The organism is Lentibacillus daqui (assembly GCF_027186265.1).
In the GTDB taxonomy this organism is placed as follows: Bacteria; Bacillota; Bacilli; order Bacillales; family Amphibacillaceae; genus Lentibacillus_C; species Lentibacillus_C daqui.
On record NZ_CP114176.1, the window covers coordinates 403,700 to 460,582 of the forward strand.

Annotated in this window: 65 protein-coding genes and 2 other annotated features (2 of these 67 only partly in view); of the genes, 33 read left to right on the plus strand and 32 right to left on the minus strand. The window is 40.3% G+C overall.

Annotated features, from left to right (window positions below; translation table 11 throughout):
• Both O2S85_RS02150 and O2S85_RS02155 read left to right on the plus strand, forming a co-directional pair.
• On the plus strand, positions 1–119 hold the 3' end of the coding sequence (locus O2S85_RS02150; protein WP_269411124.1) for an MFS transporter. 1,066 nt of this gene lie to the left of the window's left edge; only the last 119 of its 1,185 coding nucleotides appear in the window; its start codon lies beyond the left edge, outside the window; it ends in the stop codon at positions 117–119.
• A 60-nt stretch (positions 120–179) separates the two neighbouring features.
• A complete protein-coding gene (locus O2S85_RS02155) occupies positions 180–359 on the plus strand; it encodes a hypothetical protein (RefSeq protein ID WP_269411125.1) in 180 nt (59 codons plus the stop codon).
• Between the two features lie 506 nt (positions 360–865).
• On the opposite strand, the gene O2S85_RS02160 is transcribed toward O2S85_RS02155, so the two are convergent.
• From O2S85_RS02160 to O2S85_RS02175, 4 genes are all read right to left on the minus strand, one after another.
• Entirely contained in the window at positions 866–1,900 is a 1,035-nt protein-coding gene (locus tag O2S85_RS02160; RefSeq protein ID WP_269411126.1) for a YdcF family protein, read from the minus strand.
• Positions 1,901–1,967: 67 nt separating this feature from the next.
• The gene (locus O2S85_RS02165) at positions 1,968–2,552 is read right to left on the minus strand and encodes a TetR/AcrR family transcriptional regulator (RefSeq protein WP_269411127.1); all 585 of its coding nucleotides are present in this window, start codon (positions 2,550–2,552) and stop codon (positions 1,968–1,970) included.
• Between the two features lie 31 nt (positions 2,553–2,583).
• A complete protein-coding gene (locus tag O2S85_RS02170; RefSeq protein ID WP_269411128.1) occupies positions 2,584–2,898 on the minus strand; it encodes a DMT family transporter in 315 nt (104 codons plus the stop codon).
• Position 2,899: 1 nt separating this feature from the next.
• Positions 2,900–3,253 (minus strand): DMT family transporter, encoded by a 354-nt coding sequence (locus O2S85_RS02175; RefSeq protein WP_269411129.1) that lies wholly within the window; start codon positions 3,251–3,253, stop codon positions 2,900–2,902.
• Positions 3,254–3,552: 299 nt separating this feature from the next.
• Here O2S85_RS02175 and O2S85_RS02180 point away from each other — a divergent pair, with 299 nt between their 5' ends.
• Positions 3,553–4,329, plus strand: coding sequence for an ABC transporter ATP-binding protein (locus O2S85_RS02180; RefSeq protein ID WP_269411130.1), 777 nt, complete (start codon positions 3,553–3,555; stop codon positions 4,327–4,329).
• 109 nt (positions 4,330–4,438) lie between these two features.
• Here the strand turns inward: O2S85_RS02180 and O2S85_RS02185 are convergent, their stop codons facing one another.
• Positions 4,439–5,002: a YusW family protein gene (locus O2S85_RS02185; RefSeq protein WP_269411131.1), complete on the minus strand. Its 564-nt coding sequence runs from the start codon at positions 5,000–5,002 to the stop codon at positions 4,439–4,441.
• Between the two features lie 145 nt (positions 5,003–5,147).
• On the opposite strand from O2S85_RS02185, the gene O2S85_RS02190 reads away from it, so the two are divergent.
• From O2S85_RS02190 to O2S85_RS02200, 3 genes are all read left to right on the plus strand, one after another.
• The gene (locus tag O2S85_RS02190) at positions 5,148–6,287 is read left to right on the plus strand and encodes a YibE/F family protein (protein WP_269411132.1); all 1,140 of its coding nucleotides are present in this window, start codon (positions 5,148–5,150) and stop codon (positions 6,285–6,287) included.
• Positions 6,284–7,048, plus strand: a complete 765-nt coding sequence (locus O2S85_RS02195) for a YibE/F family protein (protein ID WP_269411133.1) — start codon at positions 6,284–6,286, stop codon at positions 7,046–7,048. The genes O2S85_RS02190 and O2S85_RS02195 overlap by 4 nt, the downstream gene beginning before the upstream one ends.
• Before the next feature lie 80 nt (positions 7,049–7,128).
• Entirely contained in the window at positions 7,129–7,329 is a 201-nt protein-coding gene (locus O2S85_RS02200) for an SHOCT domain-containing protein (protein WP_269411134.1), read from the plus strand.
• A 67-nt stretch (positions 7,330–7,396) separates the two neighbouring features.
• Here the strand turns inward: O2S85_RS02200 and O2S85_RS02205 are convergent, their stop codons facing one another.
• Complete coding sequence (locus O2S85_RS02205) at positions 7,397–8,530, minus strand: hypothetical protein (protein WP_269411135.1); 1,134 nt, start codon at positions 8,528–8,530, stop codon at positions 7,397–7,399.
• An 86-nt stretch (positions 8,531–8,616) separates the two neighbouring features.
• Here O2S85_RS02205 and O2S85_RS02210 point away from each other — a divergent pair, with 86 nt between their 5' ends.
• Entirely contained in the window at positions 8,617–9,168 is a 552-nt protein-coding gene (locus O2S85_RS02210; protein WP_269411136.1) for a hypothetical protein, read from the plus strand.
• A gap of 104 nt (positions 9,169–9,272) precedes the next feature.
• On the opposite strand, the gene trpA is transcribed toward O2S85_RS02210, so the two are convergent.
• From trpA to trpE, 7 genes are read right to left on the minus strand one after another with little or no spacing between them, the layout of a single operon-like run.
• Positions 9,273–10,073 carry a tryptophan synthase subunit alpha gene (gene trpA / locus O2S85_RS02215; protein WP_269411137.1) on the minus strand — a complete coding sequence of 267 codons (801 nt, stop codon included), beginning with the start codon at positions 10,071–10,073 and terminating at the stop codon, positions 9,273–9,275.
• Positions 10,073–11,272 carry a tryptophan synthase subunit beta gene (gene trpB / locus O2S85_RS02220; protein WP_269411138.1) on the minus strand — a complete coding sequence of 400 codons (1,200 nt, stop codon included), beginning with the start codon at positions 11,270–11,272 and terminating at the stop codon, positions 10,073–10,075. The genes trpA and trpB overlap by 1 nt, the downstream gene beginning before the upstream one ends.
• Positions 11,247–11,882 (minus strand): phosphoribosylanthranilate isomerase, encoded by a 636-nt coding sequence (locus tag O2S85_RS02225; RefSeq protein ID WP_269411139.1) that lies wholly within the window; start codon positions 11,880–11,882, stop codon positions 11,247–11,249. The genes trpB and O2S85_RS02225 overlap by 26 nt, the downstream gene beginning before the upstream one ends.
• Complete coding sequence (trpC, locus tag O2S85_RS02230; RefSeq protein WP_269411140.1) at positions 11,872–12,669, minus strand: indole-3-glycerol phosphate synthase TrpC; 798 nt, start codon at positions 12,667–12,669, stop codon at positions 11,872–11,874. The genes O2S85_RS02225 and trpC overlap by 11 nt, the downstream gene beginning before the upstream one ends.
• 1 nt (position 12,670) lies before the next feature.
• Positions 12,671–13,696, minus strand: a complete 1,026-nt coding sequence (gene trpD / locus O2S85_RS02235) for an anthranilate phosphoribosyltransferase (RefSeq protein WP_269411141.1) — start codon at positions 13,694–13,696, stop codon at positions 12,671–12,673.
• On the minus strand, positions 13,680–14,276 hold the full coding sequence (locus O2S85_RS02240; protein WP_269411142.1) for an anthranilate synthase component II: 597 nt from the start codon (positions 14,274–14,276) through the stop codon (positions 13,680–13,682). The genes trpD and O2S85_RS02240 overlap by 17 nt, the downstream gene beginning before the upstream one ends.
• A complete protein-coding gene (gene trpE, locus O2S85_RS02245) occupies positions 14,260–15,657 on the minus strand; it encodes an anthranilate synthase component I (protein ID WP_269412437.1) in 1,398 nt (465 codons plus the stop codon). The genes O2S85_RS02240 and trpE overlap by 17 nt, the downstream gene beginning before the upstream one ends.
• A gap of 72 nt (positions 15,658–15,729) precedes the next feature.
• Positions 15,730–16,064 (minus strand) — a binding site (T-box leader).
• 50 nt (positions 16,065–16,114) lie between these two features.
• Positions 16,115–16,404, minus strand: a binding site (T-box leader).
• Between the two features lie 404 nt (positions 16,405–16,808).
• Here trpE and ddlA point away from each other — a divergent pair.
• Complete coding sequence (ddlA, locus tag O2S85_RS02250; protein ID WP_269411143.1) at positions 16,809–17,915, plus strand: D-alanine--D-alanine ligase; 1,107 nt, start codon at positions 16,809–16,811, stop codon at positions 17,913–17,915.
• A gap of 223 nt (positions 17,916–18,138) precedes the next feature.
• Here ddlA and O2S85_RS02255 read toward each other — a convergent pair whose 3' ends face one another.
• Both O2S85_RS02255 and O2S85_RS02260 read right to left on the minus strand, forming a co-directional pair.
• Entirely contained in the window at positions 18,139–19,206 is a 1,068-nt protein-coding gene (locus O2S85_RS02255; RefSeq protein WP_269411144.1) for a serine hydrolase, read from the minus strand.
• Between the two features lie 369 nt (positions 19,207–19,575).
• Positions 19,576–20,136, minus strand: coding sequence for a nitroreductase family protein (locus O2S85_RS02260; protein WP_269411145.1), 561 nt, complete (start codon positions 20,134–20,136; stop codon positions 19,576–19,578).
• A 46-nt stretch (positions 20,137–20,182) separates the two neighbouring features.
• Here O2S85_RS02260 and O2S85_RS02265 point away from each other — a divergent pair, with 46 nt between their 5' ends.
• Together O2S85_RS02265 and O2S85_RS02270 are read left to right on the plus strand one after the other, a co-directional pair.
• A complete protein-coding gene (locus O2S85_RS02265; protein ID WP_269411146.1) occupies positions 20,183–20,641 on the plus strand; it encodes a hypothetical protein in 459 nt (152 codons plus the stop codon).
• Positions 20,642–20,763: 122 nt separating this feature from the next.
• The gene (locus O2S85_RS02270) at positions 20,764–21,294 is read left to right on the plus strand and encodes an HD domain-containing protein (RefSeq protein ID WP_269411147.1); all 531 of its coding nucleotides are present in this window, start codon (positions 20,764–20,766) and stop codon (positions 21,292–21,294) included.
• 126 nt (positions 21,295–21,420) lie between these two features.
• On the opposite strand, the gene O2S85_RS02275 is transcribed toward O2S85_RS02270, so the two are convergent.
• Entirely contained in the window at positions 21,421–22,407 is a 987-nt protein-coding gene (locus O2S85_RS02275; RefSeq protein WP_269411148.1) for a M15 family metallopeptidase, read from the minus strand.
• Between the two features lie 284 nt (positions 22,408–22,691).
• On the opposite strand from O2S85_RS02275, the gene O2S85_RS02280 reads away from it, so the two are divergent.
• Both O2S85_RS02280 and O2S85_RS02285 read left to right on the plus strand, forming a co-directional pair.
• Positions 22,692–23,192, plus strand: a complete 501-nt coding sequence (locus O2S85_RS02280) for a transposase zinc-binding domain-containing protein (RefSeq protein WP_269411149.1) — start codon at positions 22,692–22,694, stop codon at positions 23,190–23,192.
• 36 nt (positions 23,193–23,228) lie between these two features.
• The gene (locus O2S85_RS02285; RefSeq protein WP_269411150.1) at positions 23,229–24,776 is read left to right on the plus strand and encodes a mechanosensitive ion channel; all 1,548 of its coding nucleotides are present in this window, start codon (positions 23,229–23,231) and stop codon (positions 24,774–24,776) included.
• A 225-nt stretch (positions 24,777–25,001) separates the two neighbouring features.
• On the opposite strand, the gene pepT is transcribed toward O2S85_RS02285, so the two are convergent.
• Entirely contained in the window at positions 25,002–26,228 is a 1,227-nt protein-coding gene (gene pepT / locus O2S85_RS02290; RefSeq protein WP_269411151.1) for a peptidase T, read from the minus strand.
• A 232-nt stretch (positions 26,229–26,460) separates the two neighbouring features.
• Here pepT and O2S85_RS02295 point away from each other — a divergent pair, with 232 nt between their 5' ends.
• The 3 genes from O2S85_RS02295 to O2S85_RS02305 all read left to right on the plus strand — a co-directional run bounded on the left by O2S85_RS02295 (position 26,461) and on the right by O2S85_RS02305 (position 28,716).
• Positions 26,461–27,303, plus strand: a complete 843-nt coding sequence (locus O2S85_RS02295) for a sulfurtransferase (RefSeq protein ID WP_269411152.1) — start codon at positions 26,461–26,463, stop codon at positions 27,301–27,303.
• 2 nt (positions 27,304–27,305) lie between these two features.
• A complete protein-coding gene (locus tag O2S85_RS02300; protein WP_269411153.1) occupies positions 27,306–27,878 on the plus strand; it encodes a DNA-3-methyladenine glycosylase I in 573 nt (190 codons plus the stop codon).
• A 325-nt stretch (positions 27,879–28,203) separates the two neighbouring features.
• Positions 28,204–28,716 carry a GNAT family N-acetyltransferase gene (locus tag O2S85_RS02305; protein ID WP_269411154.1) on the plus strand — a complete coding sequence of 171 codons (513 nt, stop codon included), beginning with the start codon at positions 28,204–28,206 and terminating at the stop codon, positions 28,714–28,716.
• 127 nt (positions 28,717–28,843) lie between these two features.
• Here the strand turns inward: O2S85_RS02305 and O2S85_RS02310 are convergent, their stop codons facing one another.
• Both O2S85_RS02310 and O2S85_RS02315 read right to left on the minus strand, forming a co-directional pair.
• Positions 28,844–29,428 carry a GNAT family N-acetyltransferase gene (locus O2S85_RS02310; protein WP_269412438.1) on the minus strand — a complete coding sequence of 195 codons (585 nt, stop codon included), beginning with the start codon at positions 29,426–29,428 and terminating at the stop codon, positions 28,844–28,846.
• A 74-nt stretch (positions 29,429–29,502) separates the two neighbouring features.
• Positions 29,503–30,375 (minus strand): putative RNA methyltransferase, encoded by an 873-nt coding sequence (locus tag O2S85_RS02315; protein WP_269411155.1) that lies wholly within the window; start codon positions 30,373–30,375, stop codon positions 29,503–29,505.
• Between the two features lie 198 nt (positions 30,376–30,573).
• Here O2S85_RS02315 and O2S85_RS18700 point away from each other — a divergent pair, with 198 nt between their 5' ends.
• The 7 genes from O2S85_RS18700 (at position 30,574) to rsgA (ending at position 36,643) form a co-directional block, all read left to right on the plus strand.
• Positions 30,574–30,708: an RAxF-45 family protein gene (locus tag O2S85_RS18700; RefSeq protein ID WP_369420057.1), complete on the plus strand. Its 135-nt coding sequence runs from the start codon at positions 30,574–30,576 to the stop codon at positions 30,706–30,708.
• Between the two features lie 106 nt (positions 30,709–30,814).
• Positions 30,815–32,440: a ribosomal protection-like ABC-F family protein gene (gene abc-f / locus O2S85_RS02320; RefSeq protein ID WP_269411156.1), complete on the plus strand. Its 1,626-nt coding sequence runs from the start codon at positions 30,815–30,817 to the stop codon at positions 32,438–32,440.
• A gap of 124 nt (positions 32,441–32,564) precedes the next feature.
• Positions 32,565–33,389 (plus strand): aldo/keto reductase, encoded by an 825-nt coding sequence (locus tag O2S85_RS02325; RefSeq protein WP_269411157.1) that lies wholly within the window; start codon positions 32,565–32,567, stop codon positions 33,387–33,389.
• 301 nt (positions 33,390–33,690) lie between these two features.
• The gene (locus tag O2S85_RS02330; protein WP_269411158.1) at positions 33,691–33,960 is read left to right on the plus strand and encodes a hypothetical protein; all 270 of its coding nucleotides are present in this window, start codon (positions 33,691–33,693) and stop codon (positions 33,958–33,960) included.
• Entirely contained in the window at positions 33,957–34,232 is a 276-nt protein-coding gene (locus O2S85_RS02335) for a type II toxin-antitoxin system RelE/ParE family toxin (RefSeq protein WP_269411159.1), read from the plus strand. The genes O2S85_RS02330 and O2S85_RS02335 overlap by 4 nt, the downstream gene beginning before the upstream one ends.
• Positions 34,233–34,417: 185 nt before the next feature.
• Positions 34,418–35,242, plus strand: a complete 825-nt coding sequence (locus O2S85_RS02340) for an aldo/keto reductase (RefSeq protein ID WP_269411160.1) — start codon at positions 34,418–34,420, stop codon at positions 35,240–35,242.
• 396 nt (positions 35,243–35,638) lie between these two features.
• Positions 35,639–36,643, plus strand: a complete 1,005-nt coding sequence (gene rsgA / locus O2S85_RS02345; protein WP_269412439.1) for a ribosome small subunit-dependent GTPase A — start codon at positions 35,639–35,641, stop codon at positions 36,641–36,643.
• Between the two features lie 49 nt (positions 36,644–36,692).
• Here the strand turns inward: rsgA and O2S85_RS02350 are convergent, their stop codons facing one another.
• Positions 36,693–37,238, minus strand: a complete 546-nt coding sequence (locus tag O2S85_RS02350; RefSeq protein WP_269411161.1) for an HD domain-containing protein — start codon at positions 37,236–37,238, stop codon at positions 36,693–36,695.
• A 214-nt stretch (positions 37,239–37,452) separates the two neighbouring features.
• On the opposite strand from O2S85_RS02350, the gene fni reads away from it, so the two are divergent.
• From fni to O2S85_RS02390, 8 genes are all read left to right on the plus strand, one after another.
• The gene (gene fni / locus O2S85_RS02355; RefSeq protein WP_269411162.1) at positions 37,453–38,505 is read left to right on the plus strand and encodes a type 2 isopentenyl-diphosphate Delta-isomerase; all 1,053 of its coding nucleotides are present in this window, start codon (positions 37,453–37,455) and stop codon (positions 38,503–38,505) included.
• Positions 38,506–38,842: 337 nt separating this feature from the next.
• Positions 38,843–39,685: an MBL fold metallo-hydrolase gene (locus O2S85_RS02360; RefSeq protein ID WP_269411163.1), complete on the plus strand. Its 843-nt coding sequence runs from the start codon at positions 38,843–38,845 to the stop codon at positions 39,683–39,685.
• 106 nt (positions 39,686–39,791) lie between these two features.
• On the plus strand, positions 39,792–40,514 hold the full coding sequence (locus O2S85_RS02365) for a DsbA family oxidoreductase (protein ID WP_269411164.1): 723 nt from the start codon (positions 39,792–39,794) through the stop codon (positions 40,512–40,514).
• Between the two features lie 313 nt (positions 40,515–40,827).
• Positions 40,828–41,781: an ABC transporter permease gene (locus O2S85_RS02370; protein WP_269411165.1), complete on the plus strand. Its 954-nt coding sequence runs from the start codon at positions 40,828–40,830 to the stop codon at positions 41,779–41,781.
• Positions 41,771–42,721 carry an iron chelate uptake ABC transporter family permease subunit gene (locus O2S85_RS02375; RefSeq protein WP_269411166.1) on the plus strand — a complete coding sequence of 317 codons (951 nt, stop codon included), beginning with the start codon at positions 41,771–41,773 and terminating at the stop codon, positions 42,719–42,721. Before O2S85_RS02370 ends, O2S85_RS02375 begins: the two co-directional genes overlap by 11 nt.
• Positions 42,715–43,470: an iron ABC transporter ATP-binding protein gene (locus O2S85_RS02380; RefSeq protein ID WP_269411167.1), complete on the plus strand. Its 756-nt coding sequence runs from the start codon at positions 42,715–42,717 to the stop codon at positions 43,468–43,470. The genes O2S85_RS02375 and O2S85_RS02380 overlap by 7 nt, the downstream gene beginning before the upstream one ends.
• 42 nt (positions 43,471–43,512) lie before the next feature.
• On the plus strand, positions 43,513–44,463 hold the full coding sequence (locus O2S85_RS02385; protein ID WP_269411168.1) for a siderophore ABC transporter substrate-binding protein: 951 nt from the start codon (positions 43,513–43,515) through the stop codon (positions 44,461–44,463).
• A gap of 222 nt (positions 44,464–44,685) precedes the next feature.
• A complete protein-coding gene (locus tag O2S85_RS02390; protein WP_269411169.1) occupies positions 44,686–45,432 on the plus strand; it encodes a SurA N-terminal domain-containing protein in 747 nt (248 codons plus the stop codon).
• Between the two features lie 17 nt (positions 45,433–45,449).
• Here O2S85_RS02390 and O2S85_RS02395 read toward each other — a convergent pair whose 3' ends face one another.
• Positions 45,450–45,641: a hypothetical protein gene (locus O2S85_RS02395; RefSeq protein ID WP_269411170.1), complete on the minus strand. Its 192-nt coding sequence runs from the start codon at positions 45,639–45,641 to the stop codon at positions 45,450–45,452.
• Between O2S85_RS02395 and O2S85_RS02400 the strand changes: the two genes are divergently transcribed.
• Positions 45,632–45,799 carry a hypothetical protein gene (locus tag O2S85_RS02400; protein WP_269411171.1) on the plus strand — a complete coding sequence of 56 codons (168 nt, stop codon included), beginning with the start codon at positions 45,632–45,634 and terminating at the stop codon, positions 45,797–45,799. The two genes, O2S85_RS02395 and O2S85_RS02400, sit on opposite strands and share 10 nt — an antisense overlap.
• Positions 45,800–45,927: 128 nt before the next feature.
• Here the strand turns inward: O2S85_RS02400 and hisC are convergent, their stop codons facing one another.
• The 11 genes from hisC to O2S85_RS02455 form a co-directional block, all read right to left on the minus strand.
• On the minus strand, positions 45,928–47,013 hold the full coding sequence (gene hisC / locus O2S85_RS02405; RefSeq protein ID WP_269411172.1) for a histidinol-phosphate transaminase: 1,086 nt from the start codon (positions 47,011–47,013) through the stop codon (positions 45,928–45,930).
• Positions 46,994–47,647, minus strand: coding sequence for a bifunctional phosphoribosyl-AMP cyclohydrolase/phosphoribosyl-ATP diphosphatase HisIE (gene hisIE, locus O2S85_RS02410; protein WP_269411173.1), 654 nt, complete (start codon positions 47,645–47,647; stop codon positions 46,994–46,996). Before hisIE ends, hisC begins: the two co-directional genes overlap by 20 nt.
• Positions 47,644–48,408 carry an imidazole glycerol phosphate synthase subunit HisF gene (gene hisF, locus O2S85_RS02415; protein ID WP_269411174.1) on the minus strand — a complete coding sequence of 255 codons (765 nt, stop codon included), beginning with the start codon at positions 48,406–48,408 and terminating at the stop codon, positions 47,644–47,646. Before hisF ends, hisIE begins: the two co-directional genes overlap by 4 nt.
• A gap of 2 nt (positions 48,409–48,410) precedes the next feature.
• The gene (hisA, locus tag O2S85_RS02420) at positions 48,411–49,121 is read right to left on the minus strand and encodes a 1-(5-phosphoribosyl)-5-[(5-phosphoribosylamino)methylideneamino]imidazole-4-carboxamide isomerase (RefSeq protein WP_269411175.1); all 711 of its coding nucleotides are present in this window, start codon (positions 49,119–49,121) and stop codon (positions 48,411–48,413) included.
• Positions 49,118–49,720 carry an imidazole glycerol phosphate synthase subunit HisH gene (gene hisH, locus O2S85_RS02425; RefSeq protein ID WP_269411176.1) on the minus strand — a complete coding sequence of 201 codons (603 nt, stop codon included), beginning with the start codon at positions 49,718–49,720 and terminating at the stop codon, positions 49,118–49,120. Before hisH ends, hisA begins: the two co-directional genes overlap by 4 nt.
• A gap of 32 nt (positions 49,721–49,752) precedes the next feature.
• Positions 49,753–50,337 (minus strand): imidazoleglycerol-phosphate dehydratase HisB, encoded by a 585-nt coding sequence (hisB, locus tag O2S85_RS02430; RefSeq protein WP_269411177.1) that lies wholly within the window; start codon positions 50,335–50,337, stop codon positions 49,753–49,755.
• Positions 50,327–51,616 (minus strand): histidinol dehydrogenase, encoded by a 1,290-nt coding sequence (hisD, locus tag O2S85_RS02435; RefSeq protein WP_269411178.1) that lies wholly within the window; start codon positions 51,614–51,616, stop codon positions 50,327–50,329. Before hisD ends, hisB begins: the two co-directional genes overlap by 11 nt.
• Positions 51,617–52,252: an ATP phosphoribosyltransferase gene (gene hisG, locus O2S85_RS02440; protein ID WP_269411179.1), complete on the minus strand. Its 636-nt coding sequence runs from the start codon at positions 52,250–52,252 to the stop codon at positions 51,617–51,619.
• Entirely contained in the window at positions 52,240–53,484 is a 1,245-nt protein-coding gene (hisZ, locus tag O2S85_RS02445; RefSeq protein WP_269411180.1) for an ATP phosphoribosyltransferase regulatory subunit, read from the minus strand. Before hisZ ends, hisG begins: the two co-directional genes overlap by 13 nt.
• Positions 53,485–53,571: 87 nt before the next feature.
• Positions 53,572–53,964 carry a PH domain-containing protein gene (locus tag O2S85_RS02450; RefSeq protein ID WP_269411181.1) on the minus strand — a complete coding sequence of 131 codons (393 nt, stop codon included), beginning with the start codon at positions 53,962–53,964 and terminating at the stop codon, positions 53,572–53,574.
• Positions 53,965–54,054: 90 nt separating this feature from the next.
• Entirely contained in the window at positions 54,055–55,023 is a 969-nt protein-coding gene (locus O2S85_RS02455; RefSeq protein WP_269412440.1) for a LacI family DNA-binding transcriptional regulator, read from the minus strand.
• 441 nt (positions 55,024–55,464) lie between these two features.
• Here O2S85_RS02455 and O2S85_RS02460 point away from each other — a divergent pair, with 441 nt between their 5' ends.
• Positions 55,465–56,274 carry an alpha/beta fold hydrolase gene (locus O2S85_RS02460; RefSeq protein WP_269411182.1) on the plus strand — a complete coding sequence of 270 codons (810 nt, stop codon included), beginning with the start codon at positions 55,465–55,467 and terminating at the stop codon, positions 56,272–56,274.
• Positions 56,275–56,447: 173 nt separating this feature from the next.
• A protein-coding gene (murB, locus tag O2S85_RS02465) for a UDP-N-acetylmuramate dehydrogenase (RefSeq protein WP_439649447.1) crosses the window boundary here: on the plus strand, positions 56,448–56,883 show its 5' portion. It continues 428 nt past the right edge of the window; only the first 436 of its 864 coding nucleotides appear in the window; the start codon lies at positions 56,448–56,450; its stop codon lies off the right edge, out of view.

Genomic DNA, 56,883 nt, shown 5'->3' on the forward strand with positions numbered 1-56,883 from the left:
CTTTGGTCACTGGCTGTGTTGTAATAATAGCTTTACTTGGGCAATTAGGCGTTTTGGTGTTAAAAAACGAGCAAAAAGTTTTGAATCAATGTAAAAGAAATGAAAATTATTGGAGGTAAAATTATGTATACAGATTTTTCTTGAAACTGATATCAATTTAATAGAAGGGATAAAGGAAAATGAATTACATAAAGGAACTCAATGCATTTTATCATCATATCGTATTTGAACCGCTCTCTGGTGCAGCGGTTTCCCTATGGCATACTCTGATGCATTTTAACAATCGTTACGGCTGGAGAGCGCAATTTTCTGTGCCTGCCACGATGCTTGAGCTTGCATCTGGTGTAAAAGGAAGTTGAAGTTCGTTTAAGCGGGCAAGAGACGAATTGAAGCAGAAGGGTTTCATTCGTGTAACTTCACGCGGTGGGAATTAGGCTGCTGTTTATCAAATGATTTCGCGGATTTAGGATCATGATACTAATGGAGCCTTGGCAGGTGATAAGCAGCCGGTCAATCAGGCGAGTTTGCTGCATGAGGATGGGCAGGATACGGATGTTGTAGTCAGCGAAAACACAAATTGGCAATCGAAGCGACAAAGGAATTGGAAAATCAGATGCCGCACCAGTTCGTGATGAAAATTTTAAGCAAGATAAGATAACGCAATATGTAATAGAGGGACGAGATGACACGGTGACCTGCAATGTGAATAACAGGCTAGCACTACAGTTCAAAATGAGAACCACATTCCGGATCACACAGCGACCTACAAGATGAATGACAACCTGAATGACAGTCCGGCCCCATTAATTAAACAAAAAGATAAACAAAACTCCAGGGTTTGCTCTTTTGTTGCCTTTAGTATTGGTTAATAAAATAGAACTAATAAAAGGGTTAAAAGGATAGAAATACCCAAAATGGTCCCCACTACAACGGTATGACGTTTACGTTGCATGACAATGATGGCGATATATTCTCGAATCATTGCATTTGACCAGTAGTAGAATGCAGTTTTCGAACCGATTCCCTGGCTCTTTAGGCCTGCCATTTTTGCATATAAGCTGGCCCTGAATAGATGGAAATTGTTTGTAGTAAAGATGCTGTTATAGTTGCCACCTTTTATTGAATCCATTATTTGTTTTGAGTAAAGCATATTCTGGAATGTGTTAACTGACCGAGTTTCTGTCAATGTATGATCAGAAGGAAGTCCTTTTTCAACAGCATACTTTTGCATGGCTTCCGCTTCAGGCAGGTTTTCATCCGGCCCTTGCCCGCCAGAAAAAAGTACAATAGGTGCGAAAGTGACAGCCGCTTGTTTCCAATAAAAATCAATCGCCTTATTAATTCGACTGGCCAGGAGCGGCGGCACTTTATCGTTAATTAAACCACTGCCAAGCACGATGATAAAGTCTTGGTTATATTTTGGCTTGTTAAATTGATACAAAAAATAAGCAGTTAAAAAGTTGGCTAAGTGTAAAAAGAAATAAACGATTATTAAGTAAGCCCCGCCGTATAAAGGTTCCAAATAATCAGGTAAAAAACGCTCCGGATTCACGATGCGAAATAAAAATAATACCAGAAGAAAGATACCTAAAATGAATGTCAAACTGTTGGCAAAACGGCGGCTTTCCCTTTTCATCAGGATTCGGCCATTTAGAAATAATCCTATACCCAGAGCGAATAACCCAAATGTCAGGATAAAGAGTAGAAATACAAATGGAATAAGAGCGATTAGCACAAAAATCTTACTACCTGAGCTGATCCCAAAATAACTACAAAAAATAAGAAATGAACAAAAAAACAGGTTAAATAGAAAACCGTTTATCATTCGTCTGGGATCTGTTAAATAAAATGCCAGGAAAATAATGAATAAAATTAGAGAAATAATACCAAGAATAACCATTTTACCCCTCGATTTTTTAGTCTAGTCCATAATAAATCATCCCAAATCTCTCTACTTTGCGGATGATTCACGAAGCGCGAATACCCTTCCAAAATACAGACCAAATCGTATTTAATCTACGTTCATATTCCTCATAAGGGGAGCTCATCATATAGAAAAGCATACCGTCTAATATGGTTGTAAAAGAAATAACAATAGTCTCCTCGTCGATAAGCTCATTCTCTTTGTTGTTCTTTAAGATAGAAAAAACAAGATCTTGAATCGTTTCCTCTACTTTCTTATTCTTGGCTGTTATAAGTTCTTTAAAATTTTCCGGCGGGTAAATCCAATACCTTTTGAGAAAAGAACCTTTATCGTTCATATAATAGTATTTATTCAATTCAACTAAAACGTGATATAGTTTTTTCTCTATTGGAAAATTTACTATAACGTAGGATTGTTGTTCGATAAACTCTAAGTAATCTTCAATAACAAAACTTACAATTTGTTCAAAGAGATCTTGCTTACTTTCAAAATAAGCATAAATCGAAGGGGTTTTAATGTTTACATTTTTAGCTATATCTTTAAGTGCTGTTTCCTCGTAGCCATACGAGGAAAACAGCTTTAAACCTTGTTCCAGTATTCTTCTTTTCGTTTTTTCACCTTTTTTCAACTCACTTTTCACCTCATTTTGTCCGCGTTCATCAGGATATTAATTTTAAGCTTACTATACTAAAAATGATTCCTGCAACTAAAATAAGTTTCTTCGCACTCTTCGGTTCCTTAAACAAAAACATCCCAAGTAAAACACTTCCTGATGCACCCACTCCAGTCCATATACCATAACCGATACTAATAGGGATTTCGATTAATGAGACGGAAAGAAAGAAAAAACTTAAACACAAAGATAAGATAAAAAAGATGGTTGGCTTTAATTTTGTAAATCCTTCCGTTAACTTTAGATTAATAATACCGCCAACTTCAAATAATCCAGCTAATATTAAAAATAACCAATACATATTAGACACTCCCCCTTGCATTTTTCTCTTCTTTTGGTTCATCCGAAATTAATTTTAGTCCGATAATACAGCTAATTAGCAGGACAACTAACACAATCTTGGTTGGACTCACGGGATCTCCTAAAAATGTCATGCCCACCAAAGCTGTACCAAAAGCACCCAGACCTGTGAATACTGCATAAGCCGTCGAAACGGGCAGTACCTTTAGTGTTTTAGCGAAAAACCACCAGCTAAGAACTAATAATATAACTGTCGGAATAACAATTTCTATTCTTGTAAATCCTTCTGAAAAGCCTAGACCAAGTGCCCAGCCAACTTCAAGAATTCCGCCAATAATTAAGTAAACCCATGCCATGATAACCTCTCCTTTTTAAAGTAATTAATCTAACTAATGATTGTTAGATTTTTATATAAAAGTATAACAATCTTTAAGCAACACCTTTCAATAAAATCTAACTAACATACATTAGATTTTATGATAATTAAGCTCATTTTGCAAGAGTAAAATTTTATTTTCGTTTGCTGTTATTTTTAAGGTTTATTTTGCCATGGTATTTTGGCAACCTGCAATAGTTAAAATTATTTGTCTTTAACTTATTCTAAATGTAGTATATTAGGTATTCAACATGATACAGGAAGAAGGGAAGAGAGACAGTGAACGGAATAGTAGAAATGCAAAATGTTTCATGGAAACGGCAAGGGGAAACGATTTTATCAGATATCAATTGGCAAGTCACGAAGGGGGAGCACTGGGCCGTATTGGGTCTAAATGGTTCTGGTAAAACAACGCTGTTAAACATGATTAATGGATATATTTGGCCAACAACAGGGAAGGTTTCCGTGCTGGAGCAGCCGTTCGGACAAACGGACATTAGAGAACTCCGTAAATCAATTGGCTGGGTTAGTTCCTCGCTTCAAGAACGCATCAAAGGAACCGAGCTGGCAGAGAACATTGTTGTTAGTGGAAAATATGCTTCGATTGGACTATATGACACCCCGACTGGGGCTGATTTTGAAAGAGGATACCAGCTTATGGAGCAAATTGGCTGCAGTCATTTAATTGGACGCACCTATCAAACCTGTTCCCAGGGAGAAAGGCAAAAGATTCTAATCGCACGAGGACTAATGGCATCGCCGGAGCTATTAATTTTAGACGAACCTACCAACGGACTGGATTTTATTTCACGTGAAGAGCTAATGGCTTCCATTAATCATCTGGCAAGCCAGGCAGATGCACCAACGATTTTGTTTGTCACCCATCATATAGAAGAAATATTGCCTGTATTCACTCATACTTTATTGTTGAAACAGGGAACCGTTTATGCAAAAGGGGATAGAGACGATATGTTATCAAAGGAGCGTTTGTCGGCGTTTTTTGATATTCCTGTGCAGGTTGACTGGCGGGAAGAACGGGCGTGGATGACAAGATAGAGTGTTTTTGTGGTAGAATGAAAGTAACAAAGTTAGAATTTAGGAATATGATAAAGGATTGTGACGTGATCAAAATAAAAGAAGAAGGCCTTCCGAAAAGACCTTCTTCCTATTTTTTATCCTCAAATTCAACCTTCGTATTATCCTCAAACGTCAACTCAATTTCAAACTTTGTATAGTCCGATGGCAAATCAAAGGCTTTTAGTGTTTGATCAATTGCATCTTGCTTGTTCGTGTCCCGGTCAATTGTGAGCTTTTTGAGGTTGGGATAGATTTTATCAAACGCTTCTTTTCCTTTAGTATCGATATTATTTATTTTATCATCTTCAATTTCTGCTTCAATTTCTCCAGTATTTCTGTCTTGTTCAATCTCCGCCTCATATTCTTGTTGTCCATAACTAACTTCCAATTCAAAATCTGTATAGTCCAGTTGTTTCATCTTGTCTTTCATGTCGGCAGTTGAATCATCTTGATCATTGTTGTTGTTATCGTCCATTTCACCCGTGTCGGCATGATCATCGTTATTTGCCTGATCTTGCCCTTGATCCTGATTCTGATCATTTTCTGTTGTATCATTATTGTCTGTTGCTGCATTATTGTTGTCATTCTGTCCGCATGCCGCCAGAACAAATGATAATAAAAGGACAGCAAATAGTTGTATGAATCGTCTCATTTTTAATTCCTCCTTATTATGTAGATATTACCACTTTTAGTATAGTCTAAACTGCATGACTCATGCATGTATGGTCTGCTGAAAATATTTGGCCTTTGTACATATTTGTTATACACTAAACCTATCCAATAGTTGAAGGGTTGCTTTGAATGTGATGATCAACAAATTGAAAAACATGACATATAAACAAATTCTGTTTTATATCATTTTGACTATCTGCTTTGTTGCATCGCTTGTTTTCGTATATCACAATTATGCATTTTATGATCGTCCAATTGCTAAAGTCACCCAAACAAAGCTGGTCGATACAACTGAAGTGACAGATGAACATCATAATCAAGACAAGCTATTCACACAGCATATCATTGCCGAATTAAAAAATGGCAAGGAAAAAGGGCAAGACGTCCTTTTAACGAATAAATATTCATTATCTGGAGCTTATGACCAGGAATATCATGTTGGAAATGAATTATTCGTTTCGATTAATAAACATGATAAAGACAATAGCCATCTTACGGGAAGCATAAAAGACGTCAAACGCGATAAATTTGCCGTTACCGTAGCATGGATATTTATTTTTTTCCTGCTAATCGTTGGTAAAAAGCGCGGGCTGTTTGCTGTGATTAGTTTAGCGGTCAATGCCGCTTTGTTAACCTATGCACTGGATGTATATGTGAATTCAGCAAATACGAGTTTGTTATGGATTTGCGGGATAAGTGCTGTCTTTTTTACGGTCATTTCGCTATTGCTTGTTAGCGGTTTTAATGAAAAAACCTATGCAGCTATCATGGCAACTTTATTGGGGACGTTTATTTCCCTGCTCATATCCTATCTCGTGTTATGGGTGACTTCCGAAAATGGACTTCGGTATGAAGAGATGCAATTTCTGACTCGCCCTTATCGATTGGTGTTCATGGCCGGATTATTACTTGGGTCGTTGGGCGGCGTCATGGATGTGGCCATTACCATGTCTGCTTCCATCTTTGGGCTGTATGAAACGGACCACCATATATCCGATAAAGCGTTAAAAACTTCAGGACGGGAGATTGGCAAGGACATTATGGGGCCGATCACGAATATCTTATTTTTTGTCTATATTAGCGGCTCGATTCCTATGCTGATTTTGTATTTGAATAACGGTTCTCCAATGACGTTCTCCTTTTCCATGAACCTCTCCCTGGAATTGGCCCGCGCCTTAGCTGGTGGGATTGGCATCGTAATCACCATTCCAATCGCACTATATACGGCTATTTTTTTCGTTAAGCGAAAGAGGGCGAGATCATGAATACATTAGTGTGGATGGCCGGGATTTTATTGATATTGATGGTCATTGTCGGAGGAAAAAAAGGTATTCGGTCGTTTACAGCATTATTCCTGAATTTTGGCGTGTTGATTCTGACCATACTGATTATGACGATTCCAAATCTGAACCCGATTATCCTGACGTTTATTGCCTGTACAGTGATTAGTTGCATCAGTCTTTTTTATATTAACGAGGTGAACCAGACAACAAAAACAGCGTTCATTGCGACGATGATAACCATTGTTATTTTGCTTTTGTTTATTGTTATCGTGACAAAAAAGGCGATGATTCAGGGATTTGGTGAAGAAGAGACAGAGGAAATCAGTGTATTTTCCCTCTATATTGGCGTGGATTTTGCCAAAGTTGGTGCATCGGTTATTATCATGAGTACCATCGGCGCAATTACCGAAATTGCCATTTCCATCGCCTCTTCCATGAGAGAGATAAGTCATCACAATCCACGTATCAGCAGGAAAAAGTTATTCTCGTCTGGATTGGGGATTGGGAGAGATATCCTGGGAACAGATACGAATACATTATTTTTTGCCTTCTTTGGAAATTATTTGGGACTGCTGATCTGGTTTAAAGATTTATCCTATTCATTTGGAGAAATCACCAATTCAAAGGTGTTTAATGCAGAAATGATCAATATCCTTTGTGCTGGAATTGGTATAGCGTTGATTATTCCGGTTACCGCCTGGATTACAGCATATCATTTGGTGAAGGAAAAGCAGGATGTTTAGCTGTGGAGTGAAGAATAAACTTAAATTGATTTAGGGATTAAACATGGCATAGTTGGTTATATAAGTAGTAAGAGGTGATCATGATGTATATCCTTAGTGCATTTTCTATAAGGCTGGTCATATCCATTATCATTGCCATTGTGCTATTGTGGATTATTTTTCGCTTTAGGGCTGGTAAGAATGGGGAGGGAAGTTCACTGGAAATCATGAAAGAGCGTTTGGAAAAAGGTGAAATCACACAGGAAGAATTTGAGCGGGCTAAGAAGAAGCAGGGGAAATAAAGAATAAACTCCCATTTTTTCAAAGAATTCAATCAAAACAAAAGAGCTAAAGCTTAAGCGCGTAACTTTAGCTCCTTTTTGCTTTGACAATTAAAAAAGGGATCCAGGCAATCGCAGCAAACAGCATAGAGGCCCCTAAAATCATGGATGTGATTTCTTCAGCCGCCCCTCCCCGGTGTTGGAAAATTAATGCGATAACCAATGCAATAATGAAGTCCTCAATCAGAAATCGTATCATGTGGTACCAGCGTAAATAAGGTTTTAAAGATACAAAATACAAACAAGAAGTAATAAATATCAATAGAAGCGCTAAAAAACTGTCGTCTGCAATGATTTCCTTTTCTGTCAATATCACTAATACATAGCTTCCAATAATCAGAAATGCATAGGATTTTAGTGCAGCTGAACTCCACGCTTTGAATGGCAATTTTTGTTTTTGGTCAGACGTGTCTGCTACATCTGTTTTCACGTCAGGGCTGCCTGGTTCCGCTGCATCATCTGTTTTTGAATCAGGCGGTTCCGTGTTTTTTAACAGCTCCGTCTCAATGATAAGTTCAGAGACAACAATAGGTTTTTCCATTGGATAAGGGTTGTGCACCTCTGTCCGTTGAAAACGGGGCTGCTGATTCTTATCTTCTGTTTCCACGAGCAATGTCGAAAGGTAAAGTGGGATACGTTTTGTCCGTAACGTTTCCGCCCATGTTTTAACAGCAGTAGTTTCCTCCAATGGAATGGTAACCGATGCTTCTTCAAATTCATCCTCATAAACAATTATAAGGGCAGGATTCGGGTATTCACGATCTATCGGATGCAGCTGATCGTCCTTTAACACATAGCCAGTTAATACAGCCTGTTTCATGGCAGGGTAACTAATATTGCCCTCCCTTTTTGTACCACCCATTGTATCCCAGATTTTATAAGCAACACCCTCGTATCCAAGTGTATAGCTGCTAAGGTGGTGATTCAGCCAAGCCATTTCCCGTATACTGCCAATGGCCACTCTTAACATCTTAATACCTGGAATAATCAACAATAATAGCAATAGTAGCCAGAGTTTACGGTAGATTGCTAGTAAAACAGGCGGTCCAATGATTAGGCAAACAGCAATAAGTATAAGCACAACAAAAAAATAAAATAATTTGAGCCATGCGCCCGGTTCAAGCGGTTTTTCCTGTTGTTGATCGATTATGTATGTATCCATCACCTTGCTCACCTCCATAAAAAATTAATGCTTGTTGGAAGCAAATTCCCTGTTAGAATATAAGTATATCAAAAATGGGAGGAGACATGAGCAGTATTATGGAATTTTACCCGGAAATGTTTCTGTCCAAATGGCATTTGCTCGTTGTTTTTATCATTGTTATAACTATTATTGGGGTAAAAATCGGTGGCTATGACAAAGAAATAATGAAACGTTACATATGGAAATCATTGATCTTTTCTTATATTGCAGTTACTGTTATCGTAACGTTTTTTACCTATGATACCAAACACATGGATAGTCAAATGATAGCCTGGATGGATGATGCGCATGAAGAAGGTAAGGGGGAAGATCCAGGGTTATTAGAGCTTGACAAGGATCTTGTTGTATATGTGGGTTCCTTCGGGGATGAAGAAGAGGATAAGACGGTAAAAGTTTATGCCGGAAATTATCGGGATGATAAATCTTTTCATGGCAGCGTGACTGTATTTATATTTGGTGAAACTGGTGATGTATTAAAAGAGGAAAGTTATGAAGATATTACGTTGGAGGCAGGGGATAAAGTGGAAATTGACACTTTTGAAGTGGAGGATGAGAAGAAACCGGATAAATTCAATTATTTGTTTCAGGAGGAGTAGTGCGGATTGTCGGTAAGTTTGGAATAGCTATCCCATTTTCGGAGGATTACCGTAAAATAAAAGGGACGACAGCTGGTATCGTCCCTTTAATAGTAAAACTCACTTTAATAGGTGGTAACGGAACCATCCTTTTGATTGCTCATTGTGATCAGCTTCCTAATCTCCTCACGCTCACCCTTGTCAAACAAATCAACAATTTTACTTCCGACCACAACGCCATCACATGCTGACCCTAAGTCATGTGCTTGTTCTGGTGTGGATACCCCGAAACCTGCCAGGACAGGGGCTTTGGACATTTTCTTTAACTGTTGCAGATAGTCTTTAACATTGGCTTGGTGTGTTGCTCTTGCTCCGGTCGTACCGGTTACGGAAACTGCGTATAAGAATCCCTCTGTCCGCTCGGCAATTTGTTGCAGGCGTTCTATTGTGCTGGTTAATGCAGCAAGACGAATCAGGGCAATGCCGTTTGCTTGTAAATCATCTGTAACAATGGCTTCTTCTTCAAGTGGCAAATCGGGAATAATCACGCCATCAACACCGGCCTTTGCACAATCAGCTGCGAACTTCTCGATGCCATAGATGAAAATTGGATTTAAATAGACCATAAAAATGATTGGCATGGTACATGTACCTTTAAAGCTTTTTACAGTTTCCAACACATTGGCGAGCGTAGTCCCATTATTTAATGCACGTATCCCGGCGTCCTGAATTGTTGGGCCATCTGCTACTGGATCGGAAAAAGGGATTCCTAGTTCCACAGCACTCGCTCCACAATCTTGTAAAAATTGCAGGCGTTCTTCCAAACAATCCAACCCACCGTCACCAGCCATGATATAGGGAACAAACAGTTTTTCGTTGGCGGCCAATTTTTCTTGAAATACTTCCTCTATATGTTGTTTACCCATTATGCTTCACCTTCCAATGCAGCTTTTACTTGTTCCACGTCTTTATCTCCGCGCCCTGATAGACAAATAACCAGTGATTGCTCTGGATCCATTTCTTTTGCTAGTTTCATAGCATAGGCAACTGCATGCGCGCTTTCCAATGCCGGAATAATGCCTTCAACCTTTGATAAATACTGAAATGCTTCCAGTGCTTCTGCATCGGTTATCGATGTGTAAGTTACCCTTGATGTATCGTGAAGGTGACTATGTTCCGGTCCAACACCAGGGTAATCCAATCCGGCTGAAATAGAAAATGCCTCCTGAATTTGTCCGTGTTCGTCCTGTAATAAATGGCTCATCGTTCCGTGCAGGATACCGACATTTCCACTGGTAAGAGTAGCCGCGTGCTGATCGGTATCCAGTCCCGCACCGCCCGCTTCGACACCATAAAGCTTAACAGATGCATCCTCGACAAATGGATAAAACATGCCCATTGCATTACTGCCGCCCCCAACACAGGCAACGACTGCATCTGGCAGACCGCCCGCTTGTTCCGCGAATTGTTGTTTCGTTTCGCTGCCAATCACCGCTTGAAAGTCACGAACGATTTTGGGAAAAGGGTGTGGTCCGGTGACAGATCCGAGAATATAATGGGTGTCCTCCACATGGCTAACCCAGTAACGCAATGCCTCATTGACCGCATCTTTCAAAGTACCACTGCCCTGGGGGACGCTTTTTACTTCCGCGCCGAGCAATTCCATCCGGAACACATTCAGTTTTTGCCGGCTAATATCCTTTTCTCCCATGAACACGACACATTCTAGGCCAAGCAGTGCACAAACCGTAGCAGTGGCAACTCCATGTTGGCCAGCGCCTGTTTCTGCAACAACTTTTTGTTTTCCCATTCGCTTGGTTAGCAGTGCCTGACCGATTGTATTATTAATTTTATGGGCGCCGGTATGGTTTAAATCTTCCCGTTTCAAATAAATCTTTGGTCCGCCAAGCTGTTTGGATATATTTTCCGCATAATATAGCGGTGTTTCCCGGCCGGAATATTGCTTTAGATAGTAATTTAATTCCTTGATAAATTCTGGGTCTTTTAATGCTTCTTCATGTGCCTCTTCCAGTTCAAATAGTGCGGGCATTAGTAATTCCGGTACAAATTGGCCGCCAAATTTTCCGTAGCGTCCTTTTTCATCTGGCATGGTATATGTTGCCATGTTCCTCATCCTTTCCTTTTGCGTTTGTGATGAATTGCCTGATCTTTTCTGTATCTTTTTTGCCGTCTGTTTCTACACCGCTGGATACATCGACACCGGCTGGCTGGGCGGTCTGGATGGCTTCTTGAATATTATCCGCTTGGAGTCCGCCGGCTAAAATCATCTTGTCGTGATCCAAATCTATTTTTTGCAATAACCCCCAGTCAAATGTGGTGCCATTCCCGCCGCGGTTAGGACCAATCGGGCTATCGAGTAAATAATATGCGCATGGGTAGGTAGTGATGGTCTCCAAGTTCTCCGGTTTCACGGAAAAAGCTTTGATGACCGGATATCCCAATTGTTTGGCATATTCCGGTGGTTCATCTCCATGTAATTGAATAAAATCAAGTCCGACTTGTTCCGCGATTTCCTTAACTGTTGCCAATGATTCATTGACAAACACGCCAACTTTTTTCACGGATGAAGGAATCGCTGAAGCAATTACTTGAGCCTTGGTTGGGGTGATTTGTCGTTTACTTGGAGCAAACACAAAACCAATAAAATCGGTTCCTGCTTCTACTGCGACGTTTGCTGCTTCTTGGGTGGTGATGCCGCAAATTTTAACGCGCATTTTCAGCAATCCTCTTTGTTGGTATTTTGATATCCCGGAATGTTTTTGCCAAGTTGCTGGAACGTATCAAGGTTTCGCCAACCAAAACTGCCTTTACACCAGCTTTTCCTAATCGTACGACATCATCATTTGTTTTGATGCCACTCTCGCCGATGAGAAGTGTTCCAGGTTTATTGACCATGGGAGCAAGGTTTTCCGTTACTTGTAAATCCACATCAAAGGTTTTCAGGTTACGATTATTAATGCCAATGATATCTGCATCCATTTCCAGAGCTTTATTCATTTCCGCCTCGTTGTGAACTTCAACGAGGACATCCAACGCTTGATGTTTTGCATAGGTATATAATTGCTGTAACGTTTCCTGATCCAGTGCCGCGACAATGAGTAAAATAATAGAGGCACCGGCTGTTTTTGCCTGATCAATCTGAATCGGATCGATGATGAAATCTTTACACAGTAATGGGATATTTACCGCTTCTCGGACGGCAATCAGGTCTTCCATCGAGCCTTTAAAAAAGGGGTTATCAGTCAACACGGAAATGGCTCCAGCACCATATGCCTCATATTGTTTTGCTTGCTCGACAGGATCCACTTGCAAATCAATTGCTCCCTTGGAAGGAGAAGCACGTTTGATTTCAGCAATCACGTTCATATACTCCGATGCGGAAAAAGTTTGTTTAATCGACGGGATATCTTTCTTTGAACTTTTCGCAAAAGGGTCAGTTTGTGCCTTTAACTGGGCAACCTCTCTTTCCTTTTGCTGTAATATATCAGCTAAAATCGTCATCTTATATCGCCTCACTTGGAATCTTTTTACTATAATCTATTAAATTCTCCAGTTTTTCCATAGCTGCCCCGGATAGGATGCTTTCTTTTGCCAGGGCAACTCCTTCTCTGATGGTACGAGCAGCGCCGTTTGCATATAAGCCTAGTCCGGCATTAAGCAGAACCGTATCAAGATGGACGCCAGGAACTCCTTTTAATACATTTAATAAAATTTCGGCATTTTGTTTGGCATCGCCACCACGGATATCCTCGATTGGATAAACAGGTAAATCAACTTCTGATGGATGAAGCGTAAAGGTTGTAATTTCCCCATTATCAAGCAAGGTAATATGGTTATCCCCGGCAAGTGATGCTTCATCCATATATTCTGCACCGTTAATTACAACCGCACGACGGCGACCAAGTTTACCCAGCGTTTCTCCCATCATTGGCAGCACATCCCGTCGATTAATTCCGAGTAACTGGGTGTTTAAATCTACCGGATTGGTTAGTGGTCCAATTAAATTAAAAATCGTTGGTATTCGTAAATTCTTTCTTACCTTCATGAATTGTTTGATCTTTGGATGAACATATGGTGCATATAAAAAGGCGATTTTGTTTTCATGCAATATTTCTTCCACCTGAGTTTTGGATAATTGTAAGGAAATCCCCAGATACTCCAGGACATCTGCACTTCCAGTTTTGCTGGAAATGCTTCGGTTCCCATGTTTAGCGACTGTGACCCCTGCACCAGCAATTACGAACGCAGCAGTGGTACTGATGTTAAAACTATTGGATCCATCCCCGCCAGTTCCACAGTTATCCATGGCATTGGCAATGTTGCTTGTTGTTTGCAACGAATTTTCACGAATGATCTGCGCCAGACCGGCAATTTCATCGGCTGTTTCGCCTTTTGCCCGTAATCCAAGCAGGAATGCACCAATTTCACTGTCTGAAACGGTACCCGTGAAGCATAGGGTGGTTGCTGCTTTTACCTCGTCAAATGTCAGATCTTGTTTATTGGCCAGCTTTTCAAGATATTGTTTCATAGTGGATCACTCCAATCTCATCCAAAAAGTTTCGAATGATTTTCTTTCCAGTATTCGTTCCAATGGACTCCGGGTGAAACTGGACGCCGTACACTGCGTATTGCCGATGTTTGATAGCCATGATTTCATGGTCATCCAGCGACGTTGCGGTAATTTCCAGTTCTGCCGGGGTTGTCGATGGGTCAATGATTTGTGAATGATATCGCATGACCTTCAGCGGCTGGGTTAAATAACTGAATAAACCTGATCCATTATGGGTGATTCGAGATGTTTTTCCGTGCTTGATCACTTTCGCCGGCTTGATGGTTGCGCCAAGTGCAGCACCAATGACCTGATGGCCTAAACAAACGCCCAAGATTGGGATGCGTTGGTAAAAAGTTTGCACGATCTCGATACATCGACCAGCTTCACGTGGCAGCCCCGGTCCCGGTGAAATGACAATGGCTTCCGGTTGTAATGCTGCAATCTCGGCTAAGCTGATGGCATCATTTCGCACCACCTTTACCGTGATATGTTCCTCGGAAAAATATTGATACAGGTTATAAGTGAATGAATCGTAATTATCAATGAGCAGGATCATATTGGGTCACCTCCATTAAGGCTTTTGCTTTGCGTAATGTTTCTTCATATTCCTTCTCCGGATCCGAATCATAAACAATTCCGGCTCCAGCTTGTAAGTAAGCTTTCTGATCTTTAATGATCAATGAACGTATGGCCAGGGCAATGTTTAAATCATGATTGAAACTGATATAACCAATCCCGCCTGCATATGGCCCGCGCTTGGTATTTTCCAATTCATTAATGATCTGCATGGCACGAATTTTCGGAGCTCCGGAAACAGTACCTGCTGGGAGGGCGGATCGTAAAGCATCAATACCAGAAACGCCTTGCTTTAGTCGTCCGTGCACCTCCGAAACAAAGTGCATGACATGCTGATATTTTTCAATGGTCATGTACGTTGGCGTTGTGATGCTGCCAATCTCACAAACCCGGCCAAGATCATTTCTGCTTAAATCCACCAGCATCCGATGTTCCGCAAGCTCCTTCTCATCTGATAAAAGTTCTGCTTCGAGGGATGCTTCCTCTTCAGCGGTTTGCCCACGTCCACGGGTTCCCGCGATTGGGTTGGCGACTACGTGACGGCCACTAGTTTGAATCAGACTTTCCGGTGATGCGCCTAAAACAAAGTAATCAGCAAAGTCAATGTAAAACATATAAGGTGACGCGTTGGCTTTTCTTAATTTCCGATAGAACGATAGCGGATTATCGGCAAAGTCAGCCTGCATGCGCTGAGATAAAACGACTTGGAAAATATCGCCTTGTTGGATCAGCTGCTTTGCTGTTTCGACCTTCTCCATAAACGCTTCCTTGGTAATCTCCGGTAGAAAGGCGACCGGATCCATGTCGTCTGATGTCGGGATATCCGCCGTGCTTGTTAGTGCCTGCTGTAACTTTTCCAACCGATCATCCAGCATGGCTTCAGATTGCTGGTCCCGGTTAATGGCTACTAAATAGACCATTTCGCTTGCATGTTCATATACGATAATGTCCTGATAAAGCATGAGATGCACATCCGGCATTTCCCGATCATCCGGTAGTGGCTCTCCGATATCCTCCACCTGGCGAATCGCATCATAGCCGATATAACCAATCGCACCGCCATAAAAGGGGAAGGGGAGATCCAGTTCTATTTTTGGTAAGTGGTTCTGCACGTACTGTAAAGACTCCTCTTCATATTTCATTTGTGCTCCTTTGTCATGATCGATAACGGTAGTGCTATTTTCGTGACCGATAATTTCCTGATATGGGTTGGCGCCAATAAACGAAAATTTTCCTTTCTGTTCATGCTCAAAAGAACTTTCCAGCAGAAATTTTTTCTCGCCGGTTAAGCGGCTAAAGATTGTGATCGGTGTTAACGTATCAGCATTTTGTTTGATTATTTTATAGGGAAGGGTAGTCATTGCCAAAAACTCCTTTTCGTGTTCATATAAGCGAAATAAAAAAGTCCTCTATAAAGACAGATTAAAGTCTTTATAGAGGACGATTGCGACCGCGGTGCCACCTCTGTTGAAAACCGGTTAATCCGGATTTCATCTTTGTTCGGATACGGGATGAACAGTTGAAGTATTTGCCAAATGGAAGTAAAAACATTCACGACTTCTCTTCTCTAACCACTTATTTGTGGCATCTAACATCTGTTATCCGATATCCTATCCGTGTAACGGCGGAGCACCGTGTTTCCCTACTGCTTCGTTCGGGAAACCTCTCATAAGGCCATTCAGCTTTATCCACGTACCGGAATCACACCACCACCGGCTCTCTTTAACGCTTGTACGTAAAGCTTACTCTTCTTATTCGACGATTTGTATATAGTATTTTATTTAATATTTTTGGGTATACAAAAAAGCCCCTCCATCCCAAAAGGACGAGGAACCCGTGGTACCACCTTTATTAGCTGAAAAACAGCTCACTTTGGTAATATCAAGTTTAAGGGATGTTCAAAATTCGGTAAACCCTTTTTTTGAACACACATCAAACCTTAATATTTGTCTCTTGTAACGATGAGACATTCGCCAAAGCCTACTGCATTTATGGTTCGGTTTGGAAGTTCAGAAGTCCATTCGTCTAACCAACACCACTGGTTTACACCAACCACCAGCTCTCTGGGCGTGTTTAGAAAGATTACTACTCTTCGTCATCACTGTTCATCATTTGAATTGTTGAAATTAATGATAGGGGAGTCGGAGAGAAATGTCAAGGGGGATTTTGAAATAATTTTTGAAAAGTATTGACGATCAAAATAGCCGGAACATAAACGAGGGGGAAAATATAGACTGATCATTTTCAAATAAGGTTCGGTTATTTATAATATAGTTGGTGCCATTACGTTGATAAGCAATCGGATGATATTCATCTGCGGCGTAACCTTGGAACATTAAACATATTGCAACATACCTCTTCACCTATTGTTCATTAGATATACACCCAAAACTTAAGCAGGCATATCCAAGGTAATTTTCATTAAAAATCTCATTCGGCTGTCGCAAACAGGCTATAATATGCTATTTTATATAGTATACGACTTTTAAAAAAAGAAGGAGTTCAGTCCATAATGACAAAGAAAAAAGTGGGAATTATTTTTGGTGGGAAGTCTGCCGAACATGAGGTGTCCTTACAGTCAGCGAAAAATATTGTAGATGCCATTGATAAAGATAAATATGATGTCGTGTTGCTTGGGATTGATAAACAGGGAAAATGGCATTTGAATGATCAATCTTCTTACTTATTAAACGCAGAAAATCCAAAGCTTATTCAGCTGAATAAATCAAACGAAAATGTAGCCATTGTTCCAGGAGAAGATGGAAAGCAGCTGATTCATGCAACCAATGCAGCGAACCTGGAACAGTTAGATGTGGTATTTCCAATTGTCCACGGAACGCTAGGCGAGGACGGTAGTTTACAAGGCATGTTACGCATTGCTAATCTGCCATTTGTTGGAGCCAGTGTACTAGGTTCCTCCATCTGTATGGATAAAGAGATCGCCAAACGCCTTTTAGAAGCCGCCGGGATTAACGTGGCCAAGGGATTTGCATTCAAAAAATCTAAGAAAGATAAAATTGTTTATGAAGATATTGTTGCGCAATTAGGAACACCCATGTTTATCAAACCGGCTAATCAAGGCTCATCGGTTGGTGTCAGCAAGGTGTCCAATAAAGAGGAATTTGAAGCTGGAATCGCAGCTGCATTTCAGTACGATCATAAGGTAATCATTGAAGAAGGGCTTGTTGGCCGGGAAGTCGAGTGCTCAGTACTTGGAAACAGCGATCCGATTGCCTCCTTGCCTGGTGAAATCCTGCCACGCACGGAATTTTATTCATATGAATCCAAATATATTGATGAAACAGGAGCAGAATTGGCAATCCCGGCCTCGCTATCCGATGAGATGGTGGCAAAAGTACAACAAACTGCCATTAAAGCATTTGAGGCCCTTCAGTGTGAGGGACTTGCACGTGTTGACTTTTTCTTAACTGAACAAGGTGAGGTTTACGTCAATGAAGTGAATACCTTGCCAGGATTTACTCGCATTAGTATGTATCCGAAGTTGTGGGAAGTAAGCGGGATCTCTTATCCAGAATTAATAGACCGGTTGATTCAATTGGCGATTGAACGTCATGAAAATGATAAGATGTTGAAGAGTGCGGTTTGGGATGAAGAATAGATAAGTTTGAAGATATAAATGTCTAGCAAATGTGGGTGTTTGCTAGACATTTTTACTATGTTACGCAAATTATAGTGTCCATACCACTTATTATACTTTATGAGATCAGTCTTGTTCTGTCAAAGATAGTTTATCGTAAAAAGAAAGTTTCTATGCAAATTACAACATGAATAAAACTGAATTGGCTCCTATTTTATACTGTATTTTTCTAGGAAGACATCCGTTAGTTTGCCATTTCCCTTACCTTTTTTCTAAACTCTGCATCTGTGGCAACACTTATAACAAAATCATTGAATATATTTCTTATCCAGTATAGTTCTCCACCTGTATCATCCTTGATAAATAAGGAAAAAGACAGCGTTGTATTTTGAGATTCCTTGTACAGTGCAGAAGTTAAAACAAATAAAGTAGATCCACCTTTATACCAAAGATAGTCATCATAGTTACTCTTTATGCTTTTGCCTATTAATATTTCACTAAATATCTCTTTTTCCTCTTCGGTTAAGAGTTCATTTCCCAACTTATACATTAGGTCGGCATATTGTTTTGTAGTTGATGACGCCATCTTATTCGTAATTAGAAGCTGCATTTTCTGATCTAGCATTTTAGTCGCTTTTTTTTCAAGATAACCACTTTCATCTGCTTTCATTTTCTCGAATAATTCACTTGATAAATTCTGATACGATTGCTTATTCATCGCTGCTATCTTGTTTATAGCTAGTTTACGTTTATCGGATAAATACCCTGGTATTAAGACAGATGGAGTTAAATAAGTTATTTTATCGTGATTTAACTGAAGTGCCTCGATACTTTTATTAATAACGTCTACTCCTATTTTATCTATTAAAAAGTCCGTACAGGCATTAGAACTAAATTGCATCATCCCTTTTGCTACCTCCAACAAAGATACTTCAGTAGGAGAATTTATGGACTTTTTCCAATTGGAATGGGCTCCTCCATCTGTATCTTTAATATAGAGTTTTTCAAGTTCACTTAACCTTACTTTGTCAACGACTGAAAACTTATTATTCATCGCGCATTTAACAAAATTAAACGCTATTATTATTTTCAATGTACTTGCTAATGGAATTTTTTTATTTGGATTTATAGCCAAAGTATCTTGTCCATTTTCTTTCAGGGTTATAGATAGTATTTCCTTATGATTTTTAAGGTAATTTAATAAGTCGTACTTATTTTTCTTTAGATTGTGCCTGCTTACTACGAATCCAAAAGTGATAAAGACAATGATAAGTATTAATAATATTGTTAGAGTATGTATAATAATTTTCATTTTTCATCAACCTCTAGGATATTAATATCTTATAAACAAATATTTTCTCAAGTATTTCAAGGGACTGCCATTTATTTAGGTCTATACAGCTGTATTTGGGAAAATTTCCTTTTAGTGAAATACAAAAAATGGGGGTTTTGCATACTAATGCAAATAAAAGCATAAGAAACCGCATGAGCACTAAACTCTAAGGATTATAAACCCAGTTAACTTTAAAGGATGTGTTCATGCGGCAGTATTTCAGATGGAAATTTTAAAACTGGGAATCACCATCTCAACGTATATGTTACATTTTTTGGTATCTGATAAGTAGTCAATACCTCTTCAGTGGAACTAAAAATTGATGTGTATGCAAACTATGCATCAAACTTAGCCCTCAAACATCGAAAACTTCTCCACAACCGAAATCCGATCCTTCTTAATCGGCTCTTTATCGAAATAGCCAAGATGCAGCAGCCCGACAATTTTCTCATCATCACCAACATTTAGAATCTCTTTCATTTTTGGGTCATAGATATGCGGATTTGTTTTCCATACCACACCAAGCTGTTGTTCCCAGGCCAGCAGCCAGAAATTTTCAATCATGCATGCAGTCGCACCAAAGTTTTCATCATATTGCTTTTGGCTTTCTGGTACTTGCATAATAACCGCAAGCAAGGCATTTGGCTCGTTCAAATATTCTTCGCGATTTGCCTGACGTTCTTCCGGATACGTTGCAGCAACTTGTTTAGCGAAACTTGATTTATGCTCCTGATCAATGAAAATAAAGCGCCATGGCTGCCGCAGTTGATGTGTTGGCGCCCAAATAGCGTCTTCCAGCAATTCCAGTACAGTTTCTTTGGTAACAGGTTTATCATTATAGCCTTTTTTAACAGCGCGTCGTTCACGGATCACTTCCGCAATGGATGATCGTTCTTTTGTTTCTGCCACCAAAAATCTCTCCTTTAATTTATCTGCTTGGATTTTTAATTGATAATTGTTATCAGTCAAAGTGTACCCGAAAAAGGAATTTAAATCAACGCACTTACTTTTTGCTGGGTATCCACGTGTTGAACAATGGGGAGTGCTGGAGCAAGATCCTGTTGTCGATGCGTCCATGACAGTGCTGGAATATGTGCAAACAGCAAGTGAAGAACGTTATCAGTTAAAACGGGAATTGGAGCAAATCCAATCACAGTTGACCCATCCAACAACCGATTTAATGGAAAAGTACAATGATGTTTATAACCAGTTTTTAGCGGTCGATGGCTATCAGTTGGAAGCGGAGGCTGAAAAATGCTTACAGGATGTCAAATTGGATAGGTTAACATGGGCTTATTCCTTAGACAAGCTTCTTCATAGGAATAAGCCATTACAATCCAATATAAGGAATATAAAGCATCCGGTACGTCCAATCAAAAGCATTCAATCTCATTCAAAAAGCACGAATGGATAAATCCCATATGTTTCACTGGAACAAATTCAGGTTCATTTTTGATTGCAATATAGCTCGTTGCGTGCTATTGTATTAAACAATATATTTTTGTAGCTACCATCTTTTAGAAAGGAGACGTTAATATGCAGCGAATTACATTGGAACAAATTTTCACGCACCCGATTGCGCAAAAGTATTTGAAACGCTCAGGTGTTGCCCATGCTGTTGCGGTTGCAGAACATGCATACCATTTTGCCAATAAGTACGGTGTTGATCCGGATTTAGCAACCAAAGCCGCGTTGCTGCATGATGTGGGACACTACACATGGTATAGCAATGGGGAATGGGATTATGAATTATACCGGGAAAATGATATTCATGCGATTAAGGGAGCGAGTCGTGCGCATAAATTGTTGATTCGAATTGGCGAAGATCGGCATGCTGCGAAGGAAATTGCAATTGCGATTTTACTCCATACTGATTCTTATTTACCTGAAGGCAACCTTGAATTAAAACCATTGCAGTATGTTGTTGCGTGTGCGGATGAAGCCGATGAAGAGTATGGCGGTAACCACCATTACCGGAAAATGGATGATAGAGAAGCGGTCGAGCGGTTACGGATATTAGATCGTCAAATAGATCAGCAACGAAAAAGTTTGTCTCACATTATTTGAACAGCTAATTACCTTTTAAACAGGCATTAGCTGTTCTGTTTATATAGATGGAATTGATTCGTTAAAGAAAATCCTGCACCAGGAACGATGCAGGTTCTGTTTCAAACATATGTGAAAGGGCAGGGATTACACCGCGCCGAGATATTCTTCAAGGGTGATATGTTTTTCATAGATCACCTTGGCAGCATCTTTTCCCACATAACGAATATGCCACGGTTCATATTGATATTCGGTAATGTCCACTTTGTCTTTTGGATAGCGGATAATAAACCCGTACTTGTGCGCGTTATCCTTTAACCATTTACCCTCATTGGTATCCGCGAAGTCCTCCACTATATCGTAATTGATGTCGGGACTGGTAACATCCATGGTAAGCCCTGTTTGGTGTTCACTCTCCCCAGGTCGTGCACTGTATTTATTGGCAGCGGCTTTACCATCTTTTGCAACGTAGGCATCGAATACGGATTTTTGCCGATCATGGGAACGATAGCCAGATTGCCCGAATAAATTGACCCCTGCCGCATCACCAGTCGCAAACAATTCCTCCAATGCGTCAGCTGCTTCTTTACGCATATATTTTTTAGGGATATCCTCTGTAAATGGAAAGCGAACATCTGGAATAACCAAATCGTCCGGTTCATAATCTGCGGGTAACGCATGGTGTTTATTGACAAGTACCAGCGTATCTTTCGGGTTAGAAACAGTAATGGTCTTGTTACTATCAGCATTGACAGCATCTTGGGAAAGACCTTTACCAGGGTTTATCGTAAATGATCCATCCAGTGCCCGTTCAAGCCACTGTTTGGTATCTGCATCATAAATCCCCGTTGCCGCCAGTTTCACCTGTTGCGATTGAAAGTCTTTCAAGGCCATTGTCGTATCATCATCAAATGTATCACTTTCAGGCAAGGAATAACCCAGTTCTGACAATACCTGTTTTAATTCGGTTACTTTTTTTCCACTTGCACCATTTCTTAGTTCAGGATCAGGCAATACAAATTTTGTTTCATCCGCATTACTACTTTCTTTGCTAGTTGACTCATCGTTTGCACATGCCGTCAACATAAAAATCCCCACAATCATCATAACAGCGGGCAACAACCTTTTAAACATACATTAAATCTCCCCTCAACCGGGACAGAGGGACGGTTCCTTTGTCCCAGTTGTAATTTCGACTTTATCTATTATAGCACCATGATAATGGGACGTAAAAAGAAATTTTTCCAGTGGTAAAGGCAATTTGAATACTGAAAATTACAGACAATATTACATCATTAGGCAGGATATTGGAGAGTACAAGGATGCACTTTTTTATTGGCTAGAAAATTATAAATTTTCTCGGTTGTGGATAATTTTTATGTTAAAATTTAATTGTTCTTACTTTGAGGAGTAGAAAGATGAGAAAAGGAACCGGGATTATTAAAGAAATTCTTAAAGATCATTTTGCAGGCTTCTGGGAACTCCATTCGAATCGTTTTCCTGAGTCGTATCGTGACCATATCAAAGAGACTGTTGAGAAGACTATTCGTTGCAGTACACGTGATTTAGGTTATGCCCGATATGAATGTTTAGGATGTGAAGGAAATCCTTTACCGAAATTCGTTTGTTTTACCTGTAAAAGCAGATTGTGTCATAGTTGCGGAAAAAAGTATACCGATGACTGGTCGGATAAACAACAAGAAATGATCTTTAATGTTACACATCGTCATATGGTTTTTACTATTCCTCAAGAAATAAGAAATGTATTCTATAATAACCGAAAAAAATTAAATGAGTTAAGTAACCAAGTGGCTGAAGTTTTTAAATATCACAATAAGAAGAAAAGTATCAAAAATGAAGATTTTAGGTGGGGGAGGATGTCAATAAAAATAGGTTTAGCTCTTTTTGATGACGGGTAGCAGTAACTATAACCGTATAGAAAGGGGCATAAATCAATGGAAAACTTTATGAACGATTATTTTACAACGAATTTTTGGACAGGAGTTCAAAATGTAGTTATAGCACTTATTGTATTTCTTGTCGTATGGCTCATAGCTAAATTGGTAAGTAATACAGTAAAGAAGGCTTTAAAGAAAACAAAATGGGATGATAAATTATTTAATCGGTTCCGGTTAAAAGGGGAGCCTGTGAAGTCAGAAAGGTTTATCGCAAAAGCAGTTTATTACATACTGCTGATTGTTGCCTTTATCTTATTCTTCAATATCCTGAATCTGACGATGATTGCTAATCCATTATCGGATTTGATCTCCACATTCTTAGATTTTATTCCGGCAGTTGTGAAGGCAGTGTTGATTTTACTATTGGCTTGGGTCATTGCAACCATTGTCCAATGGCTGATTGTTGAAGGAAGCAAGAAACTGCGCATTCAGCGTCTATTTTCTAAAATAGGGATTGCGGACTCCGAGGAAGGTATTAGAAAAACCACCGAAACAATCGGAAAGTTTGCGTTCTACCTTATTTTACTCCTATTTATTCCTGGTGTACTGCAGGCTTTAAATATTCAGGGAGTTGCCGAACCGTTTAGCGGTCTGTTGGCGTCTATTTTAAACTTTATCCCTAAACTTGCTGCAGCGGTACTTATTTTTGCTGTAGGCTGGTTCGTTGGCAAAATTGTCCGCAGTGTGGTAACCAATTTATTAGATGCGGCAGGTACAGAAAAATGGATTCAAAAATTAAAGCTGTCCAATTTATTTGAAGGGACATCTTTTGCAAAATTTGTCGGAAACATTGTTTTTATCCTTATTCTAATTCCGATTACGATCTCCGCTTTAGAACAATTGGAATTAGCAGGGATTACGGAACCGGCAATTGGCATGCTGCATAGTGTCGTGCAGATGATTCCGAATATCTTGATTGCGATTGGTTTAATTTTGGTTGGAATCTGGTTAGGTAAGCTGATTGGCGAATTTGTCAGCAGTTATCTTGCTAGATTAGGATTTAATCGTTTTATTTCCACTGTCAGCAATAATAAAGTGGTGGATCAGGAGAAATGGACACCATCGTATATTGCTGGCTATATTGTACAGATTTTAATTATATTCTTCTTAACCGTGCAGGCGCTATATCTTATCCAGCTGGATTTCCTAGTAGGAATCGCAACCGCGATTACTGCTTATCTGCCAAATGTGCTGGCAGCAGTGCTTATTTTGGGTATTGCCTTATTACTTGGTTCGATGGTGCAAAAAGTATTGCTGCATCTGTTAAATGGACCGGCAACTGGTGTGCTTGCAGGCTTTGCCAAGTATAGTATTTTGATTCTGGCAGCATTTATGGCAGTATCTCAATTAGGAATTGCATCAACTATCGTAAATAGTGCGTTTATCTTACTTCTTGCTGCATTAGCATTGGCGTTTGGGCTTGCCTTTGGTTTGGGAGGAAAAGATTTTGCAGCAAAATATCTGCAGAAATTTGATAAAACAATTGATAATACTTCCATTAATCAAGAGCAGCAAAATAATACGGACAATAATGATAACCTGTAACAACAGGGAGAATGGCGTGTATACCTTCAATGGTATATGCGCTTTTTGTTCCTCATTTCGACAAACGAAAATATTATTCTTGTTATTTCCCGGGAAATATCGACAAGTTTTTCGATAGCATTTCCTTCATAACGTAAAAAGTTGAAGCGTTTCTTTTTTAAATAAGCACAGTAAAGAGCGTGGCATATTACCACGCTCAATAGCTTTGTATAAGATTGTCTTTCTTTAACCTCTCTCTTCAAACAACCGGCAAATTTCTACAATAACTTTTGTCGCTTTTTCCATTGTTTCGACGGACACGTATTCATATTTCCCGTGAAAGTTCTCACCGCCAGCAAATAGGTTCGGTGTAGGAAGTCCCTTGTACGAAAGTTGCGATCCGTCAGTGCCACCGCGGATAGGCTGGACGATTGGTTTAATATCCAGATTTTCCATGGCCTGATAAGCAACATCGACAATTTCCTTGACCGGTTTTATTTTTTCACCCATATTATAGTATTGATCTTTCATCTGTAGTTCGAGACTGTTTTCACCATATTTATCTTTCATGGCTTGCACGTTTGCTTTCATTGTTTCCTTTCGCCTGGCAAAGTTATCCTTGTCAAAGTCCCGGATAATAAAGGTGGCCTGGGTATTTTCCACATTTCCACTGACTGAGATTAAATGGAAAAACCCTTCATACTTTTCGGTGTGTTCCGGTGTTTCACTTTCTGGGAACTTACAAATAAACTCGGCTGCCATGCGTCCTGCATTCACCATTTTATCTTTAGCTGTTCCGGGGTGAACACTATTTCCTTTAAAGTTTATTTTAGCAGCGGCAGCATTAAAGCTTTCATATTGCAATTCACCAAGCGGACCGCCATCAACCGTATAGGCAAAATCAGCGTTGAAGCGATCTACATCAAATTTATGTGGTCCCCGGCCAATCTCTTCGTCAGGAGTAAACGCAACACGGATTTGTCCATGTTTAATTTCCGGATGGTTAATCAAATATGCCATAGCGGTCATGATTTCCGTCACACCTGCTTTGTCATCCGCTCCTAGCAATGTTGTCCCATCAGTTGTAATCAGTGTTTGTCCTTTGTAGCCAGAAAGCTCAGGGAAATCTTTCGTGGATAACACGACATCTTCATTCAATTGAATATCATTGCCATCAAAGTTTTCGATGATTTGTGGATTGACATTTTTCCCTGTAAAGTCGGTTGCGGTATCGACGTGGGCAAGGAAGCCGATCGTTGGTACATCCTTTTCGGAATTGGCGGGAAGGGTTGCCATCACATAGCCGTTCTCATCCATTGTTACATCGGCCATGCCAATCTGCCGCAGTTCATCGACAAGCATATTAGCCAGATCCAGTTGGCCGGTGGTCGATGGTGTTGTTTCATTTTCTTCATTTGATTGTGTATCAACTTTGACGTATGTAGTGAATCGTTTGATCAGTTCATCCTTCATACAGATCATCTCCTTTTTCCTTAACATAAGCATATCACAACAAATTGAATTTTTCCCAGCATTATATTATGAAGGAAATCGTTTGATGTTTGTTGAATTACTTTAAGAAGCAGGGAGGTAGAAGGTATGAAAAAACATTCCATACATATTGACGGAGTCTTCAAAGATGAATATGTTATGGGAAAATTGTTATGATAGAATGAACAAAAGATAACTATGGGAGGGATTGCAAATGGCTGTTTTAGTAACACCGGATTGGCTCGAGAATCGGGTGAAGCAGCATCCGGAACAGACGGCAGTAGTTGATGTCCGTTTTTCGCTGACAGATTCTGAAGCGGGGGAAAAAGCCTATCAAGAAAGTCATATTCCAGAAGCTGTTTACCTTGATTTGAACAAAGATTTAGCAGGTCCAGTGCAGGAACACGGGGGAAATCATCCATTACCAGATATGAATGATTTTGCTGAGAAATTGGGTGAGGTTGGTATTGATCAGGATACAACAGTGGTGATTTATGATCAGGATAATGATATGTTTGCCTCAAGATTATGGTGGCTGCTGTATTTCGCTGGCCATGATAATGCCCATATTCTGGATGGTGGCTTAACTAGATGGGTGAAAGAAGGGCATGTTGTGACAAATAAGGTTCCGGTCCCGACTGTAAAACAATTTAAGCCGTCTGTCCGTTCTAATGAGATTGTGCATATGGAAGAGGTAAAAGAGAAAGTCAACCATGGATCCGCTGTATTATTGGATTCGCGCGCAGAAGATCGCTACTTGGGTAAAACCGAACCACTGTATGCAAAAGCGGGACATATTCCAGGTGCCAAAAATTACTTTTGGAAAGATGTGCTTGGAGAAGATGGACAATGGAAAAGCAAGGAAGCACTTCAAACCCATTTTGCAAAACTAGGGAAAAAGGATGAAATCATTGTATCATGCGGGTCTGGTGTTTCCGCTTGCCCAAATGTGTTAGCGCTGAAAATGGCTGGCTATGAAAATGTGAAATTGTATCCCGGAAGCTTTAGTGATTGGATATCATACCCGGAAAATAAAGTAGAAACAAAGGCGGAATAAGGATGAAAGATGCAAGCATGAAATCTCGCTGTGACTGGGTAACGTCCGACCCAATTTATATCGATTACCATGACCATGAATGGGGCCAGCCAACATATGATGATCAGAAACTGTTTGAAATGTTGTGTTTGGAAGGGGCACAGGCAGGACTTAGCTGGATTACTATTCTAAAACGCCGGGAAAATTATCGGGCTGCCTTTGACCAGTTTGATCCGAAGCAGGTAAGTGCATATGATGAGAATAAAGTCAATGAGCTGTTGCAAGATGAAGGGATTATCCGGAATGAACGAAAAATACGCTCCGTCATTACCAATGCACAAGCCTTTCTCCGGATAGCGGATGAATTTGGCTCGTTTCGTTCGTATATTTGGCAGTTTGTCGGCGGCCAGCCGATCAATAATCACTGGGAGACACATGCCGATGTTCCGGCTACAACGAAGGAATCAGAACAAATGAGTAAGGACATGAAAAAAAGAGGATTCAAGTTTGTTGGCCCAACGATTTGCTATGCGTTTATGCAGGCGACTGGAATGGTGAATGATCATACGAAGAATTGTTTTTTGTATCACGCGTAATTGTTCGGGTGCCAGGAACGGACACCATTCAGAATTGCTTGCATGTCTGGCACCCAGTCCGGATAAGTGAGAAAGGCAGTGAGACGGGAACATAAAGGTTAATACTAATTGGAAGCTAGTTTGGTAATTTGTCTTAGGGAAAGTTATGTTTTGTAAAGGAGAATATAAGCCAAAATCCACTTTTACTAATTTTTCATAAATTTTGTTTTGCCGGATGTCAAACACCCAAAATTCACCCTTGAAAATCAAGCTTGTCTTCTAGTACAATAACAAATTGTGTACATGAACGAATATAGTTTATACAGGCTAAGGAGAAGGTGTAGAATTGGTTTACTCAGTTTTTTTGGAAAAGGAAAAAGACAAAGCGGAAATTAAAGAAGAACTAGATACATTGGAAATCCAATTAGCGCGGATGCAAAATAATATGAAACAAATCGCGAAAAAGTCAGAAGTAATTAGTATTGACCACGCTAGGGATGAACAATTGGTGATTATTTATGCGGATAAAAAAGCGGATACTTTTCAGTTGATGCTGCACGATTGTCAGTCTCCATTTCGTGGTAACTGGCATTCTGCAATCCAGGCGGAATTTAAAGGCGAGGATACCCTGCATATTGCGGATATCAAAGGGGAGCAAAATAAAGGGTATGGATCCGTACTTATGGATCATTTGAAAGAACTGGCCCGTGATAAGAATATCCAATATATAACAGGTGATATTGTTGCCCGTGATTTTGACCATGTTGATCGTTTAACGTATTTCTATAGTAAGCATGATTTTGATGTTGAGGTTGATCATGAGGAGCAAAGTGGCAGAATTGTTTGGAATGATGGATGAGAGAGGGTGTGAATGTTGGAACAGTTTCTCCCTTTTCGACACCTTTCTCCTTTGATTCAAACTTAATTTTTACATTTTTCGCAAATACTATTAAGCGGCCCGATGACGGAAGGTCGCATGCCGTTTGTTATAGAAACTGACCACAAGGCAAATCAAGATTAATAGTCGTATGACGCAAGCTCGGTTCATAAGCCTTAGCTTTTTCTGACAACAGACGCATTAGAACAACAACGTCCAAGGATTGGCTGGATAAAGCATCTTCATCCCGACTTCCAATCAGTGCCACATCCGACACCACAGACCAAGCGCCGGCACGATTATAGAAAATAGCTAAAGATGGTTCACACGTGAATATGCCAAAGTCTATGTCACTTTGTTTTTCAATCCATTGAGTAGCGGCGGAGACTGTACGTAAACCTAGCCCTTGGCCACGGTACGCGGGATCAGTAGCCACACTGCTAAGACCAGCAATATTGAATGTTTGTCCATCGTGCCTGATAGTTTTGCGCACCACGCCTGCATAGCTGATCAACTTTCCGTCTATATAGGAATAAAATGAGCGTGCATGAAGTTCTTTATCGTGCGCTTTCGGAATCGTTGCCCCTGGCATTGGACAAGCGTCCGGCCAGACCCTATGCAGCATAACAGCAATCTCTCGTTGTAATGCATAAGGTGCTTGATTATAATTGATCGATTGCACAATAGTTGTCATGGTATTCCCTCGCCTTTTCACACAATTTTCACGTCTCAATACATAGGTTTTCCTTCCCTATCATTTCCTCCTGTTTACTTGTTCATTCCAACCAAAATATCCAAATCAACCGTTATTTCAGAAGAACCTTGATTAAAAAATGTATCAAATTGTTCTTTTTTCGCGTTCCAGGCAAGTGGAGACATTTGAGCTAAATGTATTAATTCCGTTTGATTGAGCACCTTGGTATAGCTTAGTTTAAATTTATTAACCAGATGGAAATGCTTTTTAAAAAGTGACACCGTTTGATCATTTTTATAGAGCATCTTGGCTGTATCATTGAAAAGTGTTTCCCGAAGTTCTATTAGATAATTTGCACGCGGAACAACTTTGACTATAAGGCCATCCGAAGCCAGGATCCTTTTGAAATCTGTATAATTTGCTGGTGAAAGTATGTTAATGATGGCATGGCACGATTGATTCGCTAATGGTGAATTCGCTAAATCCCCGACTAGCCAGATTGATTTTTGGTATTCTCTGGCAGCCATCTTAATGCCTTCCTTTGAAATATCCAAACCAACTCCGATAATCGCTTCATCCTTGCATTCGTCTAAAACCCTTTGTAAATGTGAGCCCTCCCCACATCCTGCATCAAGAATCATGAACGGCTCATTAGATACAGCTACATATTCTATTATTACTTTTGAAATCCTTTCATGCAGCAATGAATATAAGTTGCTATTCATAATGATTTGATGCCTTGCTGCAAATAAATTCTTGTTGTATTGATTGGAGGAGGGATGGTTCAGCATGTTTATATACCCTTGCTTAGCAAAATCAAATGTATGATTGTTCGAGCACATGAGACTTTTTAAATCAACGACCTTCATTGACCCTTTACAAAGTGGACATCTGAATACTTCCACAAACTGACTAACCATTTCCGCATTTTTTTCCTTATTGGTCATGTTTCTCTTCCTTTTCAAAAATTAAAAACCACAAGCGTCTGCCTCTGAGTAAGAGTAAAGGGAAAGCAATTGTTAGTCAAGCAATTCAAAATTGTATGCGTGTATTTGATCTTACGGCATTTCAATTAATTCCCAAGGTTGACTCCCAATCATTTTTCCCATAAACTAAATACAAATGAGCAAAAGGAGGTGGATATGATGAATCATACTGGTAGTGGCATAACCAAGTTTAGGGAGTACCTTTGGACGCGTTATGCAATTTTTTCCGATATTTCTATGCAAGGGACGAGTGTGTACTTTTTTAATAGAAATATATGGAAAAAATACCAGTAAGAGACATCTATCCACGAACGGAATTTTAATGCGGCGGTGGAGTGTTTGCTCTGCCGTCTTTTTTGTTTTTAATGGGGGAAGGTCTCTTCATTACGGAGGAAGAGAAATGATTGTTTCAAGCTTACAAAACGTAACACAAACTTTTGGTGCGAATACGATTTTTAGTGACGTAACATGTGAAATAAATCTTGGGGATCGAATCGGTTTAATTGGAAGAAATGGGGAAGGTAAAACAACATTACTCGATTTACTGGCACGTAAAACAGAACCAGCATCGGGAACGATTACTTGGAAAAAAGGCTTAACAGTTGGGCTTTTAGAACAAACTCCTGACGTAGATCGCGAGCGGAAAGTAGAAGCAATACTGTATGATGTATTTTCGTCCATCAATGAGATGAAAAGAAAAATGACAGATTTGGAACGATCTATGTCACTCGAAACAAATGCAAATCAATTAACACGTATTGTTGAAATATATGGGACTTTGCAAGAGAAATTTCAGGAAGCTGGCGGGTATGAAATTGATTCGCGGGTTAGACGAATAATGAGTGGATTGCAAATAGCGAATTTAGCTGAAAAAAATTGGGAGCAATTGAGCGGCGGAGAGCGTACAAAGGTTGGTCTGGCCAAGTTACTACTAACAGAGCCAAATTTGCTTTTGCTTGATGAACCGACCAATCATTTGGACTTATCCGCAATAGAATGGTTGACTGATTTTATCAAGCAATATGCAGGGACAGTTGTAATTGTGTCACATGATCGCTACTTTTTGGATGAAACCGTCACATCTATTTTTGAAATGGATCAAGGTGAGCTTATTCCTTACGCGACCAATTACACAGATTATGTAAAGGAACGTGAAGCACGATTAATGCGGGAATTTCAGCAATATCAGGATCAACAAAAGAAAATTAAAAAGATGAAAGAAACCATTAAAAAGTTAAAAGAGTGGGCCAATCAGGCAAATCCACCTAATGCTGGCCTGCATCGCCGGGCGAAAAGCATGGAAAAAGCACTTGCCAAGATAGAAGTCATGAAAAGGCCAGTCCTGGAACAGAAAAAGATCGATCTTGATTTTCAGATGAATAAACGTAGCGGTAAAGATGTCTTAGTTATGGAAAACGTCAGCAAAAGATTCCACGAAAAGGAGTTATTTTCTGCAGTAAATATGCACGTGCGTTTTCAAGACCGGGTTGCGATTGTCGGAGAAAACGGAAGCGGAAAGTCGAGTCTATTGAAAATGGTGTTAGGAACCGTGGAGGCTGACGAAGGCGCAGTTAAATTGGGTAGTAATTTGTCAGTTGGATTCCTTTCCCAGCATATGCTTGAACTGAATGGGGAACGGACAATATTGGATGAATTCCGCGATCAAGTTCATGTTACAGAAGGGGCGGCTCGCGGGATGCTAGCAAAATTCCTGTTTTATGGAAAAACTGTTTTTCAAAAAGTAAGCAGTTTAAGCGGTGGTGAACAAATGCGACTAAGGCTTGCACAATTAGTCCATCAAAGTCACAATTTGCTTATCCTTGATGAACCAACCAACCATTTGGATATTGAATCAAAGGAAGTATTGGAGGAAGCATTGGAGCAATTTGACGGAACCGTTATTGCTGTTTCCCACGACCGTTATTTTCTCGATCGATTGTTCCCAATAACCTACTGGCTCTCTGATGAAAAGCTAACTAGATATGAAGGAAACTATACCTTTGCCAGAGAAAAACGTAAAAAATAGGGAGACAAAGGGGAACAGGCACCTTGTCCCACCATTATCTACCAAAGCAGGCACAAGAACCGGACCTCTGTCCCAATATATGTTAAACTAAATTACATCACAGCAGGAAAGGAAGCGACACAACATGCAATATGTAACACTAAACAATGACCTAAAGATGCCGCAGCTGGGCTTTGGTGTGTGGCAAGTACCAGATGAAGAAGCAACCCCTGCAGTAACCAAAGCGCTGGAGGTTGGCTATCGTTCCATTGATACTGCGAAAGTTTATGAAAATGAACATGGAGTAGGGCGAGCGCTGGCAAAAACGGATATAGCCCGTGAAGATCTTTTCATTACAACTAAAGTCTGGAATAGTGATCACGGATACGAGAACACCTTAAAAGCGTTTGATGCCAGCCTGGAAAGATTGGGTCTTGATTATGTTGACCTCTATTTAATCCACTGGCCAACACCAAAATATGGCGAATATGTAGAAACCTATAAGGCGATGGAGAAACTCTACAAGGATGGCCGTGTCAAAGCGATTGGCGTGTGTAATTTCGACATAGAACACTTGCAACGTTTATTAGATGAATGTGAAGTGATACCAGCAGTAAACCAAGTCGAGTGCCATCCATACTTACAGCAAAAGGAATTGAAAAATTTCTGTAAAAAGCATGGCATCTACTTGGAAGCATGGAGCCCATTAATGAGCGGTGGCGATGTGTTGAACAGTGAAGAAGTTAAAGCAATTGCTGATCAATATGGCAAAACACCAGCACAAGTGATTATTCGCTGGCACTTGCAATACAACAACATCGTGATTCCGAAATCGGTCACACCATCACGTATTGAAGAAAACTTCGATGTATTCGATTTTGAATTAAGTGATGTCGATATGCGGAAAATGGCTGAATTGGATCGTAATCAGCGAAAAGGTCCTGAGCCGAGTGAGATGAATGCGCGATAGTAAGTGGTGGAAACGAACGTGGCGAGAATCCACGTTCGTTTTATTTTTTTGGCTTTTATTTTATCTTAGGAAAATTGCTTTTTTATGTGGGTTGTTGGAGGCTTTTTCAAAAATGAAAGCAAATATTTGTAAAATAATAAAAAGACGTGCTGTGGAAAGCTACTGAAACAAGATTTTGCGCCTAATCCATAACTTTGACCAACCGGGTTAACGGTAGTATACTTAGCTTAAATTCTGAATACATTATTAACACTTGAAAGCAAGAAAGGTGGCATTAGTGTATGACGGATAAGGAGTGTTCATGTTGAAGCATATAAACACACCGGAAGAACTGTATGAAGAACTTGATAAACTGAATAAAGAACATACCGTTTCCCAATTCTATGTACCCGGGAAAGGGACGTTCACGCTGGCATGTGAAGAACGGGAAAAGACCATTAAAGAGGAAATGGAAGAAGACGAGGAACTCAGGGAAATGATTAATGAAAGCAGAAGGGAATATAGGGAAGGGAAGTATGTAACAACAGAGGAACTTATCCGATCTATTGATGAAAAGGATTTTTTCAAATGAAGCGAGTAGTGTTATCTAAGCTGGCGAAGAAGAAAATTCAGCATTACAGAAATGAACATTTTACCGAAGAGGAGACGCGGATATTTTTAAAAAAGTTGTCAGCCGAAATTGAAGATCTCCTCTTGAATCCTTTTTTAACTAGACGATATACTGATGAATGGGGAGAGTGTAAGGGGATTTCACGTATGATTCACCGGAAATTTAAATTCTATTATGAAATGCAAGGAGACGATATTATCATTCTAGCTATAAGGTTCCCCGGAGAAAAATAAACACCACCAAGAACAACACCTCGATAACATCCTTTTTTAATTTCTACTGAGGAAAGTACATCAGCCCTGTTTTCCACACTAAAATAGTTTACATTTTATAAATGAAGGGAATGAATACGAATAGCATTTTTGTTCCACTTCTAGAAATGTCTTAAGATATAAACAAAGAAAGGAAGCGATCAGTTATGCAATACATAACACTAAACAATGATCTTCGTATGCCGCAACTTGGATATGGGGTTTGGAAAGTTCCCGAAGATGAAGCAGCAACAGCGGTAGATAATGCGTTAAAAGCTGGTTTTCGCTCGATTGATACTGCAAAAATCTACGGCAATGAACGTGGTGTTGGAAAAGCATTGGCAGATAGCACCATCGATCGTAGCGATTTATTTATCACCACAAAGGTATGGAATAGTGATCAGGGCTATGAAAATACATTGAAAGCAATGGATGAAAGTTTGGAGAAACTTGGTCTTGATTATGTAGATCTTTATTTGATCCACTGGCCAACACCAAAGTATGACCAATATGTTGAAACATACAAGGCATTGGAGCAGTTATACAAAGATGGGCGCACCAAAGCGATTGGCGTTTGTAACTTTGATATCGAGCATTTGCAACGGATTATGGATGAATGTGATATTACACCCGCCATTAATCAGGTTGAATGTCATCCATATTTACAGCAGAAAGAACTGAAAGAATTCTGCAAGCAGCATGGTATCCGTTTGGAAGCATACAGTCCATTAATGAATGGCACCGATGTTTTAAAAGATGAAGTTATTAAAGAAATTGCCGGTAAATATGGCAAAACACCGGCACAAGTAATCCTTCGCTGGCACCTTCAATCCGATGTTGTGGTCATTCCAAAAACAGTAACACCTTCGCGGATGGCTGAGAACTTGGATGTATTTGATTTTGAGCTGAGTGAAGCAGATATGGAGAAAATTGCTGGTTTAGATCGAAATCAGCGTCACAATTCTGTGCCTAGTGAGATGAATAAGCGGTAGGGGGTGCCTATCACTTCCCGAATTTTGTCGTTTATTGTCGAATAAAAAACGCTTGGATTTATGGATAATCCAGGCGTTTTCCTTCCACATTGACTATTTCCTCAATTCTATCCATAACATGAGACATATGCGATAGCGTTTTGTTTAAAAATTCACTTAATGGAATTGGCATTTTGTAATGGCATGGTGTAAACTAACACTAGCTTGTTCATCCATTTTGAAAGGAGTGGTGTTTTATGAGTGCAATTAATACTATCTTTGTAAACCAAAACACACAAAACAAAGTGGAGGAACGGTCGGTGTTGTAACAGACTTTTCCTCCAACAATTAAGGAGGAAAATGTAATTGAACGGTTTGGAAAGTCTTGGATGGTGCAATTCCATAACAGATGTTGAAATGGACAGATTAGCACGGGTTATTGCTGTGCAAAGAGATAGTTATCGAATTTCGGATGGGGAAATAGAATATTTTTCCCATCTAAGTGGAAAGTTTTTAAATCAGGCGGCTGCTTCACTTGATTTTCCCGCTGTTGGGGATTGGGTGGAAGTTCAGAAGTTAAAAGAGGAACAAAAAGCGGTCATTCATCGCGTTTTGCCCCGAGAAAGTCAGTTTGTTCGACAGGCGGCTGGCTTGAAAACGGAAGGCCAAATAGTTGCAGCAAATATGGATCAAGTTTTCATTGTGAATTCCCTTAACCACGATGTAAATGTACGACGCATGGAACGATATATTTTGGCAACATATGAGAGTGGTGCATCTCCAGTTATTGTATTGACAAAATTGGACGAATCCTCACCTGAAGAAGTAGTACGGATTATTGCTTTGGTAGAAGAGGTGGCGATTGGTGTACCAATTGTCGCGATTAGTAGTATGACAGGAGAAGGTATGGACGAATTGACAGATTATTTGCAGCCGCATAAAACGGTTGCGCTGCTCGGGTCATCTGGTGTCGGTAAATCTACTTTGGTGAACAAACTCTATGGTCAAACGGTACAAGAAACCAATGATATCAGGGAAGCTGACAGCAAAGGGCGTCATACAACCACACATCGGGAAATGTTTATCTTGCCAAATGGTTCGTTGTTAATCGACACCCCCGGAATGCGCGAATTGCAGCTGTGGGACGGGGATTCAGCTATTGATACAACCTTCCAGGATGTAGAAGCATTGGCGCTGGATTGCCGATTTACCGATTGTCAGCATGATACGGAGCCCGGATGTCGCGTACAGGAAGCATTAAAATCCGGGGAATTATCAACGGAACGATTTCAATGTTATTTGAAACTGCAACGGGAATTGGCGTTTGAAAAGAGGAAGCAGGATCAAAAAGCCCGGCTGGAGGAAAAAGGTAGATGGAAGAAAGTCTCCAAGGAATTGAAAAGCAGATATAAAAATAGATGATAAGCGATTAGAGCCTTCCCCGATTATTTGGTGCAGGCTCTAATTCCTCTTAATTTGAGCCAAATACACGCTCGACTAGCGCCTCGAATTCATTGAAATAAGCTGGCACCTCATCAGTCGCAAGCCCGATATACATATTTCTGGCAATCGCTTGGTTATACCATTTTTGCTCATCAAACCCGGCATTAAAATGCAGCCATACCTCATTGCCTAAACGTTCAAGGTCCTTTTCCAACTCGAGCAAATTATCTAATTTATCAGCAACAATCAGATATTTGACTTCCTTATCAGCATTCTTAATCGTGTCAATTGTATGCTGTTTTCGTTCCTGCCATGATTTTGATTTGTCCTCTGTATGTGCAGCAACAAGGTTGGCTACCTTTGCGCCAAATGCCTGCTGTATATCTTCTATGTCGTAGGGCGTATCTTCAACGACATCATGTAAATAGCCTGCACAAACCAATGCTTCGGAAAAACCTGCTTGCTCCAACTGTTCGGCAACCCGGATCGGATGTGTGATATATGGTGCGCCAGAGCTTTTCCGTGTTTGTCCCTTATGTGCCATCTCGGCAAACGCTTTTGCTTGTGCCTTCAACAAAGATCCCTCTTTTACCCCGATATCGATGCTAACGTTCTGTGTTTAAAATCTGGTCTGCAAACTCCATTTCCAATCGTTTGAGTCGTTCTTTTTCCAGATAAAAGTAAACGAGATGACAAGGCGTCGTTTTTCTTTTCATCCAATTGGAAAACAAGTAGACTATTAAGAGGATAACATAGTTCGTAAAACAGTGAAATTGGAGGATATCTTCATGGATATAGGAATCAACAAACGTAAAACGGAACACATTCGTCTATGTTTAACGGAGAATGTGGAAGGTGTTAATAAAACAACGGGGTTAGAAGGCATTTCATTTATACACAATGCATTACCGGAAATCGACTTTGCCGACATTCAGCTGGATACAACCTTTTTAAATAAATCAATAAAGGCACCGTTTCTTGTCAGTTCCATGACGGGCGGATCGGAACTTGCGGTACAAATCAACACTAACCTGGCAATGGCTGCGGAAAAGAGAGGCTGGGCAATTGGGCTTGGTTCAACAAGGGCACTGCTTGAAAGTGATGCATATAAAGAATCCTTTTTAATTCGCAAGCATGCGCAAACAGTTCCGTTAATTGCCAATATTGGTGCTGTTCAACTAAATTATGGGTATGGCGTCAAGGAATGTCAGCGGCTTGTTGATTTAACGGAAGCGGATGCACTTTATTTACATTTAAACAGCTTGCAGGAGATCGTTCAAGATGAAGGAGATCTGAACTTCAAAGATCTGTTGCCAAAAATAAAAGAAGTATGCCAATCCTTAAGCGTTCCAGTTGGTGTCAAGGAGGTTGGTTTTGGGATTGATGGTATCGTAGCGGAAAAATTATACGATGCAGGTGTTTCCTTCATTGATGTCGCTGGCGCCGGTGGAACATCATGGAGTCAGGTGGAAAAGCTCCGTTCCAAAGACCCATTACGCAAGTCGGCTGCCGAAGCATTTAACAACTGGGGAAATCCAACGAAAGACTGCATTGTTTCAGTAAAAAGCAAGTTGCCTGATGTACCGATTGTTGCAAGTGGCGGCATGAAAACAGGTGTGGATGCTGCAAAAGCAATGACCATTGGTGCGGATATGATCGGATTTGCCAGACAATTACTGGAATCCGCCACCGAATCAGCTGAAAAAGTCATGCAAACGATGGAACAAATTGAATTTGAAATGAAGATGGTGATGTTCGGTATTGGTGTGAGGTCCATTACTGAGCTGCAAAATACTGATCGTGTAAATATCATGGGACGATCCCTGTTGGGAGAAAGCTAAAGCTGATTGCGGCTTTAGCTTTCTTTTTGTTTTTGCTGTTGAAATGCATTGATTTTAAATATTTTTATCTTTGAGTAGTGAATGATCGACCAAAAGCAATCGCCTATCGACCGGGTAGTGCGAGTTATCGACCGAAAAAGACTGCTAATCGACCGGAAAACGCTGATATCGACCAATGTCAAAGGAGTATCAACCTATAGCCACAAAACATCAACCATATACTATCAAATATCAACCAGCCCACAATATCACGAAATACAACCAAGCTTGGCCGCCCATCAATCAAGTATATTTTTCATTCCCCTCCAAACAATATCAACAAATGGAGGTGGAATGTATGGACAACGACATGCACAAAAGTAAAGATAACAAAATGATTCCAATGACATCGATTGCAAGCGGCACTGGAGAAGAAGTACGGGATGACGTTTATTATTATACAGATCAGATCGTGAATATTTGCTTTATTGGTTCTCCCCATGCAGAGGAATGGTATCTGATTGATGCTGGGCTGCCATTTTCAGCATCGGAAATTCGCTCGGTTGTGAAGGAGCGTTTTGGAAAAGACAGCAAACCGACGGCGATTCTATTGACACATGGACACTTTGACCATGTAGGAGGATTGGTGGATTTGCTTAAAGCGTGGGATGTGCCTGTTTACGCGCATGAAAAGGAGCTGCCATTTCTGACTGGTGAAAAAAGTTACCCGGAACCAGACGGAACAGTGGAAGGTGGGTTCCTGGCAAAAATCTCTCCCATGTATCCAAATGAGCCGATTAATCTGGGCAATCATATCGAAACATTACCAATGGATCAACATATTCCGGGGCTGGCTGATTGGAAGTGGATCCATACCCCAGGCCATAGTCCGGGACATGTATCGTTTTATAGAGAAAAGGACCGTACGTTGATAGCAGGAGATGCTTTTATTACGGTGCGCCAGGATTCGTTTTATAAAGTGTTAGTGCAGAAAGAAGAGGTGAATGGACCGCCAAGATATTTGACCACCGATTGGTATGCTGCCAAGGAATCAGTGAAGAAGCTGGCAGAACTAAATCCGGAATTGGTGATAACCGGTCATGGACATTATATGGAGAAAGACGCATTAACAGAAGGATTACAGCACCTTGTTGAGAATTTTGATGACATTGCTGTTCCAGACCATGGACGTTATATTTAAATGTTGAGGTCTTTCCTTTAATTGGCACCCCACTGTTTTTGAGCACAACATTATTTGAAAAAAGTTCTCTTGTGCTAAAATAATCAGTGGAATGAGGTGTTTACAAATGAAAATTGAAATTTGGTCTGATTTTGTGTGTCCATTTTGTTATATGGGAAAACGCCGATTGGAAAACGCATTGGCTCAATTTCCCCATCAAGACAAAGTCACGCTTGAATATAAAAGTTATGAGCTTAGTCCAAACGCTGAAAGAAATCCTGGAAAAACGATTCATGAACAAATGGCTGAGAAATTTGGTTCGACGATTGATCAAGCGAAAAGTATGAATGATAAGATGGCCGAGCAGGCAGCCGAGCTTGGGTTAACATATAACTTTGACTCCATGAAACCAACCAATACGCTTGATGCCCACCGGGTTGCCAAATATGCAGCAAAACAAGGTAAGGGTAAGGAAATGACCGAGCGCTTGCTAAAGGCCTATTTTACGGATGGTAAGCATATCGGTGACAAGGAAACGTTAAAGGAACTGGCGGAAGAAGTCGGCTTGGAGGCCTCGGCCGTGAATACACTATTACAAACAGATGATTATCTTGCCAAAGTTCAAGCGGATGAAGAAGAGGCAAAAGAGATCGGTGTACAAGGTGTTCCGTTTTTCGTCTTTAATGAAAAATATGCGGTCTCCGGTGCACAGCCGGCGGAAGTTTTTAGCGAAGTACTGGACACAGTCTGGGAAGAAGAAAGTAAACAACCAACATTACAGTCGTTAACCCCGAAAAAATCAAAAACGACCTATTGCACGGATGATGGATGCTGTGAGATAGAAGAATAGAAATATGCGGCTAATGAAAACGAACCCGGATGAAAATGGTCACCATCTTCATCCGGGTTCGTTTTCTTTTTTTGTCACCGTGTACCCGCCTCCGCAAACGATCACAAGAATTGCCACAAAAATGTGATATATATTACATAAATGCCATTGACGTGCACGTTTTTTTTGACTATAATCAAAGATGCAGGCTAATTGATAATGAATATCATTCTTAATTAGATTAATTTGAAGGTGATAATCATTCTAAATAAACATGCTGTAATCGAACGGACACCATAGCAGTACAACGCGTTTTTGAAGTAGAGGTCTTGATATGAAGGTACGGTATTTAGCTATATTGGTAATCATTCTTTCTGTTATTTCTGTGTTTGTCGGGGTTTCTGATGTTTCTCTACTCGACATATTCAGTCTGACAGAAGATCAAAAAGAGGTTTTGGTCATCAGCAGGCTCCCCAGGCTTGTTAGTATTTTAATAGCCGGGATGAGCATGAGTATATGCGGCTTGATTATGCAGCAACTGAGTAAAAATAAGTTTGTCTCCCCGTCAACCGCGGGAACGCTTGACTCAGCGCGACTCGGTATCCTTGTCTCCATGATGATATTTACATCAGCAACTCAACTGGAGAAAATGCTTGTATCGTTTGCCTTTGCATTGCTTGGTACACTTGTATTCATGAAGATTTTGGAGAAAGTGAAATTTAAGGATGCTATATTCATTCCATTGATTGGTTTAATGTTTGGAAATATTATTAGCTCTGTATCCACTTTTTTCGCTTATCAAAACAATCTAATCCAGAATATGTCATCCTGGATGCAAGGCGACTTTTCGATGATTATGAGCGGAAATTATGAGTTGATGTATGTAAGTATTCCAATTTTATTGATTGCTGCGTTTTACGCCAATAAATTTACGATTGCCGGAATGGGGGAGGACTTTTCCAAAAACTTAGGTCTTAATTATCGCCAGGTGGTAAACCTTGGGCTGATCATTGTTGCCCTTGTTACAGCATCGGTCGTATTGTCAGTCGGTATGATTCCTTTTTTGGGATTAATCATTCCGAATATCGTTACCATTTATCAGGGAGATAATCTAAAAAAAAACTTATTACATACTGCATTGCTGGGGGCAATCTTTGTTTTAGTCTGCGATATCATTGGCAGGGTTATTATCTATCCTTATGAAATTCCAATTAGTTTAACGGTTGGAGTGATAGGTAGCGGGGTATTTATCTATCTATTAGTAAGGAGAAAGAAATATGGATTATAAGAAAAAGACAATTATCTTAAGTCTAATCGCAGCATTACTAGCCGCCCTGTTTATCTTATATGACCTAAGTGGAAATATTGGTTACATTTTGCCAAGAAGAATGATTAAGGTTGTCGCGATTATCCTTACTGGCGGGGCGATTGCCTTTTCAACCACGATCTTCATGACCATTACCAATAACCGGATATTAACACCGAGTGTGCTTGGACTGGATTCACTATATTTGTTAATTCAAACGGTTACGATTTTTATATTTGGATCCAAATCACTCATCATGATGAGCAGTAAACTAAATTATCTATTCTCCATTGTCATCATGGTTCTGTTCGCTTTGATCCTTTACCGATGGCTGTTTCGGGGAGAAAAGAATAACATTTACTTCCTGTTATTAATTGGTATGATTTTAGGAACCTTTTTTGGCAGCTTTACTTCATTTATGCAAGTATTGATCGACCCGAATGAATTCATGGTTGCCCAGGATAAAATGTTTGCCAGTATTAATAATGTGAACACAGATCTTGTTTATATGTCAGTTATCATGATTGTATTGATTACGTTGTACTTCATGCATTTTTATAAATACCTCGATGTGCTGGCATTGGGCAAAGACAACGCAATTAATCTGGGTGTCCCATACGATTATGTAGTCAAACGGTTATTAATCATTGTTGCAGTGTTAATCTCAATCTCCACTGCATTAGTTGGGCCGATTACCTTTTTAGGTTTGCTGGTCGTTAACGTGGCGTATGAATTTCTAAAAACGTACCGGCATTTTTATATTATTATTGGATCGGTGTTAATTAGTATTATTGCGCTGCTGGGCGGGCAGTTTATTGTCGAGAAGGTTTTCAGCTTTGAAACAACCGTCAGCGTGATCATCAATTTTATCGGCGGTGTGTATTTCATATATCTTTTGTTAAAGGAGAATAAATCATGGTAGATATTAAACATGTATTAAAAAAATATAACCAAAAAAAGGTTGTTGATGATGTGTCCATTAAAATTGAAAAGGGAAAGATCACATCATTTATTGGCCCTAATGGTGCAGGAAAGAGTACATTAATCTCAATGATTAGCCGACTGATTGCAAAAGATGATGGTGAAATTACAATTGATGGGCAGGACATTTTGCAAACAAAAAATAAAGAACTGGCGAAGAAAATTTCCATACTCAAACAATCCAATGCCATCAATCTGAAGCTGACGGTTAGGGAACTCGTGTCGTTTGGCCGTTTTCCTTATTCACAAGGGAGGCTGAAGCAAGCGGATTGGGATAAGGTTGAGGAAGCGATCGATTACATGGAACTTCGCGATATGCAACATCAATTTTTGGATGAACTTAGTGGCGGTCAACGTCAACGTGCACACATTGCCATGGTTATTGCCCAGGATACCGAATATATTCTGCTTGATGAACCGTTGAATAATTTGGATATGCGTCATTCCGTATCGATTATGAAAACATTGCGCCGTCTTGTTAACGAAATGGGCAAAACCATTGTTATTGTCATTCATGATATCAATTTCGCATCTTGTTACTCTGACAACATTGTCGCTTTAAAAGACGGAAAGATTGTAAAACAAGGTCCAACCTGTGATGTAATTGACCGATGTGTGTTAAAAGATATTTACGATATGGATATTGATATAAAAGAGATTGATAACCAGCGGATTTGTGTTTATTTTTAAAAGCTGAGGAAGTATAACATCATATACAAGGAGTTTAACCATATGAAGAAACTTGCACTTGTTGTAGTAATGGGTTTTCTGGCTGTTATGATAGCAGCTTGTGGTTCCAATGATTCAGCAGAAAAAACAGATGATACAGGGGACAAGGAAGATTCCACCCTTACCATCAAGCATGAACTAGGTGAAACAAAAGTGCCAAAGAACCCGAAGAAAGTAGTTGTGTTTGATTATGGTATATTAGATACATTGGATGAACTTGGCATTAAGGTTGCCGGGGTTCCACAAGGCAATATTCCAACGTATCTGGATAAATATAAAAGCAACGATTATGAAAATGTCGGCAGTTTAAAAGAACCTGATTTTGAAAAGATTGCTGAAGTGGATCCGGATTTAATTATTATCTCCGGTCGTCAATCAGATGTTTATGACCAACTGCAAGAAATAGCACCAACCGTATATCTTGGGATAGATACCGCACGTTACATGGATTCGTTCAAAGAAAATATGGAAACAGTCGGTGAAATATTTGGCAAAGAAGATGAAATTGACCAGGAACTTGCTGATATTGATGATTCCATCGCGAAGTTAGAAGAAAAAGCGGAAGGGATCGATAAGAAAGCACTAATCGTGCTGGCGAATGATGATAAAATCAGCGCATATGGTCCGAAGTCACGTTTTGGGCTGATCCACGACGTATTTGGCATTCCTGCAGTGGACGAAAACATTGAGGCTTCCGTACATGGCCAGAATGTTTCCTTTGAATATGTAAGAAAGCAGGATCCCGATTTGTTATATGTTGTCGATCGAGGAGCCGTTGTAACTGGCGGGGAACCATCCGCTAAGAAAATTGTTGAAAATAAACTCATGAAAGATACGAAGGCATATAAAAATGATGATATTACGTATCTAAATCCAGAATTCTGGTATCTCTCCGGTGGCGGACTTGTGTCTGTACAAGAAATGATTAAAGAAGTTTCAGACAGCCTGGAGTAAATATTTGGGGACAGTCTCCCGCCACGCAAATTCGTTAAAGTGGTGAGGACTGTCCCTGATTTTGTGGCAGAAAATAGGCATGCCTGTCATTGAATTGTTAATAGCCCCTTCTAAGCCCGCCATCATGCGTTTCTTTCGCGATCACCCAAAATTAATGCCTTGCTATATAGCATGAATGTATGTTTGAATGATAAGACAACCAAGGAAATGAGGGAAAATCTAATGAAAAAATTAGTCATGCTCGTTTTGACACTTAGTATAGTAGGTTTGTTAGCCGCATGTGGAAATGATTCCGATGATTCAAGTTCGGAAAAGGCAAAGCAAAATGACGATAAAGCAAAAACGGAACAACAGGAAAAATCACAACAGGCGCAACAAGAGGAAGATGTAACGGTTTCGGATGACGAAAAAGTGGACAAAGATGATGTGGTCGCACAGGTAAATGATACAAAAATAAAAGGTGAGCAATATAATGATGTATACGCACAAACGAAAGTAGCCATGCATCAATATGGTCAGGATGTTAGTGATAAGGATCAACTGAAAGATCAAGCTATGAACGTCCTGATTCAACAGGAATTGGTAAAACAGGATGCGAATGACAAAGGAATTACCGTTTCTGATGATGATGTTGACAAGGAATTCGATAAAATGAAATCGCAAAATGAAGACCAGTTTCAGGCGGTACTCGATCAATACAATCTTAGTGAAAAAGGTTACAAAAACCAGCTGACTTTCGAGATGATTGTAGATAAATATATGGATAAGGAACTACCGAAAGCTGATGTGTCCAATGATGATGTGAAAGAGTATTACGACCAGATGAAAGAACAAAATGAGGATATTCCTAAATTGAAGGATGTCAAAGATCAAATCAAAGATCAATTGGAGCAACAAAAACAAAGTGAAGAATTGCAAAAGAAAATTGACAAACTGCAAAAAAACGCCGATGTTAAAAATATGATCTAAGCCATTAAGTTGTTCGTTTAGCGCTGTCTATGCTGTGACTGTAAAACACAGTTGACTCGGGGTAGATACCGGAACTGCTTAGATAAAGATAGCATCGCAAACAGAGGATCTTTTGGTTTACGCATATCAACCAGTTTAAGCGGGATATCAACCTCTTGTGCGTGCAAATCGACCAGTTTAAAGCGGATATCAACCTCTTGTGCGTGCATATCAACCAGAGAAGGCAGGATATCAACCCGGTGCGCGTGAATATCAACCGAAATGGCTGGAATATCAACCCTCATCGACGGCTTGCGTAATTGATACGGCGATTTCAGCCGATTATACGGCGATTTGTGATCATGATACGGTAATTTTCACACATTAAACCGTGATTCCCAAATTTTGGAACCCATTCATGTTGTTGGAGCTAGCCTCATACTCCTGATTAAGGATCAAAAACATAGGACCCCTGCTATTTCCGGCAGAGGCCCTTTTTTATACAAACTAAAACGATCACGAATGTACTACATCCGCCGCAAGTTCTGTCATTACCTTGTCAATTCGCTCCAAACAGGTTCGCATATCCGCATCTGTTCCAATCGTAATCCGTAAATAATTAGTAATTTTCGGCTTGTCAAAGTAACGGACTAACACGTTGCAGGCTTTTAACCTTTCATAAAGTGCTTTTGCCGGAAATTTGTAGTGACTGACTAAGATGAAGTTTGTCTTGGATGGGAGCACCATAAAACCAAGTTGCTTCATACGGCTGGTTACCCATTCCCGGGTTTCGATGACTTGCTGTACCCGCATATCAAAATATTTCTGATCATCCAATGCTGCTTCTGCCCCGGCGATTGCCAGTCGATCCAATGTGTAGGAGTTAAAAGAATTTTTAATCCGGTTTAGTCCTTTGATTAAGTCCTCACTTCCCAAGGCATAGCCCACCCTTAGCCCGGCGAGTGACCGTGATTTGGACATGGTTTGGACAACGAGCAAATTTTCATAGGTGTTCACCAGTGAAGCGGCTGACTCCCCGGCAAAATCAATGTATGCTTCATCAACAATGACAACTTGATCCGGGTTACTCTCCACGATATCAATCACATGGCCAAGCTCAAGATAGATCCCTGTCGGTGCATTTGGATTTGGAAAAATAACGCCGCCTTCCGATTGAAAATAATCTTCCGGTACAATGGTAAAGTCACGCTTTAGTGAGATGGTTTCATATGGGATGCCAAACAGCTTGGCATATACCGGATAAAAACTATAGGTAATCTCCGGAAAGCGGATTGTCTTATCTTGGTCAAAAAAAGCCATAAAGGCAAATCCCAGCACTTCATCAGAGCCATTGCCGACAAAAACATTTTCCTTTTGTAATTGATATTGCCGGGCGACCTTTTCCTTTATCGTATCAACGGTTGGGCTGGGGTATAATTGCAGTTTGCGTTCTATCTCCTCGGCGATTGCCTTACTGACCCTTGGCGAGGGAGGGTAGGGATTTTCGTTTGTATTAAGTTTGATGATATCCGCTACCTCTGATTGCTCGCCAGGTACATAAGGTTCGGCTCTTGATGCCATCTCACTCCAAAATTGACTCACTGCGTATCCCTTCCTTTTGCATGTGACGTTTCATCAGCTCCTGTTTAATATCGCTAAGGGAAACTTGACGTATGTCCATCAGAATCAGGGTGTGATAAATCAGATCGGAGATTTCCCAAATTAATTCCTCGTTATCCGCATTTTTTGCACCGATAATCACTTCACTTGTTTCCTCGCCAACTTTTTTCAACACCTTGTCAATGCCTTCGCGAAACAAATAGGTGGTGTAGGAACCATCCACGGGGTTTTCCCGACGCTGTTTAATCATGTCAACGAGGTCATTGATCATCGCAAATTGATTGGGAGTGCCTTGATAGACTTGGTTATGAAAACAAGTTTCTTCTCCGGTGTGGCAGGCTGGCCCGAGTGGTTCTACCTGTACTAATATCGCATCACCGTCGCAATCATAAGAAACACTTTTGACCATTTGTCTATTTCCGGAAGTTTCTCCTTTGTTCCATAGCTGTTGGCGGCTGCGGCTATATAGCCATGTTTCCTTTGTTTCCAATGTTTTTCTCAAGGCGTCTAGATTCATATAGGCAAGTGTCAGGACTTTTCCGGTGTCACTGTCCTGAATAATTGCGGGAATAAGTCCTGCTTCATCAAATGCAATCTGCTCGAAATTTATGTTCATGATAGCTCTCTCCTCATTGTAATACCATTTTCGGCAAGGTATTGCTTTAATTCCGGTATCTTTATTTCACCGTAATGAAAAACCGAGGCAGCAAGTGCAGCATCCGCCTTTCCTTCCTGGAGAACAGCTGCGAAGTGTTTTGCTTCACCAGCACCACCACTGGCAACAACCGGAATGTTAACTGTTTCGGCAATTGTTTTGGTCAATGCAATGTTAAAGCCATTTTTAACCCCATCGGTGTCCATGGCATTAACGACGATTTCACCAGCACCAAGTTCTTCGCCGCGTTTTGCCCATTGAATCGCATCCATTCCAGTATCGATTCTGCCTCCGTTTAAAAAAACCATCCAGTTTGATCCTTCGCGTTTTACATCCATGGATAAAACAAAACATTGGCTGCCGAATTTGGCAGCGGCTTGGGTAATCAAAGAAGGGTTGCGAACGGCGGCACTGTTTAAGGATACTTTGTCCGCTCCCGCCCTTAGTACACGATAAATGTCATCAACCGAACCCAGGCCACCGCCGACGGTAAACGGGATGTTAATTTCACTGGCAACCTGTTCAACAATCTCGATAAAAATATCACGTTGTTCATTCGAGGCTGTAATATCATAGAACACAAGCTCATCGGCACCACTCAGACTGTATTGTTTGGCCAGCTCAACTGGATCAGCGACATCACGGATTTCCTGAAACTTCCTTCCTTTGACAACCCTGCCTTTATCAACATCCAAACATGGAATAATTCGTTTAGCAAGCATGGTTAAACCCTCTCTCGTAATGTGGATAAGGACAATGTTCCATCATATAATGCTTTACCGATGATGGCGCCATAAAGCCCAAGTGATTGTAATCGTTGTATATCCTGTTCACTGGATACACCACCAGATGCAATCACATGAATGGATGTTGCCGTATTGATTGTCTCTAATTCTGCAAAATTGGGACCGGAAAGCATGCCATCTTTTTGAATATCGGTATAAATGATTGTTCTTACCCCGATATTCGCTAACTCCTGCACTAAATCAATCGCCTTTACCTCGCTCGTATCAATCCATCCATTTGTTGCTACATAGCCATTTCGCGCATCGATGGAGACGGCTATTTTATCACCGTAGCGAGCTACTGCCTGCTGCAAAAACGCTTGATCCCGAATAGCAGCTGTTCCGATAATCACCCGATTGACACCGAGCGATAAGTAAGTTTCTACGGTTTCCATCGACCGAATACCGCCGCCAATTTGTACAGGTATGGAAGTTTGTTTGATAATCGATTGGATAATAGACGCGTTGACCATTGTTCCTGTTTTAGCTCCGTCAAGATCAACAATATGCAAATATGCCGCTCCTTGTTGTTCCCAATTGGCTGCAACAGTAATTGGTGAATCATGATAAATGTTTTCCTTTTGGTAATCACCCTGGATCAGCCGGACACACTTGCCGTTTCGTATGTCGATGGCTGGAAATAGGATCATGAAATCATCTCCTCAAAGTTTTTTAGTAATTGCAATCCGATTGGTCCGCTTTTCTCCGGATGAAACTGCATGCCAATGATATTTTCCCGATTGACAATGGCGGAAATTTGCCCGCCATATTCTGTGCTGCTTACCGTTTCCTGACGATTGGCGTCGATATAGTAGGAATGGACAAAATATACATACGAACCACTGTCGATCCCTTGTAATATCGGATGGGTGCGGTGATGGGTTAATGTGTTCCATCCCATATGTGGCACCTTTACCGAAGCGTCAATTTTCTCGACGCAACCCTTAAGGAGACCCAATCCCTTCCATTCTCCGTTCTCGTAACTTGTTTCATAGAGTAGTTGCATACCTAAACAGATGCCCAGAAGCGGTTTTCCTTTCGCCACTTCAGCTTGTAAAACCGCTGTTAGCCCAAGCTGGTCAAGTGCTGCCATCGCATCTTTAAAAGCCCCTACACCAGGCAAAATAATCGCCTTGCTTGCCGCGATGGTTTGGTGATTGCTTGTCAAGGCGGAATCGATATCCAGTTTGGTCAATGCTGACTGCAGGCTTTTTATATTGCCCGCCCCATAATCAATAATGGCAATCATTTGCATAATTCCTCTTTTCCAATCAAGAAGTGTTAAAGTGATCCTTTTGTTGAACGTATGCCTTTGATACGTGGATCTTCCAGGGTTGCTTCATCCAATACCCGGCCAAAACCTTTGAAGATAGACTCCACTATGTGATGGCTGTTTTCACCATAGTCAAGGTTAATATGTAAGGTTACCTTGGCATGGTTAACAAAACCCTGGAAAAATTCCTTGACCAGCTCTGTATCAAACGTCCCGATCTTGTCTTTCAATCCTTCCACATGGAATACAAGATGGGGCCGCCCGCTAATATCCAGGGAAAGGGTGGATAAGGCTTCATCCATTGGGGTAGTCATCGTGGCATAGCGCTTAATGCCCGCTTTTTCTCCTAATGCCACATCAACTGCTTGCCCCAATACGATGCCGATATCTTCCACTGTGTGGTGCTGATCAACTGTCAAATCGCCGGCACAGGCAAGATCCATATCAAATAGCCCGTGCCTGGTCATTAGTGTCAGCATATGATCCAAGAAACCAACGCCGGAATCAATGTTTGCTGTTCCGGTTCCATCAACGGAGAATTGTAATTGAATGTCTGTTTCAGTTGTTGTACGCTCAATCGAACTATTTCGCATGATTAGCATCCTTTCTTCTTATCCTGATGGCATTGGCATGTGCTGTTAGCCCTTCTGCCTCGGCAAGTGTAATAATTTGATCAGCCGCATTGAACAGGGACGATTGATTATATTGAATCAAACTCGATTTTTTGACAAAATCATACACACCGAGCGGGGAGGAAAAAATAGCCGTTCCACTTGTTGGCAGGGTATGATTCGGGCCGGCAAAGTAATCACCCAATGGTTCCGGTGAATACGATCCGAGAAAAATTGCACCGGCATGCTTCACGCGGTGGACGTTTTCATTCGGGTTTTGAATCAGCAGTTCCAAATGCTCCGGGGCGATGGTGTTTGCCAAATCCAATGCTTCAGTAACCCCGCTTGTGACAATGATGCTGCCATATTGATTCAGGGATTTTTGAGCAATCTCTTTGCGGTCAAGGAAGTCCAACTGTATTTCCAGCTCTGTCTGGATTTCCTCGGCGAGTGTATCGCTTGTTGTGATACAGATGGCCCGTGCCCGTTCATCATGTTCAGCCTGTGATAATAAATCGGCAGCGACAAATCTTGGATTGGCTGTTTCATCGGCGACAATGCAGATTTCACTCGGACCGGCAATCATGTCTATTGCCACATCCCCGAACACCCATTTTTTAGCGCGGGCGACATAGGCATTTCCCGGACCAACGATTTTGGCAACTTTGTTAATGGTAGATGTACCGTATGCCAGCGCTGCAATTGCCTGGGCACCCCCAACCTTGTAAATTTGGTCAACACCAGCTTCGTCAGCGGCAGCCAGCACAAAAGGATTTACGTTTCCATCTGGTTGTGGTGGTGTAACCATAATGACTGATTTGACGCCAGCTAATTTTGCCGGGATGACATTCATTAGCACCGTTGATGGATAAGCTGCCTTCCCACCCGGAATATAGACGCCAACCCGATCCATTGGGGTGATTTTCTGGCCAAGCATATTCCCCGATTCATCGGTCAGATACCAGGACCGTTCGATTTGTGCTTCATGAAAACGTGTGATGTTTTGTTTTGCTAGTTCCAATGCTTCCGTCAATTCTGTTGGCACCGATTGTTTTGCTGCAGCTATCTCTGCTTCGGTAACTTTGAGGTCTGTCAGCGTTACGCCATCAAATTGCTCCGTATAGTTAAATAATGCTTGATCGCTATTTTTCCTGACTTCGGAAATAATGTCTAAAACGGCTTGATCAAGAGCGGGATCTTCAAGCGAATCCGTTTTTTCTCCGTTCTTTGCTAAATAGTCCGCTTTAGTTTGGATGTTCATCTACTTTTGCACCTCCAAGGCATGATGCAGTTGATCCATAAAGGTATGGATTTGCTCGGATCTAGTGGCTAAACTGGCTTTATTAACGATCAATCGTGTACTGATTGATTCAATTGTATCGATCACGTGCAGACCATTTTCCTTTAAAGTTGTGCCGGTTTCGACAATATCAACAATGACGTCTGCCAATCCGACAAGTGGGGCAAGTTCCACCGAGCCATTTAATTTTATGGTTTCAATGGGAATTTGCCGGCTTTTAAAATAAGCACTTGCAACATTTGTGTATTTGGAAGCGACCGCTAATTTTTGATTTGTTTCGATGGTAGTATCATCTGTGCCAGCAACCACAAAATGACAGTTACCAAAGTCAAGATCCATCATCTCGTAAACATCAGCCCGGGATTCCGCAATATTGTCTTTACCAACAATGCCAAGGTCAGCGGCACCTTTTTCGACATATGTTGGTACATCAACTGCTTTCACATAGACTAACTTCAAGCGCTTCGTTTCATCATAAAAAATCAATTTTCGTGTTTCTTCATGGAAGTCGGGGAAATGAATATTAGCCCCCCTTAACAGTTTCATCGATTGTTCAGCCGTTCGTCCTTTTGCCATGGCAATGGTCAGACATTCCATTTCAATTCCTCCTTCAGCAGCGCTAACAATTCGGATTGTTTGGTGAATACCATGGTTTTGGCTGGGGAACAGATGAAATTCTGTGTTTCTTTATAATAGATGGCTGTAGCATTGGTTTGATGGTGCCCATAGCTTTCCAGTTTTGTTGCCCGTACTTGCAATCCGTTATTGCGTAATCGTTGTGCCGTGGATAATGCTTCTTGCTGTTTTCGCTTGACATAATACATGTAAATATTGAAGGGTGGCTGCAAATCCGGGAATAGGGCTGCCTGATCCATAATGTCGGAAATCGAATCAATATCAAAGGCGAAACCAATTGCCGGCATTGGCTGATTGAATTGTTCTGCCAAGTGATTGTACCGGCCGCCCATTAAAACGGGTTTTCCGAAATTCTCTACAAACCCCTGGAAAATGATATCGGAATAATAGTTCATATGATTGATCAGTCCCAGGTCAAAGGAAATAAACGGTTCCACCTTGTACAACGTTAATACTTCTAAAAGATCCACCATACTTTGCACCGTTTTTCGCATCTGTTGATTGAGTGCAATGGATTCTGCCCTTGCAATTACCTTTTCCGGTGTCCCATACAATAACGGCATCTGTCGCAGTGCATCTTTGCTTTGTGTATCAATTGACAACCTATTCAGAAAGGGCTCGATCTCGGAGAAGTTTTTCGCCTGAATCATGGCCTGCAATTGTTCCGCTTCTTGATCGGTTATAGAAATTTGACTTAATAATTCCTTGAAAAACCCGGCATGACCGATAACCAGTTTAAAACGATCAAAACCAAGGTCCTGTAATGTATGAACAGCTAATGCAATGACTTCTGCATCCAATTCCGCCGATTCTGTTTCAAAATTTTCAATACCTGCTTGCATTTGTTCGTTAGATTTCTGATTTGGACCAGCCGTGCGAAAAACATTGGACATGTAAAAAAGCCGTTTATCCTCTTCAGGCAATTGTTCCATCGCTGCCACCCGTCTGGTAATCGGAATGGTCACATCTGGTCGGAGGACTAATATCTCTCCTGACGGGGCAATCACCTTGATCATTTCCTCTGTACGGATCGTTCCGGTAATGGATTGATACAGATCATAGGCCTCAAATGCTGGTGTTTGAATTTGCCGATAACCGTAAGTGGCAAATCGTTGTTTCATTTTATCCAATACATATTCCTGTTTCCGGTATTCATCCTGGCGCAGTGCATTCCGATTCTGTACCTGCAGCATAAAAAATCTCCTATTCTATAACTTTATCGCTTTAACACTTTATTTAATTAAAGTTAACTAGTATTCTAATAATTAATACGGTAAAAGTCAATAGCAAATAAGGAGGAATTTTTCCCATGTTTGATTATCATGTGCACAGTGTACTTGCTTTTTGCTTTTTGTTTGTGTAACTAAATCGCAAATTTTTTTCAGAAACTGTTCGGCATCTCCATAGTTTACCCATTTTACATTGATTGATATATTATTATTAAATGTAAATGATGCATGCTGTATATTTACATTTTCAATATCATTGTAACTATATATTTCAAAATCCTCCAATCTAAAAGGATAACTGATATACCAAATTAGTCGCTTATCAGTTGCAAAGATTTCTCCAAATTTATATTCAATCCCCATTTTTCCGTGTACTTCGAATGTTCCCATTATCCTTTCCTTAATTTGCTCTCCGGAAATCAATATTGAATTTAATTTTTTCACTTTCTTCAACTCCTTATTATGGAAAATGTTTTTATCTTTCACTCCTATCAAGAGTTTAATTGATGAAAACATTTTCATATCAAGGAGTTTTTATTTCCTAGGAGAGGAGACTGTGTTACGTTTCACAAGATGGAATGGGTTCTTAATTTTCTTATTTGTATCGTCAAAGAAAAGCTGAAATGCTTGTTCTCCAATTCTTTTTATATTTAGATCCAAAGTTGTCAAGCCAAGGGCCTCGGATATAGGGACGTTATCAAATCCTATAATCGATAATTCAGTCGGAATTTTTATATCATAAACCCTAGCCTGAACAATCATACCTGCAGCAACCTCATCTCCGTTTGCTAAGATGGCTGTAGGGAAATCCCCTTCACTGTATAGCCTTTGAATAACTTTTTTACCATCATCCATTGTAAAACAATCTGTGAATATCCAAGAATTTGAGGCTTTTCGCTTAACCTTTCTTAGAGATTCCTTAAATGCTGAAAAGCGCATTGTACTGCTAAGACTGTTTTTTCTGCCTGTACAATATCCAATTTTTCGATGTCCTTTATCTATTAAATAATCTAAAGCAGACATAACGGCCTCATAATGGTCTAAATAAACACAAGGTAATTCCTTTACATATTCACAACTAATAATAGGGCCATAAATAGTATATGGCAGTATAGTTTCCCAATCATTCGCATGGGAACATATAATTAAACCATCCAATTGTTTTCTTTTAAGCATTAACAAGTAATTTAATTCTTCTTCTTTATTATAATTTGTAGCACAGCAAAGCACTGTATAGTTATTCTCAAACGCTTTTTCCATAATCCCTCCCACCATGGATTGAAAGTATGGATGGTCAATATATGGGATGATAACTCCTAAAGTAAGTGTTTTCCCTTTTACAAGATGAACGGCGTTTAAATTTTGATGATAGTTCAATTCCTTAATAATTTTATTTACCTTTGCTCTTTTTTCTTCACTCACATAGGGATGGTTATTCAATACTCTAGATACTGTTGTAATGGATACGCCAGCTCGTTTAGCGATGTCTTTAATATTGCAAATTTTGATTCACCACCAGTCGTCAAAATTGATCATTGATTTATCACGCATTAACGGGCTGTAATACCCCCGCCTCTATAAGTGAGAGTAACCAAAAACTTAAAAGGCGGGGGATAAACAGCCCGTAAATTCCTGATTCCGTTCGAGCCTGCAGGAGACAGGTCACAAAGGCGTTGCAACAGGACGTTGCGAATTCAGCCTTTGTTCCTCTAGATCAGTGGCGGGAAAGGAAACCCCCTACTGAATGAAGTTTCACTTTATTACAATGATAACCTAGTGGACATAACGGTTACCAATATTTCAATTGGAAGCCATTAAACGATTGCTTCCTATTCAAAACGCTATATTTTGTCATGAAAAATTCGATTTATAACGACAAAAATCTGGCTGAAGATGGTACAATAAAAAGATGAAATTGAACTATTGTCAGGAGAGTAGGAGCAATTGAAAAAGAAACACATCATATATATTGTATCGGCTGTTTTGATTGTTTTCATTGCAGCGATTGGTACGTACATTCCGCACCGTGCAAATTCCCAGCATGGACTTCCTCCTGTAACAGTATTTGTTCATGGTTATAAGGGAACGGCGAATTCTTTTGGCGGGATGTTGAACCGGTTTGAGCGAAATGATTGGGGAAATAAAGCACTTATTTGCTATGTGACACGACAAGGACATGTGAAAACATATTCGCTTAATAAGGAGGAGAAACGACCGATTTTAGTGCAGGTTGTTTTCGAAAATAACCGGGCAAGTTTTGAAGATACCACAAGATGGCTTTCAAAGGTAATGAAACAATTAAAACTAAAATATCATATCCATTCGGTAAATCTTGTCGGACATTCGATGGGTGGTATTGTTTCATTGAAATATCTGGAAGAATATCAGGAAACCTCCCGATATCCGGTTACAAATAAACTGATTACAATTGGCAGCCCATTTAATGGGATTTATAATCGCTATTATTTTCAAATTAACCATGATGCGGCGACAACGGATCTAAAACCGAATTCCGCGGCATTACAATTGTTGAGAAAAAATGCTGTGGCTATTCCTGATTATATAAACGTTCTAAGTATTAGTAGTACTGGGGATCCGGTGGCTGTACCGGAAAGTGTTGGGAAACTGAAAACAATGATCCCGCAAAGCCGTCTGACGGAGAAAATAATCGACAACGACTACCTGGGTCACAGTGAGCTGCATGAAAATACTCAAGTTGACCAAATGATTTACTCATTTTTGTGGCAGGATTAGGTACGATCACTTACAATAGTATTAGCAAGTATTAGCAATTCAAATGTCCGCTTTGTAGCTTGTAACAGCGAACATTAACTAATCGTAATTACTTTATAGAAGGAATGGTTTAAGTGGTAAATGATCATCATACGTATGAGGAATTAATTAAGATTACACCAGCGGATAATGTGATGGTTGATGAACACTTAAAAAATCATACGTATACCCGTTTAGGCGGGAAAGCGGATTTTTATGTCACACCGGAAACATATGAACAAGTACAGAAAATCGTTAGGCTGGCAAATAAGCAGAATCTCCCGTTTACCATGCTTGGAAATGGGTCTAATTTAATCGTCAAGGACGGGGGCATCCGCGGCATCGTCCTTAATTTGCAAAAACTGGCATCTATTACTTCTAATGATACTACCATTGTTGCCCAAAGTGGTGCCCGGATTATCGATGTATCCCGATATGCTTTAGGTAAAACACTGACTGGGCTGGAATTTGCCTGTGGGATTCCCGGATCTGTTGGCGGAGCATTATTTATGAATGCCGGAGCATATGGCGGTGAAATCAAGGATGTATTGGAAAGCACCATTGTTGTCAATCGCGATGGAGATCTTCTAA

Excerpts from the sequence above, each read along its gene's own strand:
- O2S85_RS02155 (WP_269411125.1), top strand. The coding sequence starts at position 180 with ATGAATTACATAAAGGAACTCAATGCATTTTATCATCATATCGTATTT.
- O2S85_RS02160 (WP_269411126.1), bottom strand. The coding sequence starts at position 1,900 with ATGGTTATTCTTGGTATTATTTCTCTAATTTTATTCATTATTTTCCTG.
- O2S85_RS02170 (WP_269411128.1), bottom strand. The coding sequence starts at position 2,898 with ATGTATTGGTTATTTTTAATATTAGCTGGATTATTTGAAGTTGGCGGT.
- O2S85_RS02175 (WP_269411129.1), bottom strand. The coding sequence starts at position 3,253 with ATGGCATGGGTTTACTTAATTATTGGCGGAATTCTTGAAGTTGGCTGG.
- O2S85_RS02185 (WP_269411131.1), bottom strand. The coding sequence starts at position 5,002 with ATGAGACGATTCATACAACTATTTGCTGTCCTTTTATTATCATTTGTT.
- O2S85_RS02195 (WP_269411133.1), top strand. The coding sequence starts at position 6,284 with ATGAATACATTAGTGTGGATGGCCGGGATTTTATTGATATTGATGGTC.
- O2S85_RS02200 (WP_269411134.1), top strand. The coding sequence starts at position 7,129 with ATGATGTATATCCTTAGTGCATTTTCTATAAGGCTGGTCATATCCATT.
- O2S85_RS02205 (WP_269411135.1), bottom strand. The coding sequence starts at position 8,530 with ATGGATACATACATAATCGATCAACAACAGGAAAAACCGCTTGAACCG.
- O2S85_RS02210 (WP_269411136.1), top strand. The coding sequence starts at position 8,617 with ATGAGCAGTATTATGGAATTTTACCCGGAAATGTTTCTGTCCAAATGG.
- trpA (WP_269411137.1), bottom strand. The coding sequence starts at position 10,073 with ATGGGTAAACAACATATAGAGGAAGTATTTCAAGAAAAATTGGCCGCC.
- trpB (WP_269411138.1), bottom strand. The coding sequence starts at position 11,272 with ATGGCAACATATACCATGCCAGATGAAAAAGGACGCTACGGAAAATTT.
- O2S85_RS02225 (WP_269411139.1), bottom strand. The coding sequence starts at position 11,882 with ATGCGCGTTAAAATTTGCGGCATCACCACCCAAGAAGCAGCAAACGTC.
- trpC (WP_269411140.1), bottom strand. The coding sequence starts at position 12,669 with ATGACGATTTTAGCTGATATATTACAGCAAAAGGAAAGAGAGGTTGCC.
- trpD (WP_269411141.1), bottom strand. The coding sequence starts at position 13,696 with ATGAAACAATATCTTGAAAAGCTGGCCAATAAACAAGATCTGACATTT.
- O2S85_RS02240 (WP_269411142.1), bottom strand. The coding sequence starts at position 14,276 with ATGATCCTGCTCATTGATAATTACGATTCATTCACTTATAACCTGTAT.
- trpE (WP_269412437.1), bottom strand. The coding sequence starts at position 15,657 with ATGACTACCCTTCCCTATAAAATAATCAAACAAAATGCTGATACGTTA.
- ddlA (WP_269411143.1), top strand. The coding sequence starts at position 16,809 with ATGACAAAGAAAAAAGTGGGAATTATTTTTGGTGGGAAGTCTGCCGAA.
- O2S85_RS02255 (WP_269411144.1), bottom strand. The coding sequence starts at position 19,206 with ATGAAAATTATTATACATACTCTAACAATATTATTAATACTTATCATT.
- O2S85_RS02270 (WP_269411147.1), top strand. The coding sequence starts at position 20,764 with ATGCAGCGAATTACATTGGAACAAATTTTCACGCACCCGATTGCGCAA.
- O2S85_RS02275 (WP_269411148.1), bottom strand. The coding sequence starts at position 22,407 with ATGTTTAAAAGGTTGTTGCCCGCTGTTATGATGATTGTGGGGATTTTT.
- O2S85_RS02280 (WP_269411149.1), top strand. The coding sequence starts at position 22,692 with ATGAGAAAAGGAACCGGGATTATTAAAGAAATTCTTAAAGATCATTTT.
- O2S85_RS02285 (WP_269411150.1), top strand. The coding sequence starts at position 23,229 with ATGGAAAACTTTATGAACGATTATTTTACAACGAATTTTTGGACAGGA.
- pepT (WP_269411151.1), bottom strand. The coding sequence starts at position 26,228 with ATGAAGGATGAACTGATCAAACGATTCACTACATACGTCAAAGTTGAT.
- O2S85_RS02295 (WP_269411152.1), top strand. The coding sequence starts at position 26,461 with ATGGCTGTTTTAGTAACACCGGATTGGCTCGAGAATCGGGTGAAGCAG.
- O2S85_RS02300 (WP_269411153.1), top strand. The coding sequence starts at position 27,306 with ATGAAAGATGCAAGCATGAAATCTCGCTGTGACTGGGTAACGTCCGAC.
- O2S85_RS02310 (WP_269412438.1), bottom strand. The coding sequence starts at position 29,428 with ATGACAACTATTGTGCAATCGATCAATTATAATCAAGCACCTTATGCA.
- O2S85_RS02315 (WP_269411155.1), bottom strand. The coding sequence starts at position 30,375 with ATGACCAATAAGGAAAAAAATGCGGAAATGGTTAGTCAGTTTGTGGAA.
- O2S85_RS18700 (WP_369420057.1), top strand. The coding sequence starts at position 30,574 with ATGAATCATACTGGTAGTGGCATAACCAAGTTTAGGGAGTACCTTTGG.
- abc-f (WP_269411156.1), top strand. The coding sequence starts at position 30,815 with ATGATTGTTTCAAGCTTACAAAACGTAACACAAACTTTTGGTGCGAAT.
- O2S85_RS02325 (WP_269411157.1), top strand. The coding sequence starts at position 32,565 with ATGCAATATGTAACACTAAACAATGACCTAAAGATGCCGCAGCTGGGC.
- O2S85_RS02330 (WP_269411158.1), top strand. The coding sequence starts at position 33,691 with ATGTTGAAGCATATAAACACACCGGAAGAACTGTATGAAGAACTTGAT.
- O2S85_RS02335 (WP_269411159.1), top strand. The coding sequence starts at position 33,957 with ATGAAGCGAGTAGTGTTATCTAAGCTGGCGAAGAAGAAAATTCAGCAT.
- O2S85_RS02340 (WP_269411160.1), top strand. The coding sequence starts at position 34,418 with ATGCAATACATAACACTAAACAATGATCTTCGTATGCCGCAACTTGGA.
- rsgA (WP_269412439.1), top strand. The coding sequence starts at position 35,639 with ATGGACAGATTAGCACGGGTTATTGCTGTGCAAAGAGATAGTTATCGA.
- fni (WP_269411162.1), top strand. The coding sequence starts at position 37,453 with ATGGATATAGGAATCAACAAACGTAAAACGGAACACATTCGTCTATGT.
- O2S85_RS02360 (WP_269411163.1), top strand. The coding sequence starts at position 38,843 with ATGGACAACGACATGCACAAAAGTAAAGATAACAAAATGATTCCAATG.
- O2S85_RS02365 (WP_269411164.1), top strand. The coding sequence starts at position 39,792 with ATGAAAATTGAAATTTGGTCTGATTTTGTGTGTCCATTTTGTTATATG.
- O2S85_RS02370 (WP_269411165.1), top strand. The coding sequence starts at position 40,828 with ATGAAGGTACGGTATTTAGCTATATTGGTAATCATTCTTTCTGTTATT.
- O2S85_RS02375 (WP_269411166.1), top strand. The coding sequence starts at position 41,771 with ATGGATTATAAGAAAAAGACAATTATCTTAAGTCTAATCGCAGCATTA.
- O2S85_RS02380 (WP_269411167.1), top strand. The coding sequence starts at position 42,715 with ATGGTAGATATTAAACATGTATTAAAAAAATATAACCAAAAAAAGGTT.
- O2S85_RS02385 (WP_269411168.1), top strand. The coding sequence starts at position 43,513 with ATGAAGAAACTTGCACTTGTTGTAGTAATGGGTTTTCTGGCTGTTATG.
- O2S85_RS02390 (WP_269411169.1), top strand. The coding sequence starts at position 44,686 with ATGAAAAAATTAGTCATGCTCGTTTTGACACTTAGTATAGTAGGTTTG.
- O2S85_RS02395 (WP_269411170.1), bottom strand. The coding sequence starts at position 45,641 with ATGCACGCACAAGAGGTTGATATCCGCTTTAAACTGGTCGATTTGCAC.
- hisIE (WP_269411173.1), bottom strand. The coding sequence starts at position 47,647 with ATGAACATAAATTTCGAGCAGATTGCATTTGATGAAGCAGGACTTATT.
- hisF (WP_269411174.1), bottom strand. The coding sequence starts at position 48,408 with ATGCTTGCTAAACGAATTATTCCATGTTTGGATGTTGATAAAGGCAGG.
- hisA (WP_269411175.1), bottom strand. The coding sequence starts at position 49,121 with ATGATCCTATTTCCAGCCATCGACATACGAAACGGCAAGTGTGTCCGG.
- hisH (WP_269411176.1), bottom strand. The coding sequence starts at position 49,720 with ATGATTGCCATTATTGATTATGGGGCGGGCAATATAAAAAGCCTGCAG.
- hisB (WP_269411177.1), bottom strand. The coding sequence starts at position 50,337 with ATGCGAAATAGTTCGATTGAGCGTACAACAACTGAAACAGACATTCAA.
- hisD (WP_269411178.1), bottom strand. The coding sequence starts at position 51,616 with ATGAACATCCAAACTAAAGCGGACTATTTAGCAAAGAACGGAGAAAAA.
- hisG (WP_269411179.1), bottom strand. The coding sequence starts at position 52,252 with ATGGAATGTCTGACCATTGCCATGGCAAAAGGACGAACGGCTGAACAA.
- hisZ (WP_269411180.1), bottom strand. The coding sequence starts at position 53,484 with ATGCTGCAGGTACAGAATCGGAATGCACTGCGCCAGGATGAATACCGG.